We start from the raw sequence: 57,671 nt of genomic DNA, 5'->3' as shown, positions 1-57,671 counted from the left end.
ACCAAGGCCGGCAAGCTCAAGGGCGTCACCAAGGCCGTCCGTTCGCAGCTGAAGGTCGCGAGCACCACCGCCAAGGTGTCCCCGTCCGCCGCAGCGGCGAAGGCCGTCAGGTCGGCGCAGTCGCTGGGGTCGAAGAAGACCTCCCCGGCGAAGGCGCCCCGCAAGGTGATCTGGGTCGCCGACGGCAAGCCGCGACTGGCCTACGAGACCGTGGTCGGCGGACTGCAGGACGACGGCACGCCCAACCGGCTGCACGTCGTCACGGACGCCACCACCGGCGCCGAGATCTACCGCTACCAGGGCATCGAGACCGGTGTCGGCAACAGCGAGTACAGCGGCAAGGTCACCATCGGCACGTCCGGCTCGGCGCCGAACTTCTCGATGACCGACCCGACCCGCGGCAACCACAAGACCTACGACCTCAAGCACGGGTCGTCCGGCACCGGGACGCTGTTCACCGACGCGGACGACACCTGGGGCGACGGTACGCCGCAGAACGCCCAGACCGCGGGCGTGGACGCCGCCTACGGCGCCCAGCTGACCTGGGACTACTACAAGAACGTGCACGGCCGCAGCGGCATCAAGGGCGACGGCGTGGGCGCCTACTCCCGCGTCCACTACGGCAACAGCTACGTCAACGCGTTCTGGGACGACGGCTGCTTCTGCATGACGTACGGCGACGGCAGCGGCAACGCCGCCCCGCTGACCGCCATCGACGTGGCCGGCCACGAGATGTCGCACGGTGTCACCTCGGCCACCGCGGGCCTCAACTACAGCGGCGAGTCCGGCGGTCTGAACGAGGCCACCTCGGACATCTTCGGTACGGCCGTGGAGTTCTACGCCAACAACGCGGCCGACCCCGGTGACTACCTCATCGGCGAGAAGATCGACATCAACGGCGACGGCACCCCGCTGCGCTACATGGACAAGCCCAGCAAGGACGGCGCCTCGGCGGACTACTGGTCGAGCACGGTCGGCAACAAGGACGTGCACTACTCGTCCGGCGTCGCCAACCACTTCTTCTACCTGCTGTCCGAGGGCAGCGGCCCGAAGGACATCGGCGGCGTCCACTACGACAGCCCGACCTTCGACAACCTGCCGGTGCCGGGCATCGGCCGGGCCAACGCCGAGAAGGTCTGGTTCAAGGCGCTCAGCCAGTACATGACCGCCACCACCAACTACGCGGGCGCCCGCACCGCCACGCTGAAGGCCGCCGCGGACCTGTTCGGCCAGGGCAGCGCGTCGTACAACACGGTCGCCAACACCTGGGCGGCGGTCAACGTCGGCTCCCGCGTCCCGGACGGCGGCGGGGTCACCGTCACCAACCCGGGCAACCAGACCAGCACCGTCGGCCAGCCCGCGAGCCTGCAGATCAAGGCCACCAGCGGCACCGCGGGTGCGCTGTCGTACACGGCGAGCGGACTGCCCGCCGGGCTGTCGATCAACGCGAGCACCGGTCTGATCTCCGGTACGCCGACCACGGCCGGCACGTCCAACGTCACGGTGACGGTCACCGACTCCGCGAAGAAGACCGGAACCACCTCCTTCACCTGGACGGTCAACGCGACCGGCGGCGGCAGCGTCTTCGAGAACTCCGACGACGTGCAGATCCCGGACGCGGGCGCGGCGGTCACCTCGCCGATCAACGTCAGCCGCAGCGGCAACGCCTCCAGCACGCTGAAGGTCGGCGTGGACATCGTCCACACCTACCGCGGTGACCTGGTCATCGACCTGATCGCCCCGGACGGCACGGCCTACCGGCTGAAGAACTCCAACCCGTACGACTCGGCGGCCAACGTGAACACCACGTACACCGTCAACGCCTCCTCGAAGGCCGCGAGCGGCACCTGGAAGCTGCGCGTCCAGGACGTCTACTCGCAGGACTCCGGTTACATCAACGGCTGGAAGCTGACGTTCTGATCCGGCGTCGGCACTCACTCGTCACCTTGCTGTGACATAGCCCGGACGGTCGCCGGAAGGACCGGCAACTGACCTGGTGAGCACGGCACTTGGGCGTCGTCCCCGGAATTCCGGGGGCGGCGCCCTCCTCCGTTATGCGGACACCGCTCACCTCTGTACGGACGATTTTCGGCCAACCTATGAACAGGCTCCTGACATGCACGCGCTCAGCTGGCAGTGTTCCGGAACGCGAGTCACACCCGCATCGCTTTGCACCCCCACCACTTGGCAAAGTTGAAGGAGCACGCGTGGCCCCCCACATATCCCGCAAGACCCGTGTGACCGGTGGCGCCCTTGCGGCCGCCGCCCTGCTGGCGGCAGGCATCGCCGGTACGGCCGGCGCCTCGCCGGCCCCGGCCCCCCACAAGGACGCCTCCCCCCTCCAGCTCAGCGCCTCGCACCGCGCGGAACTGCTGCGCGACGCGGACGGCACCAAGGCGCAGACCGCCAAGGCGCTCGGCCTCGGCGGCCAGGAGAAGCTGGTCGTCAAGGACGTCATCAAGGACGCCGACGGCACCACGCACACCCGCTACGACCGCACCTTCGCCGGACTTCCGGTGCTGGGCGGCGACCTGGTCGTGCACAGCGCCAAGGACGGCGCGATCAAGTCGACCACCAAGTCGACGCAGAAGAGCATCAAGGTGGCCTCCACCACGGCGAAGATCGCTCCCCAGGCCGCCGCGAAGTCGGCCCAGGGCACCGCGGTGAAGTCGCTCGCCGCCAAGAAGGCCGCCGCCGCGCAGACCCCGAAGAAGGTCGTCTGGGCCGCCTCCGGCTCGCCGGTCCTGGCCTACGACACCGTCGTCAAGGGCGTCCAGAAGGACGGCACCCCCAGCCGGCTGCACGTCATCACCGACGCCAACACCGGCAAGAAGCTGTTCCAGTACGACGAGATCCACACCGGCAAGGGCGAGAGCGAGTACAGCGGCAGCGTCGAGCTGGGCACCAAGAAGGACGGCGGCAAGTTCACGCTGACCGACGACGGGCGCGGTGGCCACAAGACCACCAACCTGGAGAACAGCGAGTCCGGTGACGGCAAGGCCTTCTCGGACGACGACGACGCCTGGGGCACCGGCAAGGCCGACGACCCGCAGACCGCGGCCGTCGACGCCCACTACGGCGCCGCCGAGACCTGGGACTACTACAAGACCGTGCACGGCCGCAGCGGCATCAAGGGCGACGGCAAGGGCGCCTCGTCCCGCGTCCACTACGGCAACAGCTACGTCAACGCCTTCTGGGACGACAGCTGCTTCTGCATGACGTACGGCGACGGCGAGGGCAACAAGAAGCCGCTCACCGCCATCGACGTCGCGGCGCACGAGATGTCGCACGGTGTCACCTCCGCCACCGCCAACCTCACCTACAGCGGCGAGTCCGGCGGCCTCAACGAGGGCACCTCGGACATCTTCGGCACCTCGGTCGAGTTCTACGCCAAGAACGACAAGGACCCGGGCGACTACCTCATCGGTGAGAAGATCGACATCAACGGTGACGGCAAGCCGCTGCGCTACATGGACAAGCCGTCCAAGGACGGTCAGTCGCAGGACAACTGGGACTCCAACACCGGCAACCTCGACCCGCACTACTCCTCGGGCGTCGCCAACCACTTCTTCTACCTGCTGTCCGAGGGCAGCGGCCCGAAGGAGATCGGTGGCGTCAAGTACGACAGCCCGACGGCGGACGGCAAGAAGGTCGAGGGCATCGGCCGGGACAAGGCCGAGAAGATCTGGTTCAAGGCCCTGACCGAGTACATGACCTCGAACACCGACTACAAGGCGGCCCGCGAGGCGACCGTCAAGGCGGCCACCGACCTCTACGGCAAGGACAGCGCCGAGGTCAAGGGCGTCGAGGCGGCCTGGACCGGCGTCGCCGTCAAGTGACCCGACCGGCCGATGCGCACTGATCGGCCCGGGGTAACGTAACCCCGAAGCGGGCGGTGTCCGGAGACCCTCCGGACACCGCCTTCGCGCGTCACGGGGCGGTGGGCGCGCAGGCGGGGCGGAGCGGGGGTCCGGATGAGCGAAACGATCAGGGTGCTGCTGGCCGACGACGAAACCGTGCTGCGGGCCGGGGTGCGCGCGATCCTCGCCACCGCCCCCGGCATCGAGGTGGTCGCGGAGGCCGGGGACGGCCGGGCGGCGGTCGACCTGGCCCTGCGGCACCGCCCCGACGTCTGCCTGCTCGACATCCGCATGCCGCGCCTGGACGGCCTGGCCGCGGCCGCCGAACTCGCCACCGTTCTCCCCCGGACCGCGGTGGTCATACTGACCACCTTCTCCGAGGACGACTACATCGCCGGCGCGCTCGGTGCGGGCGCCGCCGGCTTCCTGCTCAAGACCGGCGACCCGCGGGAGCTGATCGCCGGCGTCCGGGCCGTCGCGGAGGGCGGCGCCTGCCTCGCCCCGTCCGTCGCCCGGCGGGTCATCTCCCACCTGGGAGAAGGGCAGTTGGGCCGGGGCGCGGCCGCCCGGGCCCGGGTCGCCGGGCTGACCCCGCGCGAGCGCGAGGTGCTCTCCCTGGTCGGCGCCGGGCTGTCCAACGCGGAGATCGCCCGGCGGCTGTTCCTGGTCGAGGGCACCGTCAAGGCGTACGTCAGCGCGGTCCTGGCCCGGCTGGGCCTGAAGAACCGCGTCCAGGCCGCGATCCTCGCCTACGAGGCCGGCCTGGTCCCCGCCACGTGAGGCGCCCGCCGGCCCGGGGCGCACTGCGGTCCTGGACGCGGCGGCCGGTACCGGGACGGCTGCGCGCCCGGCTGCCCGGCCTGGCACTGTGGCTGCTGCTGTGCGTACCGCCGCTGCTCTACCTCCTCGACGGCCTCTCGGGACCGCAGCGCTGGGCGACCCTGGCCGGCTTCCCGCTGCTCGCGCTGGCCGTGCTCGTCCGCCGGCGGGCGCCGCTGGTGGCCGTCGCGGCGCCGATCGCGTTGAGCCTGGTCCTGTCGGTGCAGCTGTTCACCGGCGAGTACTTCCTCGCCCTGGCCGTGCTCGGCTGCCTCGCCGGGATGCGGGTGGCCCGGGCCCGGCCCGCGCTGTGGTTCTTCACCGGGGTCGCGCTGACCGGCGTACCGGTGTGTGCGCTGGTCGCCCGCACCCTGTGGCCGTGGTTCGACTTCCTGATGGCGCTGCTGATGAACGTGGTGCTGCCGTGGCTGCTGGGCCGCTACCGCCGCCAGTACGCCGAACTCGTCAGCACCGGCTGGCAGTTGGCCGACCGGATGGAGCGTGAGCAGCAGGCGGTGGCCGACCGCACCCGGCTGCGCGAACGGGCCCGGATCGCCGGCGACATGCACGATTCGCTCGGCCACGAGCTGGCGCTGCTCGCGCTGCGGGCCGGCGCGCTGGAGCTGGATCCGGGGCTGGACGCGGACCACCGGGCGGCGGCCGGTGAACTGCGGGCGGCGGCCGGTGCGGCGACCGAGCGACTGCGGGAGATCATCGGCGTCCTGCGGACGGACGACGAGGGCGCGCCGCGGCGGCCCGCGGACGGGAGCGTGGCGGAGCTGGTGGAGCGCGCCCGGGCCTCGGGGATGACGGTGACGCTGGAGCAGCCCGACACGGCCGGGCGGCCGGGCGGGGCGGAGCAGCCCGGCGGACCGGAGCGGCCGGACGGGGCGGAACAGGCCGGGGCGGCCGGCCTGCCCGGCATGACCGGACCCGCCGTGCACCGGCTCGTCCAGGAGGCGCTGACGAACGCCGCCAAGCACGCCCCGGGCGCGGCCGTCCGGGTGCGGATCGAGCGGGACGAGGGGCAGCTTCGGGTCACCGTCACCAACGCCGCGCCGCCACCGGGCCCCGCCCCGGCGGCGGTCTCCGGCGGCAGCGGACTGGTCGGCCTGGACGAGCGGGTACGGCTGGCGGGCGGCGCCCTGCACAGCGGCCCGACCCCCGAGGGCGGCTTCACGGTCGCCGCCCGGCTGCCGCTCACCGGCGGCCCGCTCACCGCTTCCGGCACCGCGCCCCAACCGACCGCGGCGGCCCGCGAGTTGGACCGGGCGCGGCGCCAGGTGCGGCGGCGGCTGCGCCAGACGGTGGCCGTGCCGCTCGCGGTGACCGCCGCACTGCTGGTGCTGATGGGCGCCTTCGCCCTGGTCAGCACCGACTGGGCGGTCCTGGACCGGGCGAGCTACGACCGGCTGCGTCCGGGCATGCCGCGCACACGGGTGGACGGCCTGGTGCCGTTCTTCCGCCTGGAGGCGCCCCCCGAGGGCACCCCCGCACCGCCCCGCGGCTGGTCCTGCACGTACTACGGCGTCGACCCCGACACCGTTGCGGCCTACGAGCTGTGTTTCGCCGACGGCCGTCTGGTCAGGAAGGCCGTCGTCCACCGCCGGGACCGCTGACGTCCCGCAGCCCCCACCGCTCCCCCGTCCGGGTGGCCCGGGCCGCGACCACACCCCGTACGCCACCCCAACTCGCCCGAACAGCAGGCAAGTTAGGCCTCCACGGGAGTCACACGCACCTCCCTACCCGCGCGTTTCCCGATATGGCCGATTCCACCCCCTCAGGCGCTCTTGTACGCGATCCGTCCTGGAGAGAGGCTGCGGTGTGGCGCCGACCGGCCGCGGCGCGACACCGGTACCTCCGCACACCGCAACTCCGCTGTGATCACACCTGAGTTGAGGAGGCAAACGCCGATGGTGTCCGCCCAGCCCCGCAGCCGTCCGCATCCAGGTGGCCGCGTGCCCGCGAGGCCGCGCCGGGCCCCTGGTGACGTACCAGCTGTTCACGTTCCGCCGGACTTCATGTCCGCCGATCGGGGGAAGGCTCATCGGGTACACCCGGTCGGCCGCGTCCTCCGCCGGCCGGGTGAAGCGGACAGGAGCCCCCATGCCCGCACCCGGTCCCCCTCCCGCGGAGCGGATACAAAGGACAAAACCCCGCAAAGCATCACAAGCCCCAGGTGAGCCCATGATCGGTCGCATCCCTGTTCTGGACATCCGCCCGCAGATCGATTGCGGCCGCCGCCCGGCGAAGGCCGTGGTGGGCGAGACCTTCGAGGTCTCGGCCACGGTCTTCCGCGAAGGCCATGACGCGGTCGCGGCCAATGTGGTGCTGCGCAATCCCGCCGGCCGCTGCGGACCCTGGACACCGATGCAGGAACGGGCACCCGGCACCGACCGCTGGCGCGCCGAGGTCACCCCGGACATCGAGGGCCGCTGGACCTTCACCGTCGAGGCCTGGTCGGACCCGCTGGCCACCTGGCGCAAGCACGCCGGCATCAAGGTCCCGGCGGGCATCGACACCGAGCTGGTCCTCGCCGAGGGCGCCGAGCTGCACGAGCGGGCGGCCGCCGACGTCCCCAAGAGCGACGGCCGGGAGGCGGTGCTGGCCGCCGTGGACGCCCTGCGCGACCCGAAGCTGCCCGCCGCCACCCGGCTCGCCGCCGCGCTCGCCCCGCAGGTCGTCGAGGCACTCGCCCGCCACCCGCTGCGCGAACTGCTCACCGTCTCGCGCCCGATGCCGCTGGTCGTCGAGCGCCGCCGGGCCCTGTACGGCTCGTGGTACGAACTCTTCCCACGCTCCGAGGGGGCCGTCGTCACCCCGGACGGCACCGCCGTCAGCGGCACCCTGCGCACCGCCGCCGAGCGCCTCCCGGCGGTGGCCGCCATGGGCTTCGACGTCGTCTACCTCCCGCCCGTCCACCCCATCGGCACGTCCTTCCGCAAGGGCCCCAACAACGCCCTGTCCGCCGGCCCGGACGACGTCGGCTCCCCCTGGGCGATCGGCTCGGCGGCCGGCGGACACGACGCACTCCACCCCGATCTGGGCACCTTCGAGGACTTCGAGCACTTCGTGCGCACCGCCCGCGACCTGCGGATGGAGGTCGCCCTGGACTTCGCGCTGCAGTGCTCGCCGGACCACCCCTGGGTCACCCTGCACCCGCAGTGGTTCCACCACCGCTCCGACGGCTCGATCGCGTACGCCGAGAACCCGCCGAAGAAGTACCAGGACATCTATCCGCTCGCCTTCGACGCCGACTTCCGCGGGCTGGTCCGCGAGACCGAGCGGCTGCTGCGCTTCTGGATGGGCAAGGGCGTACGGATCTTCCGGGTGGACAATCCGCACACCAAACCGGTGGCGTTCTGGGAGAAGGTCATCGGCGACATCAACCGCACCGATCCGGACGTGCTCTTCCTCGCCGAGGCGTTCACCCGCCCGGCCATGGTGCACACCCTCGCGCAGATCGGCTTCCAGCAGTCGTACACGTACTTCACCTGGCGCACCACCAAGCAGGAGCTGACCGAGTACCTCACCGAGCTGTCCGGCGAGTCCGCCGCCTATCTGCGGCCCAACTTCTTCGTCAACACCCCGGACATCCTGCACGCCTACCTCCAGGAGGGCGGCCGACCCGCCTTCGAGATCCGTGCCGTGCTGGCCGCCACCCTCTCCCCCACCTGGGGTGTCTACGCCGGATACGAGCTCTGCGAGTCGACGCCGGTACGCGAAGGCAGCGAGGAGTACCTCAACTCGGAGAAATACCAACTCAGGCCACGCGACTGGGACGCGGCGGCGAAGGAGGGGCGCACCATCGCCCCGCTGATCACCGCCCTCAACCGCATCCGGCGCCGGCACCCTGCCCTGCAGCAGCTCCGCAATCTGCACTTCCACCCCGTGGACAACGACGCCGTGCTCGCGTTCTCCAAACGCGCGGGCCACGGCGACGGGACCGACACGGTGCTCACGGTGGTCAACCTCGACCCGCACCACACCCACGAGGCGACGGTGTCGTTGGACATGCCGGAACTCGGCCTCGGCCGGCACGAGTCCTTTCCGGTGCGCGACGAGCTCACCGGCGATACCTACCACTGGGGCAGGGACAACTATGTGCGCCTGGAGCCGGGCCGCTCGCTCGCGCCCGCCCATGTGCTGTCGCTGCGACCGTCCTCACCGATCGGAGGGTCACCCAATTGATCGTCAATGAGCCTGTCCCCGACACGTTCGAGGACACCCCGGCGAAGGACCGCGATCCCGACTGGTTCAAACGGGCCGTCTTCTACGAAGTCCTGGTGCGCTCGTTCCAGGACAGCAACGGCGACGGCATCGGTGACCTCAAGGGCCTCACCGCGAAGCTGGACTACCTGCAGTGGCTGGGGGTGGACTGCCTCTGGCTGCCGCCGTTCTTCAAATCGCCGCTGCGGGACGGCGGTTACGACGTCGCCGACTACACCGCGGTGCTTCCCGAATTCGGCGATCTGGCGGATTTCGTGGAATTCGTGGACGCCGCACACCACCGCGGTATGCGGGTCATCATCGACATGGTGATGAACCACACCAGCGACCAGCACCCGTGGTTCCAGGAATCGCGAACCGACCCGAACGGGCCGTACGGCGACTATTACGTCTGGGCGGACGACGACAAGCAGTACGCCGACGCCCGGATCATCTTCGTCGACACCGAGGCCTCCAACTGGACCTTCGACCCGGTCCGCAAGCAGTACTACTGGCACCGTTTCTTCTCCCACCAGCCGGACCTCAACTACGAGAACCCGGCGGTCCAGGAGGAGATGATCTCCGCCCTGCGCTTCTGGCTGGACCTGGGCATCGACGGCTTCCGGCTCGACGCGGTGCCGTACCTCTACGCCGAGGAGGGCACCAACTGCGAGAACCTGCCCGCCTCGCACGCCTTCCTCAAGCGGGTCCGGGCCGAGATCGACAAGCACTACCCGGACACCGTGCTGCTGGCCGAGGCCAACCAGTGGCCGGAGGACGTCGTCGACTACTTCGGTGACTACGCGGTCGGCGGCGACGAATGCCATATGGCGTTCCATTTCCCGGTCATGCCGCGCATCTTCATGGCGGTGCGCCGCGAATCGCGCTATCCGGTCTCGGAAATCCTCGCCAAGACCCCGGCGATCCCGTCCGGCTGCCAGTGGGGCATCTTCCTGCGCAACCACGACGAGCTGACCCTCGAAATGGTGACGGACGAAGAGCGGGACTACATGTACGCGGAGTACGCCAAGGACCCGCGGATGCGGGCCAACATCGGCATCCGCCGCCGGCTGGCCCCGCTGCTCGACAACGACCGCAACCAGATCGAGCTGTTCACCGCCCTGCTGCTGTCGCTGCCCGGCTCGCCGATCCTCTACTACGGCGACGAGATCGGCATGGGCGACAACATCTGGCTCGGAGACCGGGACGCGGTGCGCACCCCGATGCAGTGGACCCCGGACCGCAACGCCGGGTTCTCCTCCTGCGACCCGGGCCGGCTGTTCCTGCCGACCATCATGGACCCGGTCTACGGCTACCAGGTCACCAACGTCGAGGCCGCGATGAGTTCGCCGTCCTCGCTGCTGCACTGGACCCGCCGGATGATCGAGATCCGCAAGCAGAATCCGGCGTTCGGCCTCGGCAGCTACACCGAGCTGCCCTCCACCAATCCGGCGGTGCTGGCCTTCCTGCGGGCCTCGCCGGGCACCGGCGGCGCCGACGACGACCTGGTGCTGTGCGTCCACAACTTCTCCCGCTTCGCCCAGCCGACCGAGCTGGACCTGCGGGCGTTCAGCGGCCGTCATCCGGTGGAACTCATCGGCGGCGTCCGCTTCCCGGCCATCGGGGAACTGCCGTACCTGCTCACCCTCGCGGGCCACGGCTTCTACTGGTTCCGGCTGCGCAGGAACGCCACCTAGTGCCCCGGCCCTGACCGGGCACGGGCCGAGCATCCCGCCCGTACGCGGCCGTATACCGCGTACGGGCGTTTTCTGACCTTTCACTCGGGCAGTCTCCCTACTACCGCACGGGCCGGGTGAGCCCTCGGCGGCCCCCGGTTCGCGGGGGACCGCCGCGCAGCGGACACGCGCACCGGAACGACCGCTGCCGTACGGACGATCCCGACACCCCCGCCGGGAGGATCTTCACACCCTCCGTCCGGGGGTACCGCCACCGCGCCACCGCACAGTCAAGGCCGTATTCCGGGACACTTTGCCCTACCTGTCGTGTGCCCGGGGAAAGGACGCGACGCCATGTCGGACACCGCCCCGACCCGTGCCACCCGTAACACCCCTGACCACCGTCCGCTCGTCACCGCCCCCGATCTGCTCTCCTCGCTGGCGCCGCTGCTCGCCGAATGGGTTCCCCGCCAGCGCTGGTTCGCCGGCAAGGGGCGGCTGCTCACCGGCTTCGCCCTGCTGTCCGCGACCGAGCTGCTGCCGTGCACCGGCGACGGCACCTCGCCCGGGCTGCTGCAACTGCTCGTCCGGGCCCAGCAGAGCTCCCCGCCGAGCCGTACACCGGCCGGCGGGGACCGCTACCAGCTGCTGCTCGGGGTGCATCCGGCGCCGCCGCCCCAGCTGGCGCCGGCGGTGATCGGCCGGCCCGGCGGCGGCCCGCTGCGCGGCCGGGTGGTCTACGACGCCCTGCTGGACAACCGGCTCTGCGGGCTGCTGCTGGAACGGCTGCGGATCCCCGGGCGGCTGGGGGGCCTGCGCTTCTGCCGCGAACCCGACGCGGACATCCCCTCCGGGCTCCCGGCCCGGCCGATCGCCGTCGAGCAGTCCAACTCCTCGATCGTGTACGGAGATTCGTTCATCCTGAAGGTCTTCCGGCGGATCGAGCCGGGCATCAACCCCGATCTGGAACTGCCCCGGGCACTGGCCGACGCCAAGTGCGCCCGGGTCCCGGCGCCGGCCGCGTGGTTCGAGTCGGCTCTCGCCGAGGAGAACGGCGAGGCGACCACACTGGGCGTGCTCCAGCCCTTCCTGCCGGGCTCGGCGGACGGCTGGCAGCTGGCGCTCAACGCGCTGGCCGTCCGCGCCGACTTCACCGGGTCGGCCCGGGCGCTCGGGCACGCCACCGCGGAGGTGCACACCGCGCTGGCCCAGACCCTGCCGACCACCGAGCTGCGCCGCCCCCAGCTCGACCTGATCGCGGCGCAGATGATCGAGCGGCTGGAGGCCACCGCCCGGGCCGTACCCGTGCTCCAGCCCTACCGCGCGCGGCTGCGCACCGCCTTCGACGCGCTGGCCGCCGTCGGGCACGACGGCCGCAGCTGGGCCGCCCAGCGCATCCACGGCGACCTGCACCTGGGCCAGACGCTGCGGTCCGCCGACGAGGGCCGCTGGTCGCTGATCGACTTCGAGGGCGAACCGGCCCGTCCGCTGGCCGAGCGGCGCAAGCTGCAGCCCGCGGTGCGGGACGTCGCGGCGATGCTGCGCTCCTTCGACTACGCGGCGCGCAGCGGACCGGCCGGCGCGGACCCCTGGGCGCTGGAGTGGGCCCGGCGCACCCGGGCCGCGTACTGCCTGGGCTACGCCGAGGCCGGCGGGCTCGATCCGCGTTCCGCGCCCGAGCTGATGCGGGCCTACGAGACCGACAAGGCGGTCTACGAGGTGCTCTACGAGGCCCGGCACCGGCCCGACTGGCTGTCCGTCCCGATGGCCGCCGTCCGGCGGCTGGCGGCGGGCGGCGAACCGGCCGTGGGCGTGGACGGGACCGGCCCGCTCTGACCCCCGCCCCCGAGCCGATGACGCGACCCCCGTCCCGCCCGCCGACGCCCCGACGCACCGCCGACGCACCGCCCCCGAGGAGGCCCCGCCCGTGACCGCCGCCCCACCGCCGCCCCGCCCCACCCCTCCCGACCCCGCGTCCACGCCCGACGCGACCGCCGAGAGCGCGACCGGGGCCGCCGCACCCGGCAGCCGCGGCGCCCCGGCGTCCGGCACCCGGCCGCCCGCGCCCCGGGAGGCGGCCGCCGCCCCCGCCCGGCCGGCCGGGACCGCGGCCGGTACGGCGCCGCGGCCCGGCACCGGCGGCCACGGCGTGCGGGTCGCCGCCCCGCTGTCGGACGAGGACCGCGGCCGGCTGCTGGCCGGTGCGCACCACGACCCGCACGCCCTGCTCGGCGCCCACCCCGTGCGCGGCGGGCTGCTGATCCGTACGCTGCGGCCGTTCGCGAGCGGGGTGACCGTCGTCGCGGACGGGCTGCGCGCCGCACTGCACTCCGAGGGCGACGGGCTGTTCGCCGGTGTGCTGCCGCTGCGCACCGCCCCGGAGTACCGGTTGCTGGTCGACTACGGCGAGAGCACCGTGACCGTGCCCGACCCGTACCGCTTCCTGCCGGCGCTGGGCGAACTCGACCTGCATCTGTTCGGCGAGGGCCGGCACGAGCAGCTCTGGCAGGCGCTGGGCGCCCACGTCATGGACCACCAGGGCGTGACCGGCACCCGTTTCACCGTCTGGGCCCCGAACGCGCAGGGCGTCCGCGTCGTCGGCAACTTCAACTACTGGGACGGCACCGGCCACCCGATGCGGTCGCTGGGGTCCTCCGGCGTCTGGGAGCTGTTCCTGCCCGGCCTCGGCGAGGGCGAGCTGTACAAGTTCGAGATCACCCGGCCGGACGGCTCGCGGACGGTGCGGGCCGACCCGATGGCCCGGCGGACCGAGTGCCCGCCGGCCACCGCCTCGGTCGTGCACACCTCGCGGCACCGCTGGCAGGACGACGACTGGATGGCGCACCGCGGCCGACGGCCCGTCCACCAGGCGCCGTTCTCCGTCTACGAGGTGCACCTGCCGTCCTGGCGCCCGGGTCTGACCTATCGGCAGCTCGCCGCGCAGCTGCCCGCCTACGTCAAGGACCTGGGCTTCACCCACGTCGAGTTCATGCCGGTCGCCGAGCACCCCTTCGGCGGCTCCTGGGGATACCAGGTGACCGGCTTCTACGCGCCCACGGCCAGGATGGGCACCCCGGACGACTTCAAGTTCCTGATCGACGCCCTGCACCGGGCGGGCATCGGCGTCCTGATGGACTGGGTGCCGGCGCACTTCCCGCGCGACGACTGGGCACTGGCCGAGTTCGACGGGCGTCCGCTGTACGAACCGCAGGACCCGTCCCGGGCCGCGCACCCCGACTGGGGCACCCTGGAATTCGACTACGGCCGCACCGAGGTGCGGAACTTCCTGGTGGCCAACGCGGTGTACTGGTGCGAGGAGTTCCACATCGACGGGCTGCGCGTGGACGCGGTCGCCTCGATGCTCTACCTCGACTACTCCCGCGAGGACGGCGGCTGGACGCCGAACGTCCACGGCGGCCGGGAGAACCTCGACGCGGTGGCCTTCCTCCAGGAGATGAACGCCACGGTCTACCGCCGCTGCCCCGGTGTCGTCACCATCGCCGAGGAGTCCACCGCCTGGGACGGCGTCACCCGCGCCACCCACCACGTCGGGCCCGGCGGCTTCGGCGGTCTGGGCTTCGGCCTGAAGTGGAACATGGGCTGGATGCACGACTCGCTCGGCTACGTCTCCAAGGAGCCGGTGCACCGCAAGTACCACCACGGCGAGATGACCTTCTCGATGATCTACGCCTACTCCGAGAACTACGTGCTGCCGATCTCGCACGACGAGGTGGTGCACGGCAAACAGGCGCTGGTGTCGAAGATGCCCGGGGACTGGTGGCAGCAGCGCGCCAACCACCGGGCGTACCTGGGCTTCATGTGGGCCCACCCGGGCAAGCAACTGCTCTTCATGGGGCAGGAGTTCGCGCAGGGCGCGGAGTGGGCGGAGAGCCACGGCCCGGACTGGTGGCTGCTCGACCCGTCGTACGAGGCCGAGCCGGACCACCGGGGCGTCCGCGATCTGGTCCGGGAGCTGAACCGGCACTACACCGCGACCCCGGCACTGTGGGAGCGGGACACCGAACCGGCCGGCTTCCAGTGGATCGACGGCGACGCGAGCGAGGACAACGTCTTCTCGTTCCTGCGTTTCGCGGCCGACGGCAGCCCGCTGGTGTCGGTCACCAACTTCTCGCCGGTCGTCCGGCACGGGTACCGGATCGGCGTGCCGGACGACGTCCCGGCCTGGCGCGAGGTGCTCAACACCGACGCGCCGCGCTACGGCGGCAGCGGCGTGGCCAACTCCGGTGCGCTGAAGACCGAGACCGTCGCCTGGAACGGGCGGACCGGCTCCGTCTCGCTGGTCCTGCCGCCGCTGGCCACGGTCTGGCTCCGGCCGGCGTAGGCAGAGGCAAGGCATTCCCGCGGAGGGCCTGGGTGGACGGCCGGAGGGGCGGGGGGCGGGGGCGGGCGGGCCCCCCCCCCCCGCGCGCAGCCTGTTTGGGGGGGGGGGGGCCGGCGGGCCGGGGGGCGACCGGGGGGGGGGCCGTGGGGCGGGGGGGGGGGGGCGCCCGCGGCCCCCGCCCCCCCGCCCCTCCGGTCCCTCTGCCTTTTTGCGGCGGGGGGTCCCTGCGGCCGGGCGTCAGACCGTGGCGGACTCCTTCGGTCCGCCGTCCCGCGGCCCGGCGACCGTGACGGGCGGCGCCGCCTCCTCGGCCGGGCCGTGCGCGTCGACGGCCAGCGTCTTCTCGTCGAACGGGACCCGGCCGGCCAGCACCTCGGCCGCCCGGGCCTTGTCGATCTCCTTGGTCCAGGTCCCGACGAGCACGGTGGCGACCGCGTTGCCCGCGAAGTTGGTCAGCGCCCGGGCCTCGCTCATGAAGCGGTCGATGCCGACGATCAGACCGACGCCGTCGACCAGTTCGGGGCGGTGCGACTGCAGCCCGCCGGCCAGCGTGGCCAGGCCCGCGCCGGTGACGCCGGCGGCCCCCTTGGACGCGATGATCATGAAGACCAGCAGCGAGATCTGCTGTCCGAGCGAGAGCGGCTTGCCCATCGCCTCGGCCACGAACAGCGAGGACATCGTCAGGTAGATCGCGGTGCCGTCCAGGTTGAAGCTGTAGCCGGTCGGGACGGTGATGCCGACCACCGGCTTGCTGACGCCCAGGTGCTCCATCTTCGCGATCAGCCGGGGCAGCGCCGACTCCGAGGAGGACGTCGACAGGATCAGCAGGAACTCCCGGGCGAGGTACTTCAGCAGCAGGAAGATGTTGATCCCCGCGACCAGCCGGAGCAGCGCGCCGAGCACCACGATCACGAACAGCAGACAGGTGACGTAGAAGCCGACCATGATGATGACCAGCGACTTCAGCGCGTCCAGACCGGTCTCGCCGACCACCGCCGCGATCGCGCCGAAGGCACCCACCGGCGCCGCCCACATGATCATGGCCAGCACCCGGAAGACCAGCTTCTGCAGGTGCCCGACGCCGCGCAGCACCGGCTCGCCCGCCGAACCCAGCGCCTGCAGGGCGAAGCCGACCAGCAGTGCCACCAGCAGCGTCTGCAGCACCTCGCCCTGGGTGAAGGCCGAGACCAGCGTCTTGGGGATCATGCCGAGCAGGAAGTCGGGCAGTGATTCGGCGCTGCCCGAGGCCTGCGCGTGGCCCGCGTGCCGTGCGGATTCGGTCAGGTGCAGCCCGGAGCCGGGCTCCAGGACGTTCCCGACGACCAGGCCGATGGCCAGCGCGACGGTGGACATCACCATGAAGTAGCCGAGGGCCAGTCCGCCCACCGCCCCGACCTTGGCGGCCTTACGGACCGAGCCGACGCCCAGCACGATGGTGCAGAAGATGACGGGCGAGATCATCATCTTGATCAGGTTCACGAACCCGGTACCGAGCGGCTTGAGCTGCACGGCGACACCGGGGGCGGCGAAGCCCACGATGATGCCGAGCAGCACCGCCCCGATCACGGCGATGTAGAGGAAGTGGGTCCGGTCCCGCTTCACCGGCGCGGCTTCCTCGGTGGTTGCCCCGGACGACGGGGTCTGTGCAGCCACGGCTGCCTCCTGAAGGTCTACGGTCCTGCGCCTGACGTGGGGGCACCACCCAGGGCCGTTCGGGAACTGGGGGAGGATCCGGCGCGCAACGAGTCCCGGCGACTATGCAGGGCCGGTGTGGCGCCCGTCACCCTTACGTACATTTCGTTCACGTAAAAGTGACCGGGCAGACTGTTCCGTATGCGACTCCCCCGACCCCGGCCGCCCCGCCGGCTGCGCGGCCCGCGCAGTCTGGCCGGGCAGCTCTTCGCCATGCAGGTGGTGCTGGTGGCGGCGGTCGTCGTGGGCTGCGCGGTGTTCGCGTACCTCAGTGCCGGGCGGCAGGCGCAGGAGACGGCGCGGCGGCAGGCGACCGCGGCGGCCACCGCCGTGGCTGATTCCCCGGCCGTGGTGGCAGCGGCCCGCACCGCGCACCCGACGGCGGCGCTCCAGCCGTACACCGAGCGGCTGCGGCGCGATGCCGGGGTGGATTTCGTGGTGGTGATGGCTCCGGACGGGACGCGCTGGACGCATCCGCAGCCGTCCGCGATCGGCCGGAAGTACCTGGGGCACATCGGTCCGGCGCTGCACGGCCGGATCTTCCCGGAGACGCACCTGGGGATGCTGGGGCCGTCCGTACGGGTGGTCGCCCCGGTCCGCGATCCGCAGGCCGGCGGCCGGATCACCGCGCTGGTCAGCTCGGGGATCACGATCAAGACGATCAGCCGGCAGCTGCGGGAACAGGTGCTCGCGGTGGTCGGGGTGGCCGCGGCGGCGCTGGTACTGGGCGGTGCGGGTACGTACGTGATCAACGCCCGGCTGCGCCGGCACACCCACGGCATGAACGCCCAGGAGCTCGGCCGGATGCACGACTACCACCAGGCCGCGTTGCACGCGGTGCGCGAGGGGCTGCTGATGCTCGACGGGAGGCGCCGGGTGGCGCTGATCAACGACGGCGGGCGGGAGCTGCTGGGGCTGTCCGGGGACGCGGTGGGCCGGGCGGTGACCGAGCTGGGGCTGCCGGAGCCGCTGACCGAGGCGCTGCGGGAGCCCGGGCCGCGGGTCGACGAACTGCATCTGACCCGCGACCGGGTACTGGTGGTCAACTCCGCCCCGGTCTCCGGCGGCGAGCAGCGCGGCAGCGTCGTCACCCTGCGGGACCACACCGAACTCCAGGCGCTCTCCGGCGAGTTGGACTCGGTGCGGGGCTTCGCGGAGGCGCTGCGCTCGCAGGCGCACGAGGCCGCCAACCGGCTGCACACCGTGGTGTCGCTGATCGAGCTGGGCCGGGCCGAGGAGGCGGTGGAGTTCGCCACCGCCGAGCTGGAGCTGGCGCAGGCACTGACCGACCAGGTCGTCGGGGCGGTCGCGGAGCCGGTGCTGGCCGCGCTGCTGCTGGGCAAGGCCGCCCAGGCCAACGAGCGCGGGGTGGAGCTGACGCTGACGCCGGACAGCCGGATCGACGACGGGGTGCTGCCGCCCGGCCTGCCGGCCCGGGATCTGGTGACGGTGCTGGGCAACCTCCTCGACAACGCCATCGACGCCGCGGCCCCGACCCCGGAGCACGCCCCGGGCGAGCCGCCGCAGGTGCGGGTCACCGCCCGTGCGGACGGCGGCGAGCTGGTGGTGCGGGTGGCGGACAACGGGCCGGGGGTGGCCGCGGCGGCCGCCGAGGAGATCTTCCGGCGGGGCTGGAGCACCAAGCAGGGCGCGGCCGGCCGTGGGCTGGGGCTGGCCCTGGTGCAGCAGGCGGTGCGGCGCAACGGCGGCACGGTGACCCTGGACCGGGCGGCGGAGGGCGGCGCGCGGTTCACCGTACGGCTGCCGCTGCGGACGGAGGCGACGCCGTGAACAGGACGTCCGGGCCGGCCGGCCCGGCCGAGGGAGGTGGGTGGCGGTGAGACCCTCCGGCATCCGGGTGCTGGTCGTCGAGGACGATCCGGTGGCCGCCGATGCGCACGCCCTCTACGTCGGGCGGGTGCCCGGCTTCACCGTGTCCGGCACCGCGCACTCCATGGCCGACGCCCGCCGCCACCTCGACCAGCACCCGGTCGATCTGCTGCTGCTGGACCTGTATCTGCCCGACGGGCACGGCCTGCAGCTGGTGCGGACGCTGCGCGCGGCCGGTCACGCCGCCGACATCATCGCGGTCACCTCGGCCCGCGATCTGGCGATGGTCCGGGAGGTCGTCTCGCTGGGCGTGGTGCAGTACGTGCTGAAGCCGTTCACCTTCGCCACGCTGCGGGACCGGCTCACCCGGTACGCCGAGTTCCGCGCCACGAGCGGGGAGGCCAGCGGGCAGGACGAGGTGGACCGGGCGATCGCCGCGCTGCGCGCCCCGCGGCCGGCCGCGCTGCCCAAGGGGCTGACCTCGGCCACCCTGCGGGCGGTGACCGATGTGCTGCGGGCCGCCGAGCGCGGGCTGACCGCGGCCGAGGCCGCCGCCGACGTGGGCATTTCCCGGATCACCGCGCGCCGCTATCTGGAGCACCTGGTGGACGGCGGCCGGGCGGTCCGCGCGCCGCAGTACGGCCAGGTCGGCCGGCCCGAGTTGCGGTATCGCTGGTCGGGCCATTGACCGACCGTGACCGGTGACTTACGTTCAGCGGGCAGCAACCCGTGGTGAGTTGACCGTGGTCCCGCAGGAGGTCTGCCGTGCGCCCCACCGCTCCGCTGATTCTGCTCGCCGCCGCCGTCGTCGCGGCCGGGACGCTCACCGGCTGCGGCGGCGGGCCCGGGAGCGACAAGGACACCGTCAAGGTCGCCTTCATCAAGGACACCAACGCCAAGGTCACGGTCCGGGACGACTACCTCCGCCTGGTGGCCCGGACGTTCGAGAAGGACAACCCGGGCAAGAAGGTCCGGCTGATCCCGATCCAGGCGTCGGAGAACGACTACTACGCCAAGATCCAGCAGATGATGCGTTCCCCCCGGACCGCCCCGGACCTGGTCTACGAGGACACCTTCCTGGTCAACTCCGACATCAAGGCGGGGCTGCTGCGGCCGCTGGACGCCCAGGTCGGCTCCTGGTCCGACTGGCGGCAGTTCGAGCCGTCCGCGAAGGCCGCGGCCCGGGGGCAGGACGGGAAGACGTATGGCGTCCCGGACGGTACGGACACCCGCGGGCTGTGGTTCAACAAGAAGATCTTCCGCCGGGCCGGCCTGCCGGCGGACTGGCGGCCGAGGACCTGGGACGAGGTGCTGGCCGCGGCCCGGACGATCAAGAAGAAGGTCCCCGGGGTGATCCCGCTGAACGTCTTCACCGGCAAGGGCGCCGGCGAGGCGGCCGTGATGCAGGGCTTCGAGATGCTGCTGTACGGCACCGGGAAGGACCCGCTGTACGCCCCGGAAGCCAAGAAGTGGGTCACCGGCAGCCGGGGCTTCCGGGACAGCCTGGCCTTCATCGACACCGTCTACAAGGAGAAGCTCGGCCCCGACGTCTCCGACGCCCTCAGCCCCAACATCCAGACGAACGTGGCCGCCGAACTGCTCCCGGAGGAGAAGCTGGCGATCGACCTGGACGGCTCGTGGCTGGGCCAGCAGTGGCAGAAGACCGGCGGCGGCAACCCCTGGCCCGAGTGGTCGACGACGCTGGGCCAGGCGCCGTTCCCCACCCGGAACGGCGAACCGCCGGGCACGGTGAGCCTGGCCGGCGGCTGGACCTGGTCCGTCCCGCAGCGGGCCCAACAGCCCGAGCTGGCCTGGAAGTTGATCCAGACGTTGCAGTCGAGGGCGAACGCGCTGGAGTGGTGCGTACGGGGTGCGCAGATCACCGTGCGGAAGGACGTCGCGGCCGATCCGCGGTACCGGAGGTCCGTGCCCGGCATCGGCTTCTTCACCTCGCTGGTGAAGGTCAGCCACTTCCGGCCCGCGCTGCCCGAGTACCCGAAGGTCGCCGCGGCGATCGGGGAGGCGATGGAGGCGGTCACCGCCGATGACTCCTCCCCGGCCGAGGCGGCCAAGGACTACGACGAGGGCCTTGCGTCGATCGTGGACGGCCGGACCGTCGCCCGGCCATGACCGGCACCGTCGCCGGCACCCGGGCCGCCGCCCCGGCCCGCACACCGCGCCCCGTCCCGGTCCGCACCCGTCTGCTGCGCTGGTCGCCGCTGCTCCCGGCCACCGTCCTGCTGCTGCTCTTCCTGGCCGGCCCGATCGCCTACTGCGTCTGCCTCGCCTTCACCGACACCCAGCTGACCGGCCAGGAGTCGGCGTCCTTCGTGGGCCTGGCCAACTTCCGGCGGGCGTTCGGCGATCCGGGGTTCCGCAACGCGGTGGTGCTGACGCTGGTGTTCACGGTGGTCTCGTCGATCGTCGGGCAGAACACCCTCGGGCTGGCGCTGGCCGGTCTGATGCGGCGCGCCTCGCGTCCCGTGCGGATGCTGACCGGCGCCGTGGTGATCACCGCCTGGGTGCTCCCGGAGATCGTCGCCGGCTTCCTGCTGTACACGTTCTTCGCGCGGCGCGGCACCTTGAACGCGGTGCTCTCCTGGCTCCATCTGCCCGCCCAGGACTGGCTGTTCACGCTGCCGATCCTGGCGGTGTCGTGCGCCAACGTCTGGCGCGGAACGGCGTTCTCGATGCTGATCTACTCCGCGGCGCTGTCCGGGATCCCGCCGGAGGTCAGCGAGTCCGCGGAGGTGGACGGCGCGGGCGGGCTGCGCCGGCTGTGGCACATCACGCTGCCGATGATCCGCCGCTCCATCGGCACGAACCTGATGCTCAACACCCTGCAGACGCTCTCCGTCTTCGGGCTGATCTGGGCGATGACCCGGGGCGGCCCGGGCAACCGCAGCCAGACGCTGCCGGTGTTCATGTACGACCAGGCGTTCCTGAAGTCGCTGATCGGCTACGGCACCGCGGTGGCGTTGCTGTTGCTGCTGGTGGGCGCGGTGTTCGCGGCCGGCTGGCTGCGCCTGATGCGCGAGGAGGTCTGACGCCGTGCCCCTGCCCCTCCCCCGGCGGATCGCCCGCCGGCTGGCCGCCGATGCCGGGCTGCTGGTCGTCGCGGTGGCGTTCGCCGTTCCGCTGCTGTGGCTGGTGCTGGCGTCGCTGGACGCGCACGCCACGCTGCGGGTGCGGCCGCCCGCGTCCCCGACGCTGGGGAACTTCTCGGCCGTGCTGACCGACGAGATCACCTTCACGCCGATGCTCAACAGCCTGCTGATCTGCGGCGGCGCCACCCTGCTCACGGTGGTCTGCGCGGCCATGGCCGCCTATCCGCTGTCCCGCTTCCGCTCCCGCTTCGCCCGGCCGTACCTGCTGACGATCCTGTTCTCGACGTGTCTGCCGATCACCGCGGTGATGGTCCCGGTGTACGGGCTGTTCGTGCAGATCAACCTGATCGACACCCGCTACGGCACCGCGCTCTTCCTGGCCGCTGCCCAACTCCCGTTCGCCGTCTGGCTGATGAAGAACTTCATGGACGGGGTGCCGCGGGCGCTGGAGGAGGCGGCGTGGACGGACGGGGCGTCCTGGCGGCAGACCCTGCTGCGGGTGATCCTGCCGCTGATGGGGCCCGGCCTCGCGGTGGTCGCGATCTACACCTTCATCATGATGTGGGGCAACTTCTTCGTGCCGTTCATGCTGCTGCTCTCCCCGGAGGAACTGCCCGCCTCGGTCAGCATTTTCAATTTCTTCGGCAATTACGGAGCCATCGCGTTCGGCGAACTCGCGGCCTTTTCCCTCCTTTACTCGGCACCGGTCGTGCTGCTGTACGTCCTCATTTCCCGGCGACTCGGCGGGGGTTTCGCACTGGGCGGCGCCGTGAAGGGGTAGTGCGGGAGCGGTGGGACGATCGGCGCTGGTGAGCCATCGATCGGCCGGAAATCTTCACGTCCTGGCCGAGAAAAGCCGGCCGGCTAGGATGTTCCTACGACCTTCATCCTTGGGTTTCCGCACCATAGGTGCGAAGCCACATCGTCACTTACCGTGTGCCAGTGAACACGCACGCCGGGGAGCCGCGCAGGCCCCCTTTCGACGCCACCGCCGCCCGCCGGTTCCGCGAGGCCCTCGGCATGACCCCTGCACATGTCGCCTACGGAATTCGCGCCGCTTTTGGAATTCCGGTCTCCCCGGCCACGGTGATGTCCTGGGAAGGAGGGGAAAGCGCTCCTACGGAATCCGAACTGACCGCACTCGCCGGTGCCCTGTGGTGCGCGCCCGGCGAACTGCTGGGCGCCCCCGGCACCCTGCGCGAGTACCGGCTCGCCGCCGCGCTGGCACCGGACGCGCTCGCCCGGCGCATCGGCATGGACCCGGCCGCCTACGAACGCCTGGAGGCCGGCGGGAAGTGGGGCGGCAATGACCGGCAGGCCGCCGCGCTGGCCGAGGCCCTGGACCTGCCGCTGCCCGCACTGCTCCGGTTCACCGGCCGGGACGCCAAGCTCTCCGAGCTGCTGACCAGCGCGGCCACCACCCGCTGGCAGGCGTACGTCCGGCCGGTCGGCAAGCTCGTCCCGCTGCCCAAGCAGCGCATCCAGGAGGTCCTGCAGGCGCTGCACGCCGACTACCAGGCGTCGATGGCGGCCACGCTCAACTGGGGCGGCGGCGACGGGACCGGGGAGTCGGGCGAGGCGGGGCGGGCCTTCCTCGACGAGATCCTCACCGAATTCTGGGCCCGGGCCGGCGCTCCGCGCTGACCGTGTGCGGCACCGGTCCGGGAGCGCACGCGGTACCGAGGAGGCCGGATCGCGCGGGCAACCCTTGAGGGGGATCCCGTCGGTCCCAGGTCGTACGGCCGTCCCCCCAGAGGTGGACACGGGAGGCCGGCGTCACTCTTCCGATCGGCCCGACTTTCGGTCCCTGGGGCCGACGCCCACCCTGACCTGCGCCTTCGAGAATGGGGAGGTCGATCTTCCCGTCCCCTTCCAGGAGTTCCCGTGTCCCACCCGGCCGCCTTCCCGGGCCTTCCCGGCTCATCCGCCCCCACCCGCGCCACCGGCGCCGTCGCCGCCCGCGCAACGGACCTGAGCAAGGTCTACGGCCACGGGGAGACCCGGGTGGTGGCGCTGGACTCCGTCTCCGTGGACTTCGGCAAGGCCCGGTTCACCGCGATCATGGGCCCGTCCGGCTCCGGCAAGTCGACGCTGATGCACTGCATGGCGGGGCTGGACAAGATATCCGGCGGCTCGGCCCGGATCGGGGACGTCGAGCTGGGCTCGTTGAACGACAAGCAGCTGACCCGGCTGCGCCGCGACAAGATCGGCTTCGTCTTCCAGGCGTTCAACCTGCTGCCCACGCTGACCGCGCTGGAGAACATCACGCTGCCGATGGACATCGCGGGCCGCAAGCCCGACCGGGAGTGGCTCAACGCGGTCATCGAGACCGTCGGACTGGGCGGGCGGCTGGCGCACCGGCCGTCCCAGCTTTCCGGCGGCCAGCAGCAGCGGGTCGCGGTGGCCCGGGCGCTGGCCGCCCGGCCGGAGATCATCTTCGCCGACGAGCCGACCGGCAACCTCGACTCCCGTTCGGGCGCCGAAGTCCTGGGTTTCCTGCGCGAGTCGGTGCGGGCGATGGACCAGACGGTGGTGATGGTCACCCACGACCCGGTCGCGGCCGGCTATGCGGACCGGGTGGTCTTCCTGGCCGACGGCCGGATCGTCGAGGAGCTGCACGAACCGACCGCGGACGCGGTGCTCGACCGGATGCGGCTGTTCGACGCCAAGGGCCGCACCAGCTAGCCACGGGCCGGACGAACCGACGCGGGCCCGCCCCGCCCCTTCCGCATGCCGAGCCCCAGGACCCAGGACTGACACCACCACCATGCTCCGTACCGCACTGCGCAATGTCCTTGCGCACAAAGCCCGTCTGCTGATGACCGCCCTCGCGGTGCTGCTCGGCGTCGCCTTCGTCGCCGGCACGCTGATCTTCAGCGACACCGTCGGCGAGGCCGTCAAGAACGCCTCCGCCAAGAACCTCCAGGACGTGGCCGTCTCCGTCCAGGCCACCGACCCCGAAGCGCCCGTCGCCGACGCCGGCAAGGACGGCAAGCGGGCCACCGCCCTCGACGACCGGCTGGCGGACCGGATCCGCGCGCTGCCGGGCGTGGCCTCGGTACGGCCGAACGTCACCGGCCAGGCCACCCTGGCCGGCCGCGACGACCAGCCGGTCGGCAACGGCTGGCAGAACCGCGCGGTCAACTACCGCCCGGGCAAGGACGGCACGGACCCCCGCTACCCGCTCGTACGGGGCCGCGGCCCGGCGAACGGCGGCGAGATCGCACTGGCCGAGTCCACCGCCGAGGCGGCCGGTGTCCGTGTCGGCGACACCGTGCGGTTCGCCACCGACGGGCCGTTGCTGAAGAAGAAGCTGGTCGGCATCGTGCGCAGCGACGACCCGCAGGTGACCGCGGGCGGCAGCCTGGCGCTGTTCGACACCGCCACCGCACAGCGGCTCTATCTGCACCCCGGCCAGTTCGACGAGCTGATCGTGTCGGCGGCGCCCGGCACCGATCAGCAGGCGCTGACCGCGAAGGTCCGCGAGCTGCTGCCGAAGGGCCGTGCCGAGGCGACCAGCGGCAGCGCGCTCGCCGCCGAGCAGTCCCGGATGATCGCCCACCAGAACAGCGCGCTGAGCCAGACCCTGCTGACCTTCGCCGGCATCGCCCTGTTCGTCGGGATCTTCATCATCGCCAACACCTTCACCATGCTGATCTCGCAGCGCAGCCGGGAGATCGCGCTGCTGCGCGCGGTGGGCGCTTCGCGCCGCCAGGTGGTGCGCTCGGTGCTCGCCGAGGCGGCGCTGCTGGGCCTGATCTCCTCGGTCGTCGGCTTCGCACTGGGGCTGGGGATCGCGGTGGGTCTGCGCGCGGTGCTGAACGCCAACGGCGCGGGCTTCCCGGACGGTCCGGTGGTCATCAGCGCGAACACGGTGCTGGCCGCGCTGGCCGTGGGCGTCGTGGTGACCGTGCTCGCGGCCTGGCTGCCGTCCCGGAAGGCGGCGCGGATCGCGCCGGTGGAGGCGCTGAGCACCGTCGAGGCGCCGCCCGCCCCGCGCAGTCTGGTCCTCCGCAACACCCTCGGTCTGCTGCTCACCGGGCTGGGCGTCGCGGTGATGCTGTACGTCTCCACCCTCAAGAGCGGTGACGACCTGCCGATCGCCATGGCCGGTTCGGCGCTGACCCTGACCGGTGTGATCGTGCTGGCGCCGCTGCTGTCCCGGCCGCTGGTCTCGCTGGCCGGGCTGGTCACCACCCGGCTGTTCGGCGTCGCCGGGAAGCTGGCCAAGGAGAACGCGCTGCGCAATCCGCGGCGCACCGCGGCGACCGGGTCCGCGCTGATGATCGGGCTCACCCTGATCACCGGCATGACGGTGGTGGGTCACTCGGCGCAGCTCGGCATGGACAAGATGGCGGGCGCCGGGCTGACCGCCGACTACCAGGTCAAGACCTCGACATACGTCGGTCTGGACCCGAAGCTGTCGAAGAAGGTGGCCGCGGTGCCGGGCGTCACGGCGATGGCCCCGCTGCGCGGCACCGGCTTCTCCACCGGCGGCGATCAGGGCTTCGGCTACGTCCAGGGCACCGATCTCGCGCAGATCGGCAAGGTGACCCGGCTGTCCTTCACCCAGGGCTCGCTGGCGGACGTCCGGCCCGGCACCCTCGCCGTCTCGCAGACCGGGGCGAAGGAACACGGCTGGCGGGCCGGCGACACGGTCCGCATCGAGTTCCAGGACAAGAAGAAGGCGACGCTGAAGGTCGCCGCGGTCTACCGGGACAACGAGGTCCTGGGCGAGTCCTTCGGCGACCTCTCGCTGGTCGACCCGCACATGTCCCCGGTCAAGAACGAGAAACTGCTGGTCAAGGCGGCGGGCGGCGGCTCCACCGCGCTGGCGAAGGAGATCCGGCACGCCCTCGGCGACAGCCCGCTGCTGCAGGTCCAGGACCGGGACGACCTCCGCAAGGAGACCGCCGGCCAGATCGACACCGTGGTCAACATGGTCTACGGGCTGCTGGGCATGGCCGTGATCATCGCGGTCGTGGGGGTGGTCAACACCCTGGCGATGTCGGTGTTCGAGCGGACCCGGGAGATCGGGCTGCTGCGGGCGATCGGCCTGGCGCGGACCGGGATCAAGCAGATGGTGCGGCTGGAGTCGGTGGTCATCTCGCTGTTCGGCGCGGTGCTCGGCATCGGGGTCGGGATCTTCCTGGCCTGGGCCGGCGGCAGCCTGGTCGGCTCGTCGTTCCCGACGTACGAGATAGTGCTGCCCTGGGGCAGGCTGGCGCTGTTCGTGCTGATCGCGCTGGTCGTCGGGGTGCTGGCGGCGCTGTGGCCGGCCCGCCGGGCGGCCCGGCTGAACATGCTGGAGGCGATCGGCGCCGAGTGAGGCGGCGCACGCACGGCGGCGCGCCTTCCCCGGCCGGGGAGGGCGCGCCGCCGTGTGCGTGCGGTGCCGTGTGGGTGGCGTGCGGTGTGGGTGGCGTGCCTGTGCGGTGCGTCGGCCGGCTCAGAAGACCGACTCGGCCTCGTCCATCCGCCACTCCGGCACGGTCTTGAGCTCGGTGATCGCGTCGGCCAGCGGCACCATCGTGATGTCCGTGCCGCGCAGCGAGGTCATCTTGCCGAAGTCCCCGCGGTGCGCGGCCTCGACGGCGTGCCATCCGAAGCGGGTGGCGAGCACCCGGTCGTACGCGGTCGGGGTGCCGCCGCGCTGGACGTGGCCGAGGATGACCGGCCGGGCCTCCTTGCCGAGGCGGTGCTCCAGTTCGCGGGCGAGGGCGGTGCCGATGCCCTGGAAGCGCTCGTGGCCGAACTGGTCGATGGCGCCCTTGCCGTAGTCCATGGATCCCGCCGCCGGGTGGGCGCCCTCGGCGACGCAGATGACCGCGAACTTCTTGCCGCGGGCGAACCGCTCCTCGACCATCGCGCACAGGTCGGCCGGGTCGAAGGGCCGCTCGGGCAGGCAGATGGCGTGCGCGCCGCCGGCCATCCCGGACTCCAGCGCGATCCAGCCGGCGTGCCGGCCCATCACCTCGACGACCATGACCCGCTGGTGGGACTCCGCGGTGGTCTTGAGGCGGTCGATGGCCTCGGTCGCCACGCCGACGGCGGTGTCGAAGCCGAAGGTGCGGTCGGTGGAGGAGATGTCGTTGTCGATGGTTTTGGGCACGCCGACGACGGGCAGTCCGGCATCCGACAGCATCCGGGCCGCGGTGAGGGTGCCCTCGCCGCCGATCGGGATCAGGACGTCGATGCCGTAGTCCTTGGAGTGGTCCTTGGCGTCCTCGCAGGCCTCGCGCAGCCGCGCGCGCTCCAGGCGGGAGGAGCCGAGGATGGTGCCGCCACGGGCGAGGATGCCGCTGACCGCCTCCAGGTCCAGCTTGCGGAAGCGGCCGTCGAGCAGGCCGGCGAAGCCGTCCTCGAAACCTATGACCTCGTCGCCGTGGCCGGTGAGGGCGCGGTGGACGACGGACCGGATCACAGCGTTCAGGCCGGGGCAGTCGCCGCCTGCGGTGAGGACTCCGATACGCATCGTGCTGTGTCTCCTGTGCTCGCTGTGGGTTCCTGAGCCGGTCCGATTGTTTCACGGGCCCGACGGGTCCCGGCCTCCCACATCGACCCCACCCCTACTGTCCCCGCCCGGCCCCCTCAAGGGAAACTGGAAGAGCGACCTAGCCACACGCGCAGGTATTGTCAAGAGGGGCAAGCCCACCATAACGGCCAAATTTGACCTTGCGACCAACGGAATGGATCGGAGAGCACGCGTGACGCGCAGCGTATACGTGACCGGTATCGACCGCGGCGACGGCCGCCAGGTCGTCGAGCTGGGAGTCATGGAGCTCCTGACCCGCCATGTCGACCGGGTGGGGGTCTTCCGCCCGCTGGTCCACGACGGACCGGACCGCCTCTTCGACCTGCTGCGGGCCCGCTACCGACTCGCCCAGTCCCCCGACACCGTATACGGCATCGGCTACGACGAGGCCGCCGCGCTCCAGGCCGAGCGCGGCACCGACGAACTGGTCTCCCGGCTCGTCGACCGCTTCCACGCCGTGGCCCGCGACTACGAGTACGTCCTGGTCCTCGGCTCGGACTACGCCGGCACCAGCCTGCCGGACGAACTGAGCCTGAACGCCCGGCTCGCCAACGAATTCGGCGCCTCGCTGATCGCCGTCGTCGGCGGCCAGGGCCAGGAGGCCGAGTCCATCCGCGCCGAGGCCCGCAACGCCTACCGCGCCCTGACGTCGCTGGGCTGCGACGTGGTCTCCGTGATCGTCAACCGGGTGGCCCCCGAACTGCGCGAGGCCGTCGTCGAGCGGCTCGCCGCCCGGCTGCCGGTGCCCTGCTACGCGCTGCCCGAGGACGGCTCGCTCTCCGCGCCGACCGTCGCCCAGATCGTGCACACCCTGGGCGCCGAGATACTCCTGGGCGACGACTCCGGCCTGGCCCGGGACGCCCGGGACTTCGTCTTCGGCGGCGCCATGCTGCCGACCTTCCTCAAGGCCCTCACCCCCGGCTGCCTCGTGGTGACCCCCGGGGACCGGGCCGACCTGGTCGTCGGCTCGCTCGCCGCGCACAGCGCCGGCGCCCCGCCGATCGCCGGTGTGCTGCTCACCCTCGACGAGCGGCCCGGCCCCGACATCATGGCGCTGGCCGGCCGGCTCGCCCCCGGCACCCCGGTGGTCTCGGTACCGGGCGGCTCCTTCCCGACCGCCGCCGAGCTGTTCGCCATCGAGGGCAAGCTCAACGCCGCCTCGCCGCGCAAGGCGGAGACCGCGCTGGGCCTCTTCGAGCGGCACGTGGACACCGCCGAGCTGACCGACCGGATCTCGGTGGCCCGCTCCGGCCGGGTCACCCCGATGATGTTCGAGCACGAGCTGATCGAGCGCTCCCGCTCCGCCCGCCGCCGGGTCGTCCTGCCCGAGGGCACCGAGGAGCGGGTGCTGCGCGCCGCCGACGTGCTGCTGCGCCGCGACGTGTGCGACCTGACGCTGCTGGGCGAGGAGGAGGCGATCCGCAAGCGCGCCGCCGACCTGGCCATCGACCTGGCGGACGCCCAGATCATCGACCCGCAGACCTCCGAGCTGCGCGAGCGGTTCGCCGAGCTGTACGCGAAGCTGCGCGCCCACAAGGGCGTCAGCTACGAGCTGGCCTACGACGTGGTCGCCGACGTCTCGTACTTCGGCACGCTGATGGTCCAGGAGGGCCTGGCCGACGGTATGGTCTCCGGCGCGGTGCACTCCACCGCGGCGACCATCCGCCCGGCCTTCGAGGTCATCAAGACCAAGCCCAACGCGCAGATCGTCTCGTCGGTGTTCTTCATGTGCCTGGCCGACCGGGTGCTGGTCTACGGCGACTGCGCGGTCAACCCGGACCCGAACGCCGAGCAGCTGGCCGACATCGCCATCCAGTCGGCCACCACCGCGGCCCGGTTCGGCGTCGAGCCGCGGATCGCGATGCTGTCGTACTCCACCGGCACCTCCGGCTCCGGCGCGGACGTCGACAAGGTCCGCAAGGCCACCGAGCTGGTCCGCGAGCTCCGCCCGGACCTCAAGGTCGAGGGCCCGATCCAGTACGACGCGGCGGTGGACGCGGCGGTCGCACGGACCAAGCTCCCGGACTCCGACGTGGCCGGCAAGGCGACCGTGCTGATCTTCCCGGACCTCAACACCGGCAACAACACCTACAAGGCCGTGCAGCGCTCGGCCGGTGCGGTCGCCGTCGGCCCGGTCCTGCAGGGCCTGCGCAAGCCGGTCAACGACCTCTCGCGCGGTGCCCTGGTCCAGGACATCGTCAACACCGTCGCCATCACCGCCATCCAGGCGCAGGGCGCCCAGCCCGGCGCCGGCCACACCGCCTGAACCCCGCCCCTCCCCGCACCCCACCGGAAAGCTCCAGATGTCTGCCACTGCCACCCGCGTCCTCGTCCTCAACTCCGGCTCCTCGTCGGTGAAGTACCAACTGCTCGACATGGGCGCGGAGTCGGCCGACGGCTCCGCCGCGGGCACCCGGCTCGCCGTCGGACTCGTCGAGCGGATCGGCGAGGAGACCTCGCGCCTGATGCACACCCCGCTGGCGGCGGGCGGCGCGAAGCGGGAGACCGAGGGCGCGATAGCCGACCACGAGGCCGCGCTGAAGGCCGTCGCCGCGGAGCTGGCCGCCGACGGCCTCGGCCTGGACTCCCCCGAGCTGGCCGCGATCGGGCACCGGGTGGTGCACGGCGGGCTGAAGTTCACCGCACCGACCGTGATCGACGACGCGGTGCTCAAGGAGATCGAGCGGCTGGTGCCGGTCGCCCCGCTGCACAACCCGGCGAACATCACCGGCATCCGGACGGCCCGGGCGCTGCGTCCCGACCTGCCGCAGGTCGCCGTCTTCGACACCGCGTTCCACACCACCATGCCGGAGTACGCGGCCCGTTACGCCATCGACGTGGCGACCGCCGACGCCCACCGCATCCGCCGCTACGGCTTCCACGGCACCTCGCACGCGTACGTCTCCCGGAAGACCGCCGAGCTGCTGGGCAAGGACCCCTCCGAGGTCAACGTCATCGTGCTGCACCTGGGCAACGGCGCCTCCGCCTCGGCGGTGGCCGGCGGCCGCTGCGTGGACACCTCGATGGGCCTGACGCCGCTGGAGGGCCTGGTCATGGGCACCCGCTCCGGCGACATCGACCCGGCGGTGACCTTCCACCTCAAGCGGGTGGCGGGGATGTCGACGGACGAGATCGACGAGCTGCTCAACAAGAAGAGCGGGCTGGTCGGGCTGTGCGGCGACAACGACATGCGGGAGATCCGCCGCCGGATCGACGAGGGCGACGAGCGGGCCCGGCTCGCCTTCGACGTCTACATCCACCGGCTGAAGAAGTACATCGGCGCCTACAGCGCGGTGCTCGGCAAGGTCGACGCGGTGGCCTTCACCGCGGGCGTCGGGGAGAACGCCGCCCCGGTGCGCGAGGCCGCCGTCGCGGGCCTGGAAGAGCTGGGCCTGGCCGTGGACGCCTCGCTGAACGCCGAACGCTCCGGCGAGCCGCGGCTGATCTCGCCCGAGTACGCCCGGGTCGCCGTCGCCGTGGTGCCCACCGATGAGGAACTGGAGATCGCCCAGCAGACATACGCCCTGGTCAACGCCTAGACGTTGGTGTTTTCACCTACCGGAATATTCCGCTCTGAAACAAACCGATAGGATCCAAGCCATGCGCCGTTCCAAAATCGTCTGCACCCTGGGCCCCGCCGTCGACTCCTTCGAGCAGCTGAAGACGCTGATCGAGGCCGGTATGAATGTGGCCCGTTTCAACATGAGCCACGGGACCCACTCGGAGCACGAGGAGCGGTACCACCGACTCCGCAAGGCCCAGGAGGAGACCGGCCGCGCCATCGGCGTGCTGGCCGACCTCCAGGGCCCCAAGATCCGTCTGGAGACCTTCGCCGACGGCCCGGTGGAGCTGGTGCGCGGCGACGAGTTCGTCATCACCACCGAGGACGTCCCCGGTGACAAGACCATCTGCGGCACGACCTACAAGGGCCTGCCCGGCGACGTCTCCAAGGGCGACCCGGTCCTGATCAACGACGGCAACGTCGCGCTCCAGGTCGTCGAGGTCGACGGCCCGCGGGTGCGCACCATCGTCATCGAGGGCGGGGTCATCTCCGACCACAAGGGCATCAACCTGCCCGGCGCCGCGGTGAACGTCCCCGCGCTGTCCGAGAAGGACATCGAGGACCTGAAGTTCGCCCTGAGGCTGGGCTGCGACATGGTCGCGCTGTCCTTCGTCCGGGACGCCAAGGACGTCCAGGACGTGCACCGCGTCATGGACGAGGTGGGCCGCCGGGTGCCGGTCGTCGCCAAGGTGGAGAAGCCGCAGGCGGTGGCCAACATGGAGGAGGTCGTGCTGGCCTTCGACGCGGTCATGGTGGCCCGTGGCGACCTGGCGGTGGAGTACCCGCTGGAGAAGGTCCCGATGGTGCAGAAGCGGCTCATCGAGCTGTGCCGCCGGAACGCCAAGCCGGTGATCGTCGCGACCCAGATGATGGAGTCGATGATCACCAACTCCCGGCCGACCCGCGCCGAGGCGTCCGACGTCGCCAACGCCATCCTCGACGGCGCCGACGCGGTCATGCTCTCCGCGGAGTCCTCGGTCGGCCAGTACCCGATCGAGACCGTCAAGACGATGTCCAAGATCGTCGAGGCGGCCGAGGAGGAGCTGCTGTCCAAGGGCCTGCAGCCGCTGGTGCCCGGCAAGAAGCCGCGCACGCAGGGCGGTTCGGTGGCCCGGGCGGCCGCCGAGATGGCCGACTTCCTCAACGGCAAGGCGCTGGTGGCCTTCACCAAGTCCGGTGACACCGCCCGCCGGCTGTCCCGCTACCGCGCGGTCCAGCCGATCCTGGCCTTCACCACCGACGTCTCCACCCGCAACCAGCTCACGCTGAGCTGGGGCGTGGACAGCTTCGTGGTGGAGCACGTCGACAACACCGACGCCATGGTCGACCTGGTGGACGCCGAGCTGCTCAAGCTCCAGCGCTACAGCGAGGGCGACACCATGATCATCACCGCCGGTTCGCCCCCCGGCGTCCCCGGCACCACCAACATGGTCCGGGTGCACCACCTCGGCGGCGGGCGCGCCTGACGCTCCCGTACGACGAAACGGCGGTGGGCCGCCCCTCCTGGAGGGGCGGCCCACCGCCGTTTCCGCGGCTCCCGGAAAGTTCCGGCCGGGCGGTGTTCCCGGTCAGTCCTCGATGGACACGTTCATGCCCGGGACGGTGAGGTTCCCGCCGAACTGGCCCGCCTGGTCGAGCTTCACCTTGGTGAAGTACGCGTAGGAGATGTTCAGCGGCGGCGGGTGCTCCGGATCGAAGACGATCGGGATCAGCCCGAAGAGGTTGGCCTGCAGCCGCTCGGTGTACATGGTCACCTTGCCGCCGCGGATCGTGGACTTGGAGTGCGGCGTCGACCGGACGTGGTAGTGCTTGCCGGACGCCTTGTCGTCCACGATCTGGTGCAGGTCGCCGATGTCCACGCTGTCCGCGGTGAACTTCAGGGCCTGCTTGGTGTGGCCGTTCTGCGTGGTGACGTTGACGACGCCCTCGTAGTTGAGACCGCGCAGGGTGAGACCGCTGGACTCCAGGTGCCAGGGGTCGTCGGGCAGGGTGACGGGCGTCTGCTCGTCCTTGCCCTTCTGCTTGTTCTCCACGACGCAGGGGTACGACTTCTTGCCGTCGGCGTCCTTGCCGTCAAGACCGCCGCCGGGCAGGGCGTTGTCGGCCGTGCCCACCGCGCCGTGCACGGTGTCGTTGACCGTCTTCGACCCGTTCTTGAGGTCACCGGCCCTCTTGGCCCCGTCCGTGAGGCCGTCGACGGTGTCCTTGACCGGGTTGGTGGTCTTGCCGTCGGAGGATGCGGTGTCCTTGGCCGCATCGTCGGACGTGGACTCCTGCGACGGGGACGGCGACGACGAGGTGGAGGGGGTCGGGCTCGGCGAGGCGGACGCCTTGTCGTCGTCCGACGAGCCCCCGCCGAGGAGACCGCCGAGCGCATCGCCGATCCCGCCCAGCAGACCCCCGTCGTCCTTGTTCTCCTCGGAGGCCGACGGCGACGGGGTCGCGGAGCCGGAGGGCTCGTCGGTCTTCGAGGCGGTGCCGGACGGCGTGGCCTCGGGTGTCTTGTCCGCTTCCTTGCCGGCCGAGGGCGACGGCGAGGCGGAGGGCTTGGCGGACGGCGTGCTGTCGTCCTTCGCCTGCCCGCCGTCCTTCTGGTCCTGCGTGCCGTCCTTGGCCTTCTCGCCGTCCTGTCCGTCCACCTTGTCCGGAGCAGTGACGCACGGGCCGTCCTTGAAGGGGCTCTTGGGCGGCGCCGATTTGGCGATCGCCATCTGGGGCGTCAGCCCCATGCCCATGAGGACGGCCGACGGCATGGCGGCGATCGCTATCGCCTTGCCCGCGGGCACGTGGAGCCGAGTCAGCAGCGGCTTTTTCGGCGCCGCGTGCCTCGGCCCGGTTCTCGCCCCGGCGGCTGCGTTCTCCTCATGCAGCTCGTCACCCGGCACGGTGCCTCCCGTTCGTTCCATTGATCGGGCTCGTTCCTGACAGGTCGTCCAGTCCGCTGCCCGAACCGCGTGCGGGGTCCGTCGCGACCACCGGCCCGGCGACGTTGCGGACCGGCTCGCCCGCGTCGTCCCCGCTCTTCTCCGGTGCGCCCGGTGCCCAGGAAACGCCCAGGCCGCCGCCGATCAACCCCATCAGGAAGCCGACCACGAGACCGCCGAAGTTCGAGACGACGATGGAGACCAGGGCCAGCAGGATCGCCGCCACACCGGCGAAGACCCGCGAGGCCGGCTGGAACCACATGGTCAGCCCGAGCACGACCAGCAGTACGCCGATGATCAGCGATCCGGCGCCGGCGGTGGTGGACATGCGGACGGTCAGGGAACCGATCGTGAGATTCGCGTAAGGGATGTACATGATCGGCAGGCCGGCCAGCAGGGTCAGAAATCCGCCCCAGAACGGGCGGTGTCCGCGCCACTCCCGGAACGAAATCCGCTTCCGGCCGACGGACTCGATCAGCCGTGGTCGCGTTTCGGCGCTCATGTCGTACAGCTCCTCGGGACTGGCAAATCGGTGGTTCTGAGCTGAGATGTCTACCAAGCGCTACCCGGCGTACGGGCACGGGGAACGGCGTGGGCCGCCGCACTGGCGCAAAGCCCCGCGCCCGTACGCTCAGTGCGTCAGTAGCACTCGTTCTTGCCCTTGGCGACGCTCATGTGCAGGCCGCTGAGCTTGAACGTGCCGGCGGTGGTGGCCCACGCCGTCTGCTTGACGTGGGTGAGCGTGGCCGAGTCGGCCTCCTGGGCGAACGAGCCCGGGTCGGCCTTGTCGCCCTTCTGGATGCCGGGGCCCTTGGACGTCGAACCCGCAGCAACACCGATGTTGATGTTGTTGAAGGTCGCGTCCGCGTCCAGCTGATCGAGGTCGATGTAGAGGTTCTTCGCCTCCACCGGCGTGCTGCCGCCACCGGCCGACAGCTTCAGCGACACATCGCCGAAGACCGGGACCGGAACGACCACCGACTGGCACAGGTTCTTGATCTTGGCGTTGGAGAACGCCGAGACCGCCACCGGGATCTGCTTGCCGCCCTTCTGGGCGTCAATGGCTCCGTACTGGACGAAGCCGGTGCCGTCCAGTCGGTCCGTAGTGACCTTGAACTGCTGGCCGGACACGCTGAACGACGCCGCGAGGGCACCCTGCGAGAGGGCAACGCCGATCGCGGCGGTCGCCGCCACGCTCGGCACCATGACGACGGCGAACCGCTTCCATCTGGTCCCGCCACGAGCCAGGGACTCCATGACTTTCCTCCTTCTCGGACGTACATCTCCGGTATCCGCCGCCCGAGTTGGGACGGACGGCCGTACCTGGGATGGGAGAAGTGCTACGTCCTCGGGAAGGAGAGCGCCTGTTCTCGGAGGCACATCGTGTTTCCGAATACCGGCGATCACCCCCGAGCGACAACCACTGGCCACGCTCTCGCGCAACCTCCTGGGACAGGCTCTGCCCAAGCGGCAGAGACCCCCCTGTCCACGGCCGGCGCCACTGCCGCCGACCACTCGGTGGGGACCCAAGTGCCCCGTCGCGCCGACCGGATGCCGGGCTGGGGAATGGACCGAGCGTGGCCGATCGTGGTCCATTCACGGCCCGTGCACAAGGGGCTCGTTACTTGCGGGTAACGGGCTGATAACCGCGCGACGACCGACCGACATCGAATCGACACACTCGGTCGCCACTCACCGCGAAGAGACATCGCGCAATTGCGGACACACTGCCGCAAGGGGGGTCGCTCTGACTTACTCCAAGTAACAGCGGCCACGTTTACCAAGTTTAGGTAAAACGTGGCCGCTGCTTCGTTTGTTTGGTCAACTCGCTGAGGGCGTACAGGTCAGAACCGGACGCCTCGTGGAACAGCGGGTCAGAACAGCACCCGGGCGAGCGCAGTACGCGCCGCGGTCACTCGCGGATCCTCTGCACCAATGACCTCGAACAGCTCCAACAGCCGGAGCCGTGCGGCCTCCCGGTCGTCCCCGGCGGTCCGCTTCACCGTCTCGACCAGCCGGCCGAAGGCGTCCTCGACGTGCCCGCCGACCAGGTCCAGGTCCGCGGCGCGGATCTGCGCCGGCACGTCGGCCGGGTTGTCCGCGGCCTCCTTGCGCACCGCCTGCGGGTCCAGGTCCTGCACCCGGCGCAGGAGTTCGGCCTGCGCGAGGCCGAGCTTGGCCTCCGGGTTGGCCGGGTCGTCGGAGAGGACGTTCTTGTACGCCTGGATGGCACCGCCCAGGTCACCGGCGTCCAGCGCCTGACTCGCGGCCTCCAGCACCGCGTCGTACGGACCCGGCGCGGGCGCGGGGGCCGCCGCCTCGGCCGCGTCCTGCGGGTCGACCGGGGCGCCGACGATGCCGAACTGCTGCTCGGCGGCCTGTACCAGCTGGTCCAGCACCTGCCGGATCTGCGCCTCCGGGGCCGCGCCCTGGAACAGCGGGATCGGCTGTCCGGCGACCACCGCGAAGACGGCCGGGATGCCCTGCACCCCGAACTGCTGGAACAGCATCTGGTTGGCGTCGACGTCGATCTTCGCCAGGACGAACTTGCCGGCGTACTCGTTCGCGAGGCGCTCCAGCAGCGGACCCAGCTGCTTGCACGGCTCGCACCACTCGGCCCAGAAGTCGATGACCACCGGGACCTCGGTGGAGCGCTGCAGGACGTCCTGCTGGAACCCGGTCTCGTCGACGTCGTACACCAGGCGGCCGCCGCCGGCCGGCGCCCGGCCCGTACGGGCGGCCTCGGCACGCGCCTGCTCCGCCTTCTGCTTCGCTTCCCCGGCCGCCTTCACCGCTGCGAGGTCGACGACACCGCTCATGGACATGTTGCGTGGCTGCATGGGTCCATCCTCCCCCCTGGGCGGCCCGTTCCGGAAAGCGATCCGGAAAGCGGTGCGGTCGTCAACGTGGTCAGCGCCTCCGGCTGACGGGGCAGCCGGTGTGATACTCGGTCCTGCGGTCGGCCACGAGGGCCGTACATCTGGCCTCGGGTCCCCACCCAGGCCGGTGGCTGTCGCTCAAGACGGATCCGCGCCGGAGAAGGACGTTCCGGAGAAGGATGCCAGTCTTACGCTACGGGTCGTAGCGTAACTCGCCGTCGCCCCCGCGCAACTACCGGTTCCGGCCCCGGGCTCCGTGATCTCCCTCACGGGGCTCCCCGCCCCGGCCCGTACTGGCCGGTATGGTCGCCCGCATGCACCACTCCGCCAGCCCGAGGAAGGGCCGCACGGGCCGCCCGCGCAGCGCCGAGACCGACCACGCGATCCTCAGCGCCACCCGTGCCGCGCTCGTCGACCTCGGCTGGGGAGGGCTGACCATGAGCGAGGTGGCGGCCCGCGCCGGGGTCGCCAAGACGACGCTCTACCGCCGCTGGGCCAACAAGAACGAGCTCGTCGTGGACGCCGTGGCCGTCCTCTTCGACGAGCTCGAACTCCCCGACCGGGGCTGTCTGCGCGCCGACATCGAGGGCGTGGTGCTGCAGTTCGGCGCGCTGCTCGCCCGGCCCGAGACCAAGACGGCCCTGATGGCCGTGGTCGCCGAGTCCACCACCGACGAGGCGCTGCACGAACGGATCCGCTCGGCCATCGTCGACCGCCAGAAGCGCCTGGTCCTGCTGGGCCGGGCGCGGGCCCAGGAACGCGGCGAACTGCCGGCCGACACCCCGGGCGAGGAGGGCGAGCGGACCGCCGCCCGCACCATGGACCTGATCTTCGACGTGATCGCCGGCGCGATCGTGCACCGCACCCTGGTCAGCGGCGAACCCGTGGACGCCGACTGGGGCCGGGACTTCACCGCCCTCTTCCTCGGCGGGCTGGCCGGTCTGGACGGTCAGCCCGGCCGGCCCGCCGGGCCCGGGTGAAGGACGCCTGCGCTCAGACCTGGTAGCGGTCCGCCGCGAAGAGATGCAGATGGTCGGCGACCCACGCCGAGGTCCGCCTCAGCCCCTCCTCCAGCGAGACCTCCGGCCGCCACCCGGCCCACTCCCGCGCCCGGGAGTTGTCCGAAAGCAGCCGCTCGACCTCGCTGCCGGAGGGCCGCAGCCGCGCCGGATCGACCACCACCTCCGCGTCCCGCCCCGAGGCCGCTATCAGCGCCTCGGCGAGCGCGCCGATCGCGATCTCCCGCCCGGTGCCGAGGTTGACCACCTGCCCCAGCGCCCGGTCGCAGTCGGCCAGCGCCAGGAACCCGGCCGCGGTGTCCGTGACGTAGGTGAAGTCCCGGGTCGGGGTGAGCGAGCCGAGCCTGATCTGCCGCGCCCCTGCGTGCAGTTGGGCCAGGATCGTGGGGATCACGGCCCGTGCGGACTGCCGGGGCCCGTAGGTGTTGAACGGCCGGACCACCGTCACCGGCAGCTCGAAGGCGTGCCAGTGCGACAGCGCCATCATGTCCGCGCCGATCTTCGAGGCGGAGTACGGCGACTGCGGCTGCAGCGGGTGGTCCTCGGCGATCGGCGCGGTGCGCGCGGTCCCGTAGACCTCACTGGTGGAGGTGTGCACCAGCCGCCGCACCCCGTGCCGCCGGCAGGCCTCCGCCACGTTCTCCGTGCCCACCACATTGGTCTGCACGTACGCGCCGGGCGAGTCGTAGCTGTACGGGATGCCGATCAGCGCGGCCAGATGGAAGACGGTGTCGCAGCCGGCGACCGCGTCCGCCACCCGGCCCGCGTCCCGCACGTCCCCGGCGACCATCTCCACCGGGCCGCCCGGCGTCAGACGGTGCGCCAGATTGCCCTTCTCCGCGTACGGCTTGTAGTGGACGAAGGCGCGTACCCGGGCGCCGGCCTCGACGAGCAGATCGACCAGCGCCGAGCCGATGAACCCCTCGGCCCCGGTGACCAGCACCCGGCGCCCGGCCCACTGCCGCCCGCCGTCGCTGCTCTTCATGCCGTTGGTGTTGGTGTTGGTGTTGGTCATGCTGACTCCTTGAGAGAGGCGTTGACGTTGCGGATCGCGGTGAGGTGGTGGTGGCCGGCCAGCTCCAGGGCCTTGGCGGCCAGCAGGTCCGCGGCGCACGCATGGGTGCCGGGGTCGGCGGCCGCGCCCATCGCGGCCAGCCGGGCGGGGTCCGTCAGCAGCGGGGTGACCAGCGCGTCCAGCCGCTCCGCCGTGGTCTCGGCGTCCGGCAGCAGCACCGCCGCCCCGACGTCGGAGAGCACCCGCGCGTTGTGCGTCTGGTGGTCGCCGGGCGCGTGCGGATACGGCACGAGCACCGCCGGCATCCCGATCGTGGCCAGCTCGGCGACGGTCGCCGAACCGGCCCGGCACACCACGAGGTCCGCCGCGGCGTACGCCAGGTCCATCCGGTCCAGATAGGGCACGGCCTCGGCGACCGCCGCCCCGCCGGTCGCCGCCAGCAGGGCCCGGGTCTCCTCCAGCGCCGCGGGACCGGTCTTGATCAGCAGCCGTAGGTCCGGCCGTGGACCGGTACGCGTCCGGTACCGGGCGGCGAGTCCCACCGCCGCCTCGGTCAGCCGGGCCGCGCCCAGGCTGCCGCCGTTGACCAGCAGCAGCCGGGCCCCGTCCGGGATCCCCAGCGCCCGCCGGGCGGCCGGCCGCAGCGCCGTACGGTCCAGCCCGGCCAGCGGGCCCACCAGCGGCATCCCGACCGTCTCGGCCCGCTCCCCGCCCGCCAGATGCGGGCGGCTGCGGTCGAAGGCGAGGGCGAGGTGCGGGGTCAGGCGGGCCGCGAACCGGTTCGCCCGGCCGGGCACCGCGTTGGACTCGTGGACCAGACTGGGCAGCCCGGCCAGCCGCGCCCCGACGATCACCGGGGCGCTCGGATAGCCGCCCATCCCGACCGCCACCTGGGCGCCCTGCTCCTTGAGGATCGTCCGGACCTGGGCGCCCGAGCGCAGCAGCGCGGCCGGCAGCAGATAGCGTCGGGCGCCGAGCGAGCGGTCGAAGGGGATCATGTCGACGGTGTGCAGCCGGTACCCGGCCTGCGGGATCAGGCGTGTCTCCAGCCCGCGTTCGGTCCCGACGAACGAGATCACCGCGTCCGGCACGGCCCTGCGGAGCGCGTCGGCGAGGGCGAGGCCGGGGTAGATGTGACCGCCGGTGCCACCCGCCCCGATCACGACAGAGAGTGGTGTGCGCATGGCCGCCACGCTCGCCATGTGCCCTAAGAAGGTTCTAAGAGAGGTGTTTGACAGCCTATGTCCATGCCGTCGTCCACTCCCGGGCACGCCCCGGCCCCCAAGATCCTCGTCGTCGACGACGAACCGGAGGTGCGTGCCGCCGTGGAGGACGGCCTGTCCGTGGAGGGCTACGCGGTCCGTGGCGCCGCCGACGGCCTGGCCGCGCTCTCGGAGGTCGCCGCCTGGCAGCCGGACGCGATCGTCCTGGACGTGATGATGCCGGTGCTGGACGGGCTCGCGGTCTGCCGCCGGCTGCGCGCGCTGGACGACCGCACGCCCATCCTCGTGCTGACCGCGCTGGACTCGGTCAGCGAACGGGTCGACGGACTGGACGCCGGCGCCGACGACTACCTGGTCAAGCCCTTCGCCCTGGACGAACTGCTGGCCCGGCTACGGGCCCTGCTCCGCCGGGCCGCGGCCCCCGCCGCCCTGGACACCCGGCTCTCCTTCGAGGACCTGGTCGTCGACCCGGTCACCCGCACCGGCCACCGCGCCGGCCGCCCCCTGGAGTTCAGCCGTACCGAGTGGGCGCTGCTGGAGCTGCTCCTGCTGCACCCGGGCCAGGTGCTGCCCCGCGAGATGATCCTGGAGCGCGTCTGGGGACGCGACTTCGGCCCGGACTCCAACTCGCTCGCGGTGTACGTCGGTTACCTCCGCCGCAAACTGGAAGCCGGCGGCGAGCCCCGCCTCGTCCACACCGTGCACGGCATCGGGTACCGCCTGGACCTCCCGGAGAACCGATGAGGGGGGCGAACGGGCCGGGCGCACCCACAGCAGGGCCGGGCGTCCCCGGGGGCGGGCCGGACGCCCCGGACGCCGCACCGGACGCCGCCCCGTGGCGACGCCACAACCACCCCCTCCGCACCCGCCTCGCCCTGGCCGCCTCCGCCGCGGTCGCCCTCGTGGCGGTCGGTGTCTGCGCCGCCGCCTTCGTGATCATCCGCTACCAGATGACCCGCCAGCTCGACCTCAGCCTGACCCAGACCGCCACCCAGCTCACCCAGCAGACCCGCAACTGGGGCCCGACCGCGGGCGACGCCTCCTGCCGCTACCAGGCCGTCACCTGCATCCAGATCGTCCCCGCCGACCCGGCGAAGGACCCGCGCGGCGGCTACCGCACCCTGCCGGTCACCGCGGCCACCCGCCAGGTCGCGGCCGGCAAGCGCCCGCCGTACTACAGCAAGCTGACCGTCGACGGACAGCCCGTCCGGATGTACACCGCGCCGCGCCCCGGCCGGCGCGAGGCGCTCCAGGTGGCGCTCCGCTCGGACACCGTCGAACGCGGGGTGCAGCACGCCGCCTGGGCGCTGTCCGCGGTCGGCGGCGCCGGCATCCTGCTGGCCGCCGCGCTCGGCTATGCGGTCTCCCGGGCGGGCCTGGCGCCGGTCGCCCGCCTCACCGCCACCGCGGAACGCATCGCCGCCACCCGCGACCCGCGCCACCGCATCGCGCTGCCGTCCGGCCCGGCCGCCCGCGAGGACGAACTCACCCGCCTCGCCGCCACCTTCAACACGATGCTCGCGGCCCTGGAGCAGTCCGTCACCGCCCAGCGCCGCCTGGTCGCCGACGCCTCCCACGAGCTACGGACGCCGCTGACCGCACTCCGTACCAACGCCGAGCTCCTCGCCCGCGCCGACCGCCTGACCGACGCCCAGCGGGACCGCGCCTCGGCCGCCCTGAGCCGCCAGCTGCGCGAGGTCACCACCCTCGTCAACGACCTCATCGAACTCGCCCGGGACGAGGAACCCCGGCCGCTGGTCGAACAGGTCCGCCCGGCCGCCCTCCTGGAACACGCGGTGGCCACCGCCCGCGAACACTGGCCGGACACCGCCTTCACCCTCCGCACCGCCCCCGGCGCGGCCCCGGTCACCGTCCCCGGCGTCCCTTCCCGTCTGACCCGCCTGCTCTCCAACCTCCTCGACAACGCCGCCAAGTTCTCCCCACCGGGTGGCCCGGTGGAAGCCGAACTGGACCGGTCGGCAGGGGACTTGGTCCTCACCATCCGCGACCACGGGCCGGGCATCGCGCCCGAAGACCTCCCCCACGTCTTCGACCGCTTCTACCGCGCCCACGCCGCCCGCGCCCTCCCCGGCTCGGGCCTGGGCCTCGCCATGGCCCGCCAGATCGCCCGTGCCCATGCCGCCGACCTCACCGCCGAACAGGCACCGGGCGGCGGGGCGCTGTTCCGGCTGCGGATTCCGGTGCCGCCCCCTGAAGGCGCGTGACGCCCCCGGAGGGGCTTGATGCCCCCGGGGGCGCTCACCGGCCGCCGGATCCGCTCACCGAGGCCGGTACGTGGCGCCGACCCCGTCGGCCTCGGCCTCCTCGGCCTTCTCCTCGACCCGCGCCCGTACCGCCTGCCGGTCCTCCGGCGACATCGACCGCCAGCTCTCCCGCATCCCGGCGATCCCGTCGGTCAGCGCCCGGTACCCGGACGGGTCGTCCAGTACGTCCTTGAGCTCAAGCCGGCCGCTGAGCATCTTGCGGGCGAGGTCCTGGAGTTCGGAGGGAGCGTTGGGGTTGTCGCGCACGGTGCGCAGAGCGGAGGTGAGGTGTTCGTTCTGTTCCTCGGCGAGGTCTCTCTCCTCGATGGGGTATTCGCGGTCGCCAGGGTTGGTGAAGGCGCTGTTGCCGGTCATGGGGAAGGGCTCCTGTCGGACGGTACGAGTCTGCGTCAGCCGAAGGCGTTGCGGACGCGTGCGGCCTCGTCCTGGCCGCCGTCGTTATCGGTGTTGGTGTTGCTCTCGGCGCGGGACCTGGCAGCTCCGCCCGCTGAGGCGGCGGACGACGAGTTCGAGTCGTCGGAGCCGCTGCTGGAGGACGACGAATCACCGGATCCGGCTTCAGCCGAGGAAGAGGATGACGAGGAACTGGAACCGCCCTCGGAGGAGCTGCCCTCAGAGGAGTTGCCGTCGCCGCCTTCCGACGGCGTGCCGTCACCCGAGGCGGCCGGCTCAGGGTCTTTGTAGGTGGCGCCGTGAACAGTCTTGGCAACCTTGGCGACCTTCTGCTCCCCCTCGTAGGCCTGCTTGGCGCCCTCGCTGAAATCGCCCGTCGCCATCTTCCCGATACCGTCGCGGACCTCACCCAAACCGTGGTAGGCGTCGACGGCCTCTTTCTTCTTGTCGACAAAGGGCTTGGCCACGGCCTCGCCCGCAGCGCCGAAGTCGAACCCCTTCTGCGCCCCGAAGTGGCTCTTGATCCCCTGCGTGGCGAGGTTCCCGACGAGCTTCTTGCCGGCGTCGATACCGAGTTCCTTGGCCAGATCAAGCGCGATCTCCTTCCCCGACCGCTTCACCTTCTGGGCGATGGCGTCCTTGATGGCCTGAATGATCTGGTCCTTCGCCTTGCTGATGATCTGGCGAACCATGACCCGGGTCGTCGCCGTGGCGGCGGCCGCCCCGGCCTCCGAGGCACCCAGCGTGACCGGCGCGGCGGCCTGGGCCGCCGCGAACTCAATGGCCAACGCGATGAGCTGAGCGATCACTGCGATCTTCATCACCATGATGATGGTGGCCACGATCTGCAGCACGATGGCAAGCGCCTCGGCGGCCTCGGCGGACTCATCGAGGAAGCCGTCGCCGGAGAACTTCTTCCACTTGTCGTTGAATGCCTCGATCGCCTCACCGGAGTTGGCGCCGCGCACCGCTTGGGTGGCGCTCTCACCCTGCTGTTGGGCCCTGCGGACGGAGGCGGCGAAGCTGCTCCAGGCCTCGGCCGCGTCGCGCATCTTGTCCTCGTCGATATTGGGCCATTGGAAGCCCAGCAGGTCGAGAACCCAGTCGACCTCGACAGGAAGCATGATGGTGGCCACTATGCGTCACTCCCCCGGGAAGCGTACTTTCGTTGGTGTAAGGATGTTTGCGGGGGCGTCCCGAGCTGAATCGTCGTCAATTCGCAAATTTGGGGCGACTCGCCGCGTACTTGGCGAGGTGATCGTGCTGATCCTGCTCGGTGGTGGCGTAATGCTCGCCCGTCGCCTCAAGCTTTCCGCCGATCGCGGAGAGGCCTTCACCGAGGGTGGGCATCGACTCGACGAGACCTGCGCTCACCGGTGAGTAGACATCCATGAAATACTTGAGCAAATCGTCGTCACCCCACTCCTCGGCCTCTTTGAGCGTGGCCGCCAACTTCTTGGCGGCAGCGCTGAAATCGGAGCCGATGTCCTTGAAGACACCGCCCTGCGCCTTGAGAACGGCCGGATCGACGTCGTAGCCGGAGCCTGCCACGGGTCCCCCTTGTTGTGCGTTGATGCGCGTTGACCGAAGCGCTTAAGTACCGCGTAAATCCTATGTCGTACGGTATCCGACGACCACGGCGACAGAGTGAGTGGGCGGTGAAGATCAACTTCACACACCAGTACCGTCCCTCGTATGCGACCAGAGAAGAGAATGTCCCCATGCCCCAGACATTTCACCCAAAAGACCTCAAGCGTATTTGGTGGCGCTGCGTCCATCTGTTCGCCATTCTGGGCGTCCTGGCGGCCAGTGTCGTTGTCGCCTGGATGGGGCTGATCCAGGCGGGAATCGCGGGAACGCATGGGAAGCTCACGGTCGACTACTGCTATATGAAGCATCCCGTCAGCGGGAAACGGCACACGAGCCGATCCCCCGACACCTTCACCTGCAACGGCACGTTCCGGGCGGACGACGGGAAAGTCGTGGCCGACGACGCCCACGTGAGCGGCCTCGCGGCCGAGTACCCCAAGGGACACACGCTGTCGACCCAGCGCAGCGGCAACGAGGTCTTGCCGGATGACCCCCGCGGTGCGCTGAAGATGTTCCTGATCGCTTCCGGGCTGCTGCTCATCGAGGCGTTCGTCGTCTTCTGGTTCGTAACGAAGCTCGACAAGAACGGCATGAGCCTGACGGATTCGTGGCGGAGCACCAAGGGCACGGCCGGCCGCGTCGTCGTGGTCGGCATCGCGGTAATCGGCGTCATCGGCCTCGCCGCCGGCCCGCTTCTCGCGTTCGCACTTCCCGGCTGAGCCGGGACAGGGCCGGGCCCGCGGCGTTCGTCGGGCCCGGCAGGAAGCCTCAGAACCCGGCAGGCTCCGTATAGATGCCCCACTCGTCCCGCAACACCCCGCAGATTTCGCCCAGGGTGGCCTCGGCGCGTACCGCGTCGAGCATCGGCTCGATCATGTTGCTGCCGTCGCGGGCGGCGGCCAGCAGGGCCTTGAGGGAGGCGGAGACCCGGGCGTCGTCGCGGGCGGCCTTGCGGGTGGCGAGGACGCGGACCTGTTCGCGTTCGACCTCGTGGCTGACCCGGAGGATCTCCAGATCGCCGGTGACCGAACCCTCGTGGCAATTGACGCCCACGACCTTCTTGTCACCCTTTTCCAGCGCCTGCTGGTAACGGAAGGCGGATTCGGCGATTTCGCCGGTGAACCAGCCGTCCTCGATGCCGCGCAGAATGCCGGAGGTCATCGGGCCGATCGGATGCCGTCCGTCGGGGTGCGCCCGCAGACCCCGCTCCTTGATCTGGTCGAAGATCTTCTCCGCGTCCGCCTCGATGCGGTCCGTCAACTGCTCGATGAACCACGAACCGCCCAGCGGATCCGCCACATTGGCGACGCCGGTCTCCTCCATCAGCACCTGCTGCGTGCGCAGCGCGATTTCCGCGGCCTGCTCACTCGGCAGCGCGAGGGTTTCGTCCAGCGCATTGGTGTGCAGCGAGTTGGTGCCGCCCAGCACCGCCGCCAACGCCTCGACCGCGGTGCGTACGACGTTGTTGTACGGCTGCTGCGCGGTCAGCGATACGCCGGCCGTCTGGGTGTGGAAACGGAGCCACTGCGCCTTTTCGCTCGTCGCGCCGTAGACGTCTCGCATCCAGCGGGCCCAAATGCGGCGGGCCGCACGGAATTTGGCGATTTCCTCGAAGAAATCGACATGGGCGTCGAAGAAGAAGGAAAGCCCCGGCGCGAAGGTGTTGACGTCCAGACCGCGACTGAGCCCCAGCTCGACGTAGCCGAAACCGTCCGCGAGGGTGTACGCCAGCTCCTGTGCGGCGGTCGCCCCGGCCTCGCGGATGTGGTAGCCGGACACCGAGAGCGGCTTGTACGCGGGAATGCCGTGCGCACAGTGCTCCATCAGGTCGCCGATGAGGCGCAGATGCGGCTCCGGCTGGAAGAGCCACTCCTTCTGGGCGATGTATTCCTTGAAGATGTCGGTCTGGAGGGTGCCGTTGAGGACGGCCGGGTCGACGCCCTGCCGCTCGGCGGCGACGAGGTACATGCAGAAGACCGGCACGGCCGGGCCACTGATCGTCATCGACGTCGTGACGTCACCGAGCGGGATGTCCTTGAAGAGGACCTCCATGTCGGCGGCGGAGTCGATGGCCACGCCGCAGTGACCGACCTCGCCGAGCGAGCGCGGGTCGTCGGAGTCCCGGCCCATGAGCGTCGGCATGTCGAAGGCGACCGAGAGCCCGCCGCCGCCGTTGCCGAGGATCATCTTGTAGCGCTCGTTCGTCTGCTCGGCGTTGCCGAAGCCGGCGAACTGGCGGATGGTCCAGGTGCGGCCGCGGTAGCCGGTCGGGTACAGCCCCCGGGTGAAGGGGTACTCGCCGGGCCATCCGATCCGCTCGAAGCCCTCGACGGAGTCCCCGGGCCGGGGCCCGTACACCGGCTCGACGGGATCGCCCGAGAGCGTCGTGAAGTCCGCGTCCCGCGTGCGGGCAGCGTCATAGCGGGCCTGCCAGCGACGGCGGCCTTCCTCGATCGCGTCAGCGTCCATACCATCGAATTTACTAGGACGTCCTAGTAATTGTCGACGGGAGCCGGCCGCGGTTCGACGAAAGGGCACCCACTCGTGTCACCTACGTCACGTTCCGTAGTTGGGAGGAGGTGCGGAAACGCGCCCGTCGTGGTACCTGACGGGCGCGTGACGGAGCGGGATCAGGCCTTGACCGGCTCCGGCGCGGTCTCGGCGAGCAGCGGCTCGACCTCGCGCACCACCTGGCGCTCGACGAAGAACGCCGCGGTCGGGATCGTCCCGGCGACCAGCACCCACAGGAGCTTGCCGAACGGCCACTTGGCCTTGGAGCCCAGGTCGAAGGCGAAGATCAGGTAGATGATGTAGAGCACGCCGTGGACCTGGGAGACGACCAGGGTGAGGTCCTTGCCCATTCCGAAGCCGTACTTGGCGATCATGCAGGCGCACAGCGCCAGCAGCATCACGGCCGTGACGTAGGCCATCACCCGGTAGCGGGTCAGCACGCTGGATTTCATGGATACGAGCGTAACCGCCCGGAAAATGCCCGCGGACGCGGGGCCACGGGGCTGAGGGAGCACGGGCCGAGGGACCGCGAGGCGCGCCGCGGCGCGGTCCCGTACGGCGCTACTCCTTGAAGTCCTCGGCGGCCACCCGCAGCGGCCGCAGCATCGCGAAGATCTCCGCGCACTCCTCGTCGTCGTATGCGCCGAGCCCGAAATCCATGGCCATCAGGTCCCGGGTCGCGGCGTCGCAGACCTCGCGGCCCTTGTCCGTGATGGAGGCGAGGGTGCCCCGCCCGTCGTTCGGGTTGGGCCGCTTGGCGACCAGACCGGACTTCACCAGCCGGTCCACGGTGTTCGTCACCGAGGTCGGATGCACCATGAGCCGCTCGCCGATCTTGGACATCGGCAGCTCACCGGCCTTCGAGAAGGTCAGCAGCACCAGCGCCTCGTAGCGGGCGAAGGTCAGCCCGTACGGCTTGACCACCGCGTCCACCTCGGACAGCAGGATCTGATGGGCGCGCATGATCGACGTGATCGCGGCCATCGACGGCACGGCTCCCCACCTCTGGCGCCACAGTTCGTCGGCGCGCGAGATGGGATCGAAAGCAAGGCTGAGCGGCTTCGGCACGTCTCCGACCCTACCCGGCGGTCATATTGTGGTCAGCCTCGTCTCAGTTTTCGGTCTCACTGAGCGGTCGCGGAACAGGTGCGCTGCCCGCCCGGGGCCGTCCGCCGCACCTCGCGGATCACCGCGAGGACGCCGAGTGCGCCGAGCGCGCCCGCCGCCGGCATCACCGCCCGCAGCGGCGCGTACTCCGCCGCGAGACCGGCCGCGCCCATCGCCAGCCCCATCGCCGTCATCCGCCCCGCCTGCACCACCGTCATCCCCTGCCCCAGCAGCTCCTCGGGGACCGCGGCGACGAACCACCGGTCCACGCCGAAGTTGTACGAGATGCCGGTACCGGTCAGTGCGAGCAGCAGCACCGCCCAGCCCAGCGACGGCTGCGCGACGAAGCCGAGGGACGGCAGCACCGCGAAGACGGCCATGGGGAAGGTGAGCCGGGACCGCGCCCGCGGCCCCAGGAGCGAGCCGACCAGGCTCTCCGCCACCACGGCACCGATCGGCATGCTGCACATCAACAGCCCCGCACCGCCCGGCCCGGCGCCGAGCAGATCGGCGTAGGGGACGAGCAGCGCCTCGGGGATCACCACGAAGGCCGGCGGCAGCCAGGACAGGAGCAGCAGCGCACGCACCCTGCGGTCCGCCAGCAGCCGCCGTACGCCGCCCAGGGAGGCGCCCAGCAGCGCCCCGCGCCCGGCCGCCGTACCGTCGCCGTCCCGGGCCGGGCGGGCCCGGGTGCGAAGGCGCAGCAGCAGCGCCGAGCCGAGGAAGGTGACGGCCGTGAGGGCGAGCACCGCCCCGGGCGTCACCACGGCCACCAGCAGCCCGCCGACGCCGAAGCCCACCAGCTGGGCGCTCTGGTTCACGATGCGGATCACCGACCGGCCCAGGACGAAGAGATCGCCCTCGCCGAGGATGTCGCCGAGCGTGGCGGCGCGGGTGCCGGCGAAGACCGGGGCGATGGCGGCGATGACGCAGCGCAGGGCGAGCAGCACGGCGACCGGTGTGCCCGGCAGGACCATCCCGGCCGCCGCCAGCGCGCACAGCAGATCGCAGACCACCAGCACCCGGCGGGCCGGGTACCGGTCGGCGACGGCGGACAGCAGCGTCCCGCCGAGGACGTACGGCAGCAGCCCGAGCGCGAAGGTCAGGGCGCTCAGCAGCGGGGAGTCGGTGCGCCGGAAGACCAGGACGGACAGGGCGATCTCGCAGACGACCACGCCGAGGGAGGACAGCAGGTGCGCGGCGAAGACCGCCCGGAATTCCGGAACGGCGAAGACGGCCCGGTAACGGGCGGGGGCGGCGTGCCCGGTGGCCTCGCCGGTGCCGCCTTCCCGCACCTCCTCGGTACCGTCCTCGGGGCGTGCGGGATGACGGCCCGGCGGAACGGGCCCGGGGGTCGCGGACATGGCGGCAGACTGCCGCGCGCCGCCCCCGTCCCGTAATCTTTCGGCCCCAGCCGAATCCGGGGGAGGTCCCGCGGTCATGCCGCTGCACTTGCACTTCGGCGCCGACGACCTGCTGCGCATCCGGTTCGCCATCTCACCGCTGTGCGAGACGCACGAAGCCGTACGGACCCTGCGCCGCACCGACCGGCACGGCTACCACGCGCCGTGGCTGCGGCGGATGCGCACGAGGCTGGCCGGGCTGGACCTGACGCCACTGTGGCTGTTCATGCCGGCCTCGCCACCGGGCTACACCCCGGACTTCCTGGGCCGGCCCCCGGACACCCCGCTGCCCGGGTTCGACGAGGAACTGGCGCGGCTACGCGCCACCGACCCGGAGCTGGCCCGGGCCGAGATGGCCAAGTCGCTGGCGTGTGCGCCCGGTGGGGCGGAGTCCGCGCGCGGGCGGGCGGCGCTGGCGGATCCGGCCCGCGCGGTGCAGGAGCTGGCCGACGTCACCGAACGGGCCTGGCACGCGCTGCTCGCGCCGGACTGGCCCCGGCTGCGGGCCCTGCTGGAGGCCGAGATCGCCTACCGGTCACGCCAGTTGGCGGACGGCGGGCTGCGGCGGCTGTTCGCGGACCTGCATCCGCGGCTGACCTGGTCGGGCGAGACCCTCACGGTGCAAACCCGCACCGACTTCGCCCAGACCCAGGACCTGGACGGCCGCGGGGTGCTGCTGCTGCCCAGCGTCTTCGCCTGGCCGGACGTGGTGAGCGGCTTCGACCCGCCGTGGCAGCCGACCGTCATCTACCCGGCGCGCGGGATCGGCGGCCTGTGGGCCGAGCCGGACGCCGGGCCCGCGCTGGCCCGGCTGCTGGGGCCGAAGCGGGCGGCCGTCCTGGCCGCGCTCGACGCGCCGTCCTCCACGACGGCACTGGCCCGCCGCCTCGGCCTCGCCCCGTCCTCCGTCTCGGCCCACCTCTCCGTCCTCCGCGCCGCCGGCCTCCTGACCTCCCACCGCCACGGCCACGAAGTCCTGTACGAGCAGACGCCCCTGGGCCTCGCGTTGCTCGGCTGATCCCACGGACCTGGCCGTCCCGCCGCGGGCATTTCTCGCCGTTCCGCTGCGCTTTGCGGGCGCCGCGTACGTGGTCGACTTTCCCGCCGTCGGGGTTGTTCGCCGTTGCTCCCCCACTGCCTGAAGGGCGTGGGGTTCACCCCTCGGAGAGATACCGCTCGACGGTTTCGACCTTCGAGGTCAGCCCGTCCGTGACCCCCGGGCGGATGTCCGCCTTGAGGACCAGCGAGACCCGCCCGGCGCGTGCCTCTACGGCCGCGACGGCTCGTTTGACGACGTCCATGACCTCGTCCCACTCGCCCTCGATGGACGTGAACATCGCGTCCGTACGGTTCGGCAGGCCGGACTCGCGGACGACCCGGACCGCGTCGGCGACGTATTCACCGACGTCCTCGCCGACGCCCAGCGGGCTCACGGAGAAGGCGACGATCATGCGTTGACGATCCCTTCCTTGCGGGCGCGGGCGGCGATCACGCCGGCCTCCTCCTCGCGCTTGAGCACCCTGTCTCCGTAGAGACCGCCGAACGGGAGGATCGCCAGCAGGAAGAAGAAGGCGACGCGCTTGAAGGGCCACTTGGTGCGGTTCCACACGTCCAGCAGCAGCACCACGTACGTGATGAACAGCAGGCCGTGGATCAGGCCGAGCGGCATCACCAGGGCGTCGTAGTCGAAGGCGAGCCGGAAGCCGGTGCCGAAGATCAGCAGCGCCGGGAAGGAGATGGCCTCCGGAACGGAGGCCAGGCGCAGGCGGTGCAGGGCGGCGGCGGTCTTGATGTCCACGGGAACCTCGTTCGGGTGGCGGGCGAGGAGCAGGCTTGTGCAAGGGTTCACAAGCGTCGCCCTATTGTTACAGCCGCGCCCGCGATCCCCGCGCCGGGGGGACGTGAGCCGGACCACGCAGGGCCTGGGCCTGGGCCGGGCCAGCCCGGGCGGTCAGGGAGATCTCCGGGCGTTGTCAGGGGCAAAGGACCTGCCCCGCGCGGTCGGTGGCCATTACCGTCTGATGCGTGGCTCAGTTTCGGCTCCAGGGGAGCAAGGTGCTCGCCGTCGACATGACGGGCGATGCCGTCAAGGCGAAAAACGGGGCGATGGTCGCGTACGACGGCCAGATGTCCTTCAAGAAGATGACCGGCGGTGGCGAGGGCCTGCGCGGCATGGTCACCCGGCGGCTCACGGGTGAGCAGATGGCCGTGATGGAGGTGAAGGGTCACGGCACCTGCTATTTCGCCGACCGCGCCAGCGAGATCAATCTGGTGCAGCTGCACGGCGAGAAGCTGTACGTGGAGGCCAGCAACCTGCTCTGCACGGACGCGGCGCTGCGGACGGGCACGACGTTCACGGGCCTGCGCGGCGCCTCCCAGGGCAACGGCCTGTTCACCACCACCGTCGAGGGCAGCGGCCAGGCGGCGATCACCTCGGACGGCCCCGCGGTGGTGCTGCGGGTCACCAAGCAGTACCCGCTCCAGGTCGACCCGGGCGCCTATGTGGCGCACACCGGCGATCTGAAGCAGCACTTCCAGTCGGGCGTGAATTTCCGCACGTTCATGGGGGAGGGCTCGGGCGAGGCCTTCCAGATCCGTTTCGAGGGCGAGGGTCTGGTGTACGTCCAGCCCAGCGAGCGCAACACCGTGGGTGGTGAGGTCTGATGCCGTTCACGGCGCTCAATTCCCGCATGGTGCAGGCCACGATCGCGCCCGGCCAGCGGATGTTCAGCCAGCGCGGGGCGATGCTCGCGTACCGCGGTGAGGTGACGTTCACCCCGAACATCCAGGGCGGCCAGGGCGGTATCGGCTCGATGATCGGCCGCCGGATCGCCGGTGAGGCGACTCCGCTGATGACGGTGGAGGGCAGTGGCACGGTGATGTTCGGCCACGGCGGCCACCACGTCCACGTCGTGGACCTGACCGGCGAGACGCTCTACGTCGAGGCCGACCGGCTGCTGGCCTTCGACGGCTCGCTCCAGCAGGGCACGATGTTCATGGGCGCCCAGGGCGGTGTGATGGGCATGGTCCGCGGTCAGGTCACCGGCCAGGGCCTGTTCACGACCACGCTCTCCGGTGTCGGTTCGGTCGCGGTGATGGCCCACGGCGGCGTGCTGGAGCTGCCGATCACCCCGCAGCGCCCGGTCCACGTCGACCCCCAGGCCTACGTCGCACACCGCGGCGAGGTCCGCAACAAACTGTCCACCGCGCTCGGCTGGCGCGACATGGTCGGCCGCGGCTCGGGCGAGGCCTTCCAGCTGGAGCTGTCGGGCCAGGGCACCGTCTACGTCCAGGCGTCGGAGGAGAAGCTGTGACCGGTCCCGTTGTCCACGACGTCGCTTCGCTCCCGGCCGATGACAACGTCAATCCGTACGCCTTCAGCGTCGAGCTGGACGGCCAGTGGTTCCTGCAGAAGGGGAAGATGATCGCCTACTACGGGCAGATCGGCTTCCACGGCATCGGGCACGGCCGGCTGGACCGGCTGATCGCCGGAAGTTTCCATTCGCCACTGCACGCCGCGGACTGGGTGGTCGCCGAGGGCCGGGGAAAGATGCTGCTCGCTGACCGTGCCTTCGATGTGAATTCCTTCGATCTCGATGAGGGCAACCTCACTATTCGCTCGGGCAACTTGCTCGCGTTTCAGCCATCTCTGTCGCTGAAGCAGTCGATCATCCCGGGCTTCCTCACGCTGATCGGGACGGGCAAGTTCGTGGCCGCGTCCAACGGGCCGGTGGTCTTCATGGAGCCGCCGCTCCGGGTCGACCCGCAGGCGCTGGTCGGCTGGGCCGACTGCCCCTCGCCGTGCCACCACTACGACCACCAGTACCTGCGGGGATTCCTCGGGGGGCTGCGCGCGCACACCGGTATCGGAGGGGCTTCGGGCGAGGAGCACCAGTTCGAGTTCGTGGGGGCGGGTACGGTCCTGCTGCAGTCGACGGAGCAGTTGATGCCGGAGCTGGCGACCGGCGCGGTCCCGGTGGAGGAGGGCGTTCCGGGCGCCGGTGGACACGTTCCGCAAAGTGGCTCACAACTGCCCCAGCTGCCCGGCAACCTCGGGAGCCTCCAGCGCCGCTTCGGGCTGTGAGCGATAGTCTGCGGACGGTGACCTCGAACGTCTGACCCACATCCGGCCCCGGCCGGCCGTCGTCACCAACGGGGATTAATTCACTATTCAACTTTTAACAGGTAGAATTCATCCATGACGACCGACAGCGACACTCCCTGGCTGACCGACCAGGAGCAGCGTGCCTGGCGCACTCATCTGGACGTCAGCAGACTGCTGATGCACCAACTGGAGCGCGATCTGCAACCGTTCGGCCTGACGAACAACGATTACGAGATCCTGGTCAACCTCTCCGAGGCCGAGGACCACCGGCTCCGGATGAGCGACCTGGCCGCCAGCACCCTGCAGTCCAAGAGCCGTCTCTCCCACCAGATCACCCGGATGGAGAACGCCGGCCTGGTACGCCGGGAGAGTTGCGAGTCGGACCGCCGCGGCCTCTACGCCGTGCTGACGGAGGAGGGCTGGGACACCATGCGCCGGGTCGCCCCGCACCATGTCGCCTCGGTCCGCAAGCACTTCATCGACCTCTTCTCCGCCGAGGACCTGCAGGCACTGCGGGCCTCCCTCGCCCCGGTGGCCGAACACCTCCGCGCCCAGCGCGGCACGATCTGACCGCCCGGCCGCGGCCCCGCCCGGGCCGCGGCGCCCCGGGTCAGCCGGCCGCCGGCAGCCGCAGCTCGAAGACCGCCCGGTCCCGTACGGCCAGCGTGCCACCGTGCCGGACCGCCACGTCCCGCGCGATGGCCAGGCCCAGCCCGGCCCCGCCGTCGTCCCGCGCCCGTGCGTCGTCGAGCCGGACGAACCGCTCGAAGATCCGCTCCCGGTCCGCTTCCCGCACCCCGGGCCCGTCGTCCTCGACCCGCAGCACGGCCCACTCCCCCTCGCGCACCACCGCGACCCGCACCTCCCCGGCCGCATGCCGCTGCGCGTTGTCCAGCAGGTTCCCCAGTACGCGCCCCAACTGGCCGCGCGATCCCGCCACTTCGACGCCCGCCAGCTCACCGGTGGTGACCGGAATCCGGTCCCCGGCCCGCTGCGAGAGCTCCTCTTGCACCAAGGCCGCGAGGTCCACCCGGGCCTCGGCCGGCCGCTCCCCCGCGTCCAGCCGCGCCAGCAGCAGCAGATCCGCCGCCAGCCGCTGGAGCCGCACGGTGTCCGCCACCGCGCCCGGCACGTCCAGCAACTCGGGGTGCGCCACCCCCACTTCCAGCTGGGTGCGCAGGCTGGCGATCGGGCTGCGCAGCTCGTGCGAGGCGTCCGCGACGAACCGCCGCTGCCGCTCGACGCTGGTCTCCAGCGCGGCCAGGGTCTCGTTGGTGGTGCGCGCCAGCCGGCCGATCTCGTCCCGGGACGACGGCACCGGCACCCGCCGGCTCAGGTCCGTACTGGCCGTGATCGCCGCCATCTCCGACCGGATGCCCTCCACCGGCCGCAGCGCCCGCCGGGTGACCAGCCAGGTCACCCCCGCCACCACCACGAGCAGCAGCGGCAGCCCGATCAGCATCGCGGTCCGCACCGAGCCGACCGCGGCACGCTCCGGCGCCAGCGCCGACCCGGCCCGCACCACGGCCTTCTCACCCCGGCCGTCCTCGGCCTCGACCTCCGCGAACCGGTAGGCCGCCACCGTGCCGTCGACGTCCGCGGTCCCGTCCCGGTAGTGGACGTCCTCGTCGACCTCACCGGGCCGCAGCCCGCCCGGGGCCTCGTCATCGTCCCCGTCATCGTCCTCGTCACCCGACCGGACGGAGCCGCCCGTTCCGGTTCCCGCCGGTACGCCCTTGACCGGCCGGCCGTCGACGGCCCGCACGTCCTCGCCGGCCGCCAGCACCCGCCCGTCCTCGTCGGCGACCACCACCGGATGGTCCTCGCCGTCCGGCAGATCGAGCTTCGGGTACGCCGTGCCGGTGGCGATCTGCGCGGCCACCTCGCGCGCCGCGACCTCCGCCTGCAGCCCGGCCTGGTCCTGCAGATTGCCGCGCAGCACCAGCAGCACCGCGGTGCCGGCCGCGATCAGCGCCACCGCCACCACCACGGTCGCGCCGGCCGCCGCCCGGGCCCGGACCGAACCCAGGAGCCGGCCCGCCGCCCTACGCACCGGCCACCAGCCGGTATCCCGCACCGCGCACCGTCACGATGTGCCCGGCGCCCAGCTTGCGCCGCAGCGCGCTCACATAGACCTCGATGATGTTGACGTCGCCGTCGTAGGCGAAGTCCCACACGTGCTCCAGGATCTCCGTCTTGGACACCACCTCGCCCGCCCGCAGGGCCAGTTGCTCCAGTACGGCGAACTCCTTGGCCGTCAGCGCGACTTCGGTGCCGTCCCGCTCGACCCGGCGCGCCCCCTGGTCGACGGCGAGCGCCCCCACCCGCAGCACCGGCGCGGCGCTCCGCCCCCGCCGCCGCAGCAGCGCCTTCACCCGGGCCACCAGCACCACGTACGAGAACGGCTTGGTCAGGTAGTCGTCGGCGCCGGTGTCCAGCCCCTCGGCCTCGTCGTACTCGCCGTCCTTGGCGGTCAGCATCAGGATGGGAACGTCGTTCCCGGCGGCCCGCAGCGCGGCACAGACGCGGTAGCCGTTCATGCCGGGCAGCATGATGTCCAGCACGACCAGGTCGTAGGCGCCCTCGCCGGCACGGTGCAGCCCTTCGAGGCCGTCGTGCACCACGTCGACCGCGTATCCCTCGGCCCGCAGGCCCCTGGCCAACGACAGGGCCAGCCGCTGTTCGTCCTCCACGATCAAGAGCCGCATAGCGGCCAAGCCTGCCATCCGGAACCTGAAGAGCCCTTCAGCCGGCTTCAGCTGGGCTTCAGGTGCGTTCGGCCACTGTGGCGGCACAGCGTTGATCCGGACAACCGGTCCGAGCACCTACGGAGGAGAGCACATGAAGCGCCACCTCGTCATCGCCACCGCCGCCGCGGCCGCCCTGTTGGCCGGCGGTACGGTCACCGCCGTCGCGGTGAGCGGCAACGGCGCACCGACCACGGCACCGGCGAACGGCCACGCCCGCCAGGACACCGAGGACCTCCGCGAGGCCGGCGCCGCCCGGGTGACCGCACCCCAGGCCGCGGCGGCCGCCCTCAAGGCCGTCCCGGGCACCGTCTCCGGCCTGGACCTCGACCAGGACCGGCCGGGCCTGGTCTGGGACGCGGACGTGCTGGGCAAGGACGGCAAGTGGCACGAGGTCACCCTCGACGCGCGGACGGCACGGGTGCTGAACCAGCATGTCGACCGCGATGAGGACGACGATCACGCCGGGGGGCGGGCCACCCTCAAGAACGCCCGCACGGACGCGGCCGCCGCCGCCCGCAAGGCCGCGGGCCACGGCACGGTCACCTCCGTCGAGCTGGACGACGACTACCGCGCCAAGGCCGTCTGGGAGGTCGAGACGGTCGCCAAGGACGGCACCGAGCACAAGCTGCTCGTCGACCCGCACACCGGAACCTTGAGCACCGCTCCGGCCCACGACACGGACGGCGACCACGACAACGACGGCGGGGACGACTGACCCGGGGAGCCACCCCCACCCACCGTTCCCCTCCCCCTCACGGGAGGGGACGGGCCGGAGGGGCCGGTTGTGTGGACGTAAAGCGAAGCAGTCCACACAACCGGCCCCGCAGGACCGTCA

The 57,671-nt window shown here is 71.4% G+C and carries 48 protein-coding genes (1 of these 48 running past the window's edge); 29 read left to right on the top strand and 19 right to left on the bottom strand.

Annotated features, from left to right (window positions below):
• From AB0G35_RS16285 to glgB, 8 genes are all read left to right on the top strand, one after another.
• Positions 1-1,920 carry the 3' portion of a M4 family metallopeptidase gene (locus AB0G35_RS16285; RefSeq protein WP_360949043.1) on the top strand. It extends 360 nt beyond the left edge of the window, so the window shows 1,920 of its 2,280 coding nt (coding positions 361-2,280); its start codon lies off the left edge, out of view; it ends in the stop codon at positions 1,918-1,920.
• A 287-nt stretch (positions 1,921-2,207) separates the two neighbouring features.
• Complete coding sequence (locus AB0G35_RS16280; protein WP_360949041.1) at positions 2,208-3,839, top strand: M4 family metallopeptidase; 1,632 nt, start codon at positions 2,208-2,210, stop codon at positions 3,837-3,839.
• Positions 3,840-3,974: 135 nt separating this feature from the next.
• Positions 3,975-4,640 (top strand): response regulator transcription factor, encoded by a 666-nt coding sequence (locus tag AB0G35_RS16275; RefSeq protein ID WP_360949039.1) that lies wholly within the window; start codon positions 3,975-3,977, stop codon positions 4,638-4,640.
• Entirely contained in the window at positions 4,637-6,298 is a 1,662-nt protein-coding gene (locus AB0G35_RS16270; RefSeq protein ID WP_360949037.1) for a histidine kinase, read from the top strand. The genes AB0G35_RS16275 and AB0G35_RS16270 overlap by 4 nt, the downstream gene beginning before the upstream one ends.
• A 568-nt stretch (positions 6,299-6,866) precedes the next feature.
• On the top strand, positions 6,867-8,870 hold the full coding sequence (locus AB0G35_RS16265; protein ID WP_360949035.1) for an alpha-1,4-glucan--maltose-1-phosphate maltosyltransferase: 2,004 nt from the start codon (positions 6,867-6,869) through the stop codon (positions 8,868-8,870).
• On the top strand, positions 8,867-10,585 hold the full coding sequence (gene treS, locus AB0G35_RS16260; RefSeq protein WP_360949033.1) for a maltose alpha-D-glucosyltransferase: 1,719 nt from the start codon (positions 8,867-8,869) through the stop codon (positions 10,583-10,585). The genes AB0G35_RS16265 and treS overlap by 4 nt, the downstream gene beginning before the upstream one ends.
• Positions 10,586-10,918: 333 nt before the next feature.
• A complete protein-coding gene (locus AB0G35_RS16255; protein WP_360949031.1) occupies positions 10,919-12,400 on the top strand; it encodes a maltokinase in 1,482 nt (493 codons plus the stop codon).
• Between the two features lie 313 nt (positions 12,401-12,713).
• Positions 12,714-14,906 (top strand): 1,4-alpha-glucan branching enzyme, encoded by a 2,193-nt coding sequence (gene glgB, locus AB0G35_RS16250; RefSeq protein ID WP_360949254.1) that lies wholly within the window; start codon positions 12,714-12,716, stop codon positions 14,904-14,906.
• Positions 14,907-15,143: 237 nt separating this feature from the next.
• Here the strand turns inward: glgB and AB0G35_RS16245 are convergent, their stop codons facing one another.
• The gene (locus AB0G35_RS16245; RefSeq protein ID WP_360949030.1) at positions 15,144-16,559 is read right to left on the bottom strand and encodes a cation:dicarboxylase symporter family transporter; all 1,416 of its coding nucleotides are present in this window, start codon (positions 16,557-16,559) and stop codon (positions 15,144-15,146) included.
• A gap of 180 nt (positions 16,560-16,739) precedes the next feature.
• Between AB0G35_RS16245 and AB0G35_RS16240 the strand changes: the two genes are divergently transcribed.
• The 8 genes from AB0G35_RS16240 to AB0G35_RS16205 all read left to right on the top strand — a co-directional run bounded on the left by AB0G35_RS16240 (position 16,740) and on the right by AB0G35_RS16205 (position 26,864).
• A complete protein-coding gene (locus tag AB0G35_RS16240; RefSeq protein WP_360949028.1) occupies positions 16,740-18,389 on the top strand; it encodes a sensor histidine kinase in 1,650 nt (549 codons plus the stop codon).
• Between the two features lie 46 nt (positions 18,390-18,435).
• Positions 18,436-19,116 (top strand): response regulator, encoded by a 681-nt coding sequence (locus AB0G35_RS16235; RefSeq protein ID WP_360949027.1) that lies wholly within the window; start codon positions 18,436-18,438, stop codon positions 19,114-19,116.
• Positions 19,117-19,193: 77 nt separating this feature from the next.
• On the top strand, positions 19,194-20,558 hold the full coding sequence (locus tag AB0G35_RS16230) for an extracellular solute-binding protein (protein WP_360949025.1): 1,365 nt from the start codon (positions 19,194-19,196) through the stop codon (positions 20,556-20,558).
• Entirely contained in the window at positions 20,555-21,475 is a 921-nt protein-coding gene (locus tag AB0G35_RS16225) for a sugar ABC transporter permease (protein ID WP_360949023.1), read from the top strand. The genes AB0G35_RS16230 and AB0G35_RS16225 overlap by 4 nt, the downstream gene beginning before the upstream one ends.
• A 4-nt stretch (positions 21,476-21,479) precedes the next feature.
• Complete coding sequence (locus AB0G35_RS16220; protein ID WP_360949021.1) at positions 21,480-22,316, top strand: carbohydrate ABC transporter permease; 837 nt, start codon at positions 21,480-21,482, stop codon at positions 22,314-22,316.
• A gap of 155 nt (positions 22,317-22,471) precedes the next feature.
• Complete coding sequence (locus tag AB0G35_RS16215; RefSeq protein ID WP_360949019.1) at positions 22,472-23,179, top strand: helix-turn-helix transcriptional regulator; 708 nt, start codon at positions 22,472-22,474, stop codon at positions 23,177-23,179.
• A gap of 240 nt (positions 23,180-23,419) precedes the next feature.
• A complete protein-coding gene (locus AB0G35_RS16210) occupies positions 23,420-24,220 on the top strand; it encodes an ABC transporter ATP-binding protein (protein WP_360949017.1) in 801 nt (266 codons plus the stop codon).
• Between the two features lie 82 nt (positions 24,221-24,302).
• Positions 24,303-26,864, top strand: coding sequence for an FtsX-like permease family protein (locus AB0G35_RS16205; protein WP_360949015.1), 2,562 nt, complete (start codon positions 24,303-24,305; stop codon positions 26,862-26,864).
• A 120-nt stretch (positions 26,865-26,984) separates the two neighbouring features.
• On the opposite strand, the gene AB0G35_RS16200 is transcribed toward AB0G35_RS16205, so the two are convergent.
• Positions 26,985-28,010, bottom strand: a complete 1,026-nt coding sequence (locus AB0G35_RS16200; RefSeq protein ID WP_360949013.1) for an ATP-dependent 6-phosphofructokinase — start codon at positions 28,008-28,010, stop codon at positions 26,985-26,987.
• A gap of 232 nt (positions 28,011-28,242) precedes the next feature.
• Between AB0G35_RS16200 and pta the strand changes: the two genes are divergently transcribed.
• The 3 genes from pta (at position 28,243) to pyk (ending at position 33,098) form a co-directional block, all read left to right on the top strand.
• Positions 28,243-30,336, top strand: coding sequence for a phosphate acetyltransferase (pta, locus tag AB0G35_RS16195; protein WP_360949011.1), 2,094 nt, complete (start codon positions 28,243-28,245; stop codon positions 30,334-30,336).
• A 37-nt stretch (positions 30,337-30,373) separates the two neighbouring features.
• On the top strand, positions 30,374-31,609 hold the full coding sequence (locus AB0G35_RS16190; RefSeq protein ID WP_360949009.1) for an acetate kinase: 1,236 nt from the start codon (positions 30,374-30,376) through the stop codon (positions 31,607-31,609).
• 61 nt (positions 31,610-31,670) lie between these two features.
• Positions 31,671-33,098 (top strand): pyruvate kinase, encoded by a 1,428-nt coding sequence (gene pyk, locus AB0G35_RS16185; RefSeq protein WP_360949007.1) that lies wholly within the window; start codon positions 31,671-31,673, stop codon positions 33,096-33,098.
• 102 nt (positions 33,099-33,200) lie between these two features.
• On the opposite strand, the gene AB0G35_RS16180 is transcribed toward pyk, so the two are convergent.
• The 4 genes from AB0G35_RS16180 to AB0G35_RS16165 form a co-directional block, all read right to left on the bottom strand.
• Positions 33,201-34,418, bottom strand: a complete 1,218-nt coding sequence (locus AB0G35_RS16180) for a hypothetical protein (protein ID WP_360949005.1) — start codon at positions 34,416-34,418, stop codon at positions 33,201-33,203.
• A gap of 88 nt (positions 34,419-34,506) precedes the next feature.
• Positions 34,507-35,058 (bottom strand): DUF6114 domain-containing protein, encoded by a 552-nt coding sequence (locus AB0G35_RS16175; protein WP_360949003.1) that lies wholly within the window; start codon positions 35,056-35,058, stop codon positions 34,507-34,509.
• Between the two features lie 137 nt (positions 35,059-35,195).
• Positions 35,196-35,813 carry a DUF6230 family protein gene (locus tag AB0G35_RS16170; RefSeq protein WP_360949001.1) on the bottom strand — a complete coding sequence of 206 codons (618 nt, stop codon included), beginning with the start codon at positions 35,811-35,813 and terminating at the stop codon, positions 35,196-35,198.
• Positions 35,814-36,430: 617 nt separating this feature from the next.
• Positions 36,431-37,396, bottom strand: a complete 966-nt coding sequence (locus AB0G35_RS16165; RefSeq protein ID WP_360948999.1) for a tetratricopeptide repeat protein — start codon at positions 37,394-37,396, stop codon at positions 36,431-36,433.
• A 353-nt stretch (positions 37,397-37,749) separates the two neighbouring features.
• Here AB0G35_RS16165 and AB0G35_RS16160 point away from each other — a divergent pair, with 353 nt between their 5' ends.
• A complete protein-coding gene (locus AB0G35_RS16160) occupies positions 37,750-38,415 on the top strand; it encodes a TetR/AcrR family transcriptional regulator (protein WP_360948997.1) in 666 nt (221 codons plus the stop codon).
• Between the two features lie 13 nt (positions 38,416-38,428).
• On the opposite strand, the gene AB0G35_RS16155 is transcribed toward AB0G35_RS16160, so the two are convergent.
• The gene (locus AB0G35_RS16155) at positions 38,429-39,469 is read right to left on the bottom strand and encodes an SDR family NAD(P)-dependent oxidoreductase (protein ID WP_360948995.1); all 1,041 of its coding nucleotides are present in this window, start codon (positions 39,467-39,469) and stop codon (positions 38,429-38,431) included.
• Entirely contained in the window at positions 39,466-40,653 is a 1,188-nt protein-coding gene (locus tag AB0G35_RS16150; RefSeq protein ID WP_360948993.1) for a UDP-N-acetylglucosamine--N-acetylmuramyl-(pentapeptide) pyrophosphoryl-undecaprenol N-acetylglucosamine transferase, read from the bottom strand. Before AB0G35_RS16150 ends, AB0G35_RS16155 begins: the two co-directional genes overlap by 4 nt.
• Positions 40,654-40,710: 57 nt before the next feature.
• Here AB0G35_RS16150 and AB0G35_RS16145 point away from each other — a divergent pair, with 57 nt between their 5' ends.
• Complete coding sequence (locus AB0G35_RS16145; RefSeq protein WP_360948991.1) at positions 40,711-41,436, top strand: response regulator transcription factor; 726 nt, start codon at positions 40,711-40,713, stop codon at positions 41,434-41,436.
• A complete protein-coding gene (locus AB0G35_RS16140) occupies positions 41,433-42,917 on the top strand; it encodes a HAMP domain-containing sensor histidine kinase (RefSeq protein WP_360948989.1) in 1,485 nt (494 codons plus the stop codon). Before AB0G35_RS16145 ends, AB0G35_RS16140 begins: the two co-directional genes overlap by 4 nt.
• Positions 42,918-42,971: 54 nt before the next feature.
• Here the strand turns inward: AB0G35_RS16140 and AB0G35_RS16135 are convergent, their stop codons facing one another.
• The 3 genes from AB0G35_RS16135 to AB0G35_RS16125 all read right to left on the bottom strand — a co-directional run bounded on the left by AB0G35_RS16135 (position 42,972) and on the right by AB0G35_RS16125 (position 44,921).
• Positions 42,972-43,331, bottom strand: a complete 360-nt coding sequence (locus AB0G35_RS16135; protein WP_360948987.1) for a hypothetical protein — start codon at positions 43,329-43,331, stop codon at positions 42,972-42,974.
• A 35-nt stretch (positions 43,332-43,366) separates the two neighbouring features.
• Positions 43,367-44,506 (bottom strand): hypothetical protein, encoded by a 1,140-nt coding sequence (locus AB0G35_RS16130; RefSeq protein WP_360948985.1) that lies wholly within the window; start codon positions 44,504-44,506, stop codon positions 43,367-43,369.
• A 76-nt stretch (positions 44,507-44,582) separates the two neighbouring features.
• Complete coding sequence (locus tag AB0G35_RS16125; RefSeq protein WP_360948983.1) at positions 44,583-44,921, bottom strand: hypothetical protein; 339 nt, start codon at positions 44,919-44,921, stop codon at positions 44,583-44,585.
• Positions 44,922-45,091: 170 nt separating this feature from the next.
• Here AB0G35_RS16125 and AB0G35_RS16120 point away from each other — a divergent pair, with 170 nt between their 5' ends.
• Positions 45,092-45,679 carry a hypothetical protein gene (locus tag AB0G35_RS16120; protein ID WP_360948981.1) on the top strand — a complete coding sequence of 196 codons (588 nt, stop codon included), beginning with the start codon at positions 45,092-45,094 and terminating at the stop codon, positions 45,677-45,679.
• A 49-nt stretch (positions 45,680-45,728) separates the two neighbouring features.
• Here AB0G35_RS16120 and AB0G35_RS16115 read toward each other — a convergent pair whose 3' ends face one another.
• The 4 genes from AB0G35_RS16115 to AB0G35_RS16100 form a co-directional block, all read right to left on the bottom strand.
• Positions 45,729-47,429: a methylmalonyl-CoA mutase family protein gene (locus tag AB0G35_RS16115; protein WP_360948979.1), complete on the bottom strand. Its 1,701-nt coding sequence runs from the start codon at positions 47,427-47,429 to the stop codon at positions 45,729-45,731.
• Positions 47,430-47,590: 161 nt separating this feature from the next.
• Positions 47,591-47,923 carry a DUF3817 domain-containing protein gene (locus AB0G35_RS16110; protein ID WP_360948977.1) on the bottom strand — a complete coding sequence of 111 codons (333 nt, stop codon included), beginning with the start codon at positions 47,921-47,923 and terminating at the stop codon, positions 47,591-47,593.
• 109 nt (positions 47,924-48,032) lie between these two features.
• Positions 48,033-48,539, bottom strand: coding sequence for a MarR family transcriptional regulator (locus AB0G35_RS16105; RefSeq protein WP_360948975.1), 507 nt, complete (start codon positions 48,537-48,539; stop codon positions 48,033-48,035).
• Positions 48,540-48,595: 56 nt separating this feature from the next.
• On the bottom strand, positions 48,596-49,942 hold the full coding sequence (locus AB0G35_RS16100; protein WP_360948973.1) for an MFS transporter: 1,347 nt from the start codon (positions 49,940-49,942) through the stop codon (positions 48,596-48,598).
• 76 nt (positions 49,943-50,018) lie between these two features.
• Here AB0G35_RS16100 and AB0G35_RS16095 point away from each other — a divergent pair, with 76 nt between their 5' ends.
• Positions 50,019-50,999, top strand: coding sequence for a DUF5937 family protein (locus AB0G35_RS16095; protein ID WP_360948971.1), 981 nt, complete (start codon positions 50,019-50,021; stop codon positions 50,997-50,999).
• 136 nt (positions 51,000-51,135) lie between these two features.
• Here the strand turns inward: AB0G35_RS16095 and AB0G35_RS16090 are convergent, their stop codons facing one another.
• Together AB0G35_RS16090 and AB0G35_RS16085 are read right to left on the bottom strand one after the other, a co-directional pair.
• Entirely contained in the window at positions 51,136-51,432 is a 297-nt protein-coding gene (locus AB0G35_RS16090) for an MTH1187 family thiamine-binding protein (RefSeq protein WP_302864851.1), read from the bottom strand.
• Positions 51,429-51,779, bottom strand: a complete 351-nt coding sequence (locus AB0G35_RS16085) for a DUF3817 domain-containing protein (protein WP_261955656.1) — start codon at positions 51,777-51,779, stop codon at positions 51,429-51,431. Before AB0G35_RS16085 ends, AB0G35_RS16090 begins: the two co-directional genes overlap by 4 nt.
• Positions 51,780-52,006: 227 nt before the next feature.
• Between AB0G35_RS16085 and AB0G35_RS16080 the strand changes: the two genes are divergently transcribed.
• The 4 genes from AB0G35_RS16080 to AB0G35_RS16065 all read left to right on the top strand — a co-directional run bounded on the left by AB0G35_RS16080 (position 52,007) and on the right by AB0G35_RS16065 (position 54,656).
• Positions 52,007-52,645, top strand: coding sequence for an AIM24 family protein (locus tag AB0G35_RS16080; protein ID WP_078872509.1), 639 nt, complete (start codon positions 52,007-52,009; stop codon positions 52,643-52,645).
• A complete protein-coding gene (locus AB0G35_RS16075) occupies positions 52,645-53,295 on the top strand; it encodes an AIM24 family protein (protein ID WP_360948968.1) in 651 nt (216 codons plus the stop codon). Before AB0G35_RS16080 ends, AB0G35_RS16075 begins: the two co-directional genes overlap by 1 nt.
• On the top strand, positions 53,292-54,065 hold the full coding sequence (locus AB0G35_RS16070; RefSeq protein WP_360948966.1) for an AIM24 family protein: 774 nt from the start codon (positions 53,292-53,294) through the stop codon (positions 54,063-54,065). The genes AB0G35_RS16075 and AB0G35_RS16070 overlap by 4 nt, the downstream gene beginning before the upstream one ends.
• Before the next feature lie 114 nt (positions 54,066-54,179).
• Positions 54,180-54,656, top strand: a complete 477-nt coding sequence (locus AB0G35_RS16065) for a MarR family transcriptional regulator (protein ID WP_360948964.1) — start codon at positions 54,180-54,182, stop codon at positions 54,654-54,656.
• Between the two features lie 40 nt (positions 54,657-54,696).
• On the opposite strand, the gene AB0G35_RS16060 is transcribed toward AB0G35_RS16065, so the two are convergent.
• Both AB0G35_RS16060 and AB0G35_RS16055 read right to left on the bottom strand, forming a co-directional pair.
• On the bottom strand, positions 54,697-56,115 hold the full coding sequence (locus tag AB0G35_RS16060) for a HAMP domain-containing sensor histidine kinase (protein WP_360949252.1): 1,419 nt from the start codon (positions 56,113-56,115) through the stop codon (positions 54,697-54,699).
• A gap of 16 nt (positions 56,116-56,131) precedes the next feature.
• A complete protein-coding gene (locus AB0G35_RS16055) occupies positions 56,132-56,794 on the bottom strand; it encodes a response regulator transcription factor (RefSeq protein WP_360948962.1) in 663 nt (220 codons plus the stop codon).
• 133 nt (positions 56,795-56,927) lie between these two features.
• Between AB0G35_RS16055 and AB0G35_RS16050 the strand changes: the two genes are divergently transcribed.
• A complete protein-coding gene (locus AB0G35_RS16050) occupies positions 56,928-57,551 on the top strand; it encodes a PepSY domain-containing protein (protein ID WP_360948960.1) in 624 nt (207 codons plus the stop codon).
• The last annotated feature ends 120 nt before the right edge of the window (positions 57,552-57,671 follow it).

This window comes from Streptomyces sp. NPDC021749 (assembly GCF_040640655.1).
Taxonomy (GTDB): Bacteria; Actinomycetota; Actinomycetes; order Streptomycetales; family Streptomycetaceae; genus Streptomyces.
Note: the sequence above shows the minus strand (reverse complement) of the source record. Positions and strands in the feature narration are given on the sequence as shown.

Bases quoted from the DNA above. Each gene is read 5' to 3' on its own strand.
- AB0G35_RS16150 (WP_360948993.1), bottom strand. From the start codon at position 40,653: ATGCGCACACCACTCTCTGTCGTGATCGGGGCGGGTGGCACCGGCGGT.
- AB0G35_RS16145 (WP_360948991.1), top strand. From the start codon at position 40,711: ATGTCCATGCCGTCGTCCACTCCCGGGCACGCCCCGGCCCCCAAGATC.
- AB0G35_RS16275 (WP_360949039.1), top strand. From the start codon at position 3,975: ATGAGCGAAACGATCAGGGTGCTGCTGGCCGACGACGAAACCGTGCTG.
- AB0G35_RS16255 (WP_360949031.1), top strand. From the start codon at position 10,919: ATGTCGGACACCGCCCCGACCCGTGCCACCCGTAACACCCCTGACCAC.
- AB0G35_RS16155 (WP_360948995.1), bottom strand. From the start codon at position 39,469: ATGACCAACACCAACACCAACACCAACGGCATGAAGAGCAGCGACGGC.
- pyk (WP_360949007.1), top strand. From the start codon at position 31,671: ATGCGCCGTTCCAAAATCGTCTGCACCCTGGGCCCCGCCGTCGACTCC.
- AB0G35_RS16090 (WP_302864851.1), bottom strand. From the start codon at position 51,432: ATGATCGTCGCCTTCTCCGTGAGCCCGCTGGGCGTCGGCGAGGACGTC.
- AB0G35_RS16135 (WP_360948987.1), bottom strand. From the start codon at position 43,331: ATGACCGGCAACAGCGCCTTCACCAACCCTGGCGACCGCGAATACCCC.
- AB0G35_RS16225 (WP_360949023.1), top strand. From the start codon at position 20,555: ATGACCGGCACCGTCGCCGGCACCCGGGCCGCCGCCCCGGCCCGCACA.
- AB0G35_RS16175 (WP_360949003.1), bottom strand. From the start codon at position 35,058: ATGAGCGCCGAAACGCGACCACGGCTGATCGAGTCCGTCGGCCGGAAG.
- AB0G35_RS16050 (WP_360948960.1), top strand. From the start codon at position 56,928: ATGAAGCGCCACCTCGTCATCGCCACCGCCGCCGCGGCCGCCCTGTTG.
- AB0G35_RS16100 (WP_360948973.1), bottom strand. From the start codon at position 49,942: ATGTCCGCGACCCCCGGGCCCGTTCCGCCGGGCCGTCATCCCGCACGC.
- AB0G35_RS16205 (WP_360949015.1), top strand. From the start codon at position 24,303: ATGCTCCGTACCGCACTGCGCAATGTCCTTGCGCACAAAGCCCGTCTG.
- AB0G35_RS16165 (WP_360948999.1), bottom strand. From the start codon at position 37,396: ATGCAGCCACGCAACATGTCCATGAGCGGTGTCGTCGACCTCGCAGCG.
- AB0G35_RS16095 (WP_360948971.1), top strand. From the start codon at position 50,019: ATGCCGCTGCACTTGCACTTCGGCGCCGACGACCTGCTGCGCATCCGG.
- AB0G35_RS16075 (WP_360948968.1), top strand. From the start codon at position 52,645: ATGCCGTTCACGGCGCTCAATTCCCGCATGGTGCAGGCCACGATCGCG.
- AB0G35_RS16200 (WP_360949013.1), bottom strand. From the start codon at position 28,010: ATGCGTATCGGAGTCCTCACCGCAGGCGGCGACTGCCCCGGCCTGAAC.
- AB0G35_RS16240 (WP_360949028.1), top strand. From the start codon at position 16,740: ATGCGACTCCCCCGACCCCGGCCGCCCCGCCGGCTGCGCGGCCCGCGC.
- AB0G35_RS16065 (WP_360948964.1), top strand. From the start codon at position 54,180: ATGACGACCGACAGCGACACTCCCTGGCTGACCGACCAGGAGCAGCGT.
- AB0G35_RS16115 (WP_360948979.1), bottom strand. From the start codon at position 47,429: ATGGACGCTGACGCGATCGAGGAAGGCCGCCGTCGCTGGCAGGCCCGC.
- AB0G35_RS16140 (WP_360948989.1), top strand. From the start codon at position 41,433: ATGAGGGGGGCGAACGGGCCGGGCGCACCCACAGCAGGGCCGGGCGTC.
- AB0G35_RS16110 (WP_360948977.1), bottom strand. From the start codon at position 47,923: ATGAAATCCAGCGTGCTGACCCGCTACCGGGTGATGGCCTACGTCACG.
- AB0G35_RS16190 (WP_360949009.1), top strand. From the start codon at position 30,374: ATGTCTGCCACTGCCACCCGCGTCCTCGTCCTCAACTCCGGCTCCTCG.
- AB0G35_RS16120 (WP_360948981.1), top strand. From the start codon at position 45,092: ATGCCCCAGACATTTCACCCAAAAGACCTCAAGCGTATTTGGTGGCGC.
- AB0G35_RS16160 (WP_360948997.1), top strand. From the start codon at position 37,750: ATGCACCACTCCGCCAGCCCGAGGAAGGGCCGCACGGGCCGCCCGCGC.
- AB0G35_RS16170 (WP_360949001.1), bottom strand. From the start codon at position 35,813: ATGGAGTCCCTGGCTCGTGGCGGGACCAGATGGAAGCGGTTCGCCGTC.
- AB0G35_RS16265 (WP_360949035.1), top strand. From the start codon at position 6,867: ATGATCGGTCGCATCCCTGTTCTGGACATCCGCCCGCAGATCGATTGC.
- AB0G35_RS16055 (WP_360948962.1), bottom strand. From the start codon at position 56,794: ATGCGGCTCTTGATCGTGGAGGACGAACAGCGGCTGGCCCTGTCGTTG.